Source organism: Treponema ruminis (assembly GCF_014201975.1).
Taxonomy (GTDB): Bacteria; Spirochaetota; Spirochaetia; order Treponematales; family Treponemataceae; genus Treponema_D; species Treponema_D ruminis.
Window position 1 is genome coordinate 57,672 of the sequence record NZ_JACHFQ010000002.1, and the last position, 57,671, is coordinate 115,342.

The following is a 57,671-nucleotide window of genomic DNA, read 5'->3' on the forward strand; positions in this document are numbered from 1 at the left end:
GCTTTCTTTTGCTTCGCTTTCTGTAGGAGAAATAAGGCTATTTCCCAGCAAATCCGTTATCTCTGAGATTTTTTCGATACAAGACTGAGGAATATATGAGAGGCTTCCGTTTGGAATGTCTGACTTTCCTGGAATGAAATTTAATTTGAATGTAAGGGTGTTGTCGATGCAGCTTTCGAGCGGGAGTGAAATTTTCTTCGGCTCCTTTTCTTTCTGCTCTTTATCCTGAGTTTCCGGCTCAGAGTCATCTTCTTTTACTTCTTCGCCAACTTCTTCATCTGCTTCTTCTGTAACAATGAGGTCAAAAGTCACCTTCTCTTCTACCTGAAGCTTTTTGTTTGATTTTACCTGGGCCGTGAGGCTTGAAGATCCGTCTTCTTCTTTTGTGAGGAAGAATTTTACATCAGTGATATTAGGAAGTTCTGTATCTGCCAGAATTTTGTATTCTGAGTAAGTTGCCTTTCCGTCTATTCTTGTGAGCTTAATAAGGAAGAATTTGTCACAGAATTTTTCATCGTTGAAGTCATTGGCAAGGTCGACTTTGAACTTGAAGTCCTGATAGTAGAAACCGTCGATATTTCTTGGATTTGAGAGCATGACATTCCAAAGCTTTATGTCCTTGTTTGGAATTTTTTCTGTTTCAGGAAGTTCAGAATAGTCTTCGAGCCATTTTTTTGCCTTTTCAGCCTTTTCCTGATCGCTTTCGCTTCCGGCAACCCAGACAAACTGAAGGACTTTGCAGCCGATTTCATCGACTGTATTGCCTTTGATTGTTACGATTGATTTTGTGCTGTCCGAAGACTTTGAGATTTCAGGAATTTCGTTGTTTTTAGGCGATGTAACTACGATTGCAGAAACGCTCTGGTCGATTACATGGATTTCAATTTCTTTTGCAGTCAGCTTGCGTGGCAGGCCCTTATCCCATGCGACGGCAATAAGATGCAGGTCCTGGGGATTTTCGCTAGATGTGAAATCAATTTTTGTTTCCCGCTCTTCATCTTCTGATTTGAAGAATTTTATGCTTTCTTCAAGGCCATTTTTTTTGAGGGCGGCGATAAAAGATTCCGGGTTTTCAGAAAGTGCCTTTATTTCGCCGCTGAACTTTTCAGCTTCTTCTTTGGTAAGGAGAAGGCAATAGGCCTGGTCAAGCATGTCGTCGTCAAAAATGGTGACTGAAAATTCTTCATTTGTGTGCAGGTTGATTGTATCAGGACCGGCGTAAGGGGCTGAAAGTGAGATTTGAGGGAAGTCGCTCTCCGGCCACCAGAGGAAATATCCGGCTTCAATTTCTGTATCTATTGCATTGTAGCAGACCTGAAGGTAGTGCCTGCCGCTTGCAAGACTTTCATCAGCATCAGTCAAAATCTTTTCCTTTACTTCAAAAAGGGGCTCGGATTTGTCCTTGCTTGAATTGTCTATGTCGCAGATTTTATTTCCATTTTCGTCACGGATTTGGATGCTTTTGTATTCGATTGGGTCTTCTTCGTCGGTATTTACGCAGATTGTGAATGAGCCGTTTTGTGCAAAGTCCTTGTTTTCTGAAAGCGTAAAATCAATTGCTTCTAATTCTGATTTTTGCATTAAGTCGCAGTAATCTGCAAGGCCTCCCCGGTCAATATACCAGAGGGAATCGCAGTCAGAATTGCCCCTGATAAACAAAGGTATGATTTTTGCTGACTGGGCCGTTGATTTTAAATCGAGGTCAAGGGCAACGAATCTTATTAAAAGAAATTCTTCGTTTTCAAATGTAAGGTTGCAGGTCCATTTATCGTTTTTGATGGTGGCTTTTTGCAGGTCGGTGAAGTCACTGTCGCCCGGCCTCTTGATTTGGGCGTAAACTCCCTTGATGTTCCTTGCGTTTTTGATGCTTCCTGAAAAAGTTACGTTTTTATTGCAGTAAATTCCGCCCTGAGAAACTGAGCGTGAAAGGCTGTCACATTCAAAAGAATCTGTGGTGATGGAGATTGACTCAAGGTCAGACTTTTCGCTTGTTTCGTTCTCCGGATTGGAACATGCTGCCTGAAAAAAAGAGAATAAAGATAAGACTGAAATATAAATTAAAAAACGAATAAACTTTCTCATATTCTACATATAATACTTAAAAAAAAATAGAAACGCAATAAAAAAGCCCTGAAATTCACTTGAATTCAGGGCTTTTTTTAAGAATTTTTTAATTTCTATATAAAGAAACTTTTATTAAAGGTCTTTGCCTGTAATCTTGCGGACGCACTCGTGATAGAGTTCGCTCGTCTTTTTAACGACGTCAGCAGGAACTTCCTTAATTGTCGGGTCGCCTGCCAGGTTGTTTGCCTTGAGCCAGTCGCGGATGAACTGCTTGTCGTAGCTTGCAGGGCTTGTTCCGACCTTGTACTCAGCTGCATTCCAGAAGCGGCTTGAGTCCGGTGTGAGGACTTCATCTGCAAGGACGAGGTCGCCATTTTCATCAAGACCGAATTCAAATTTTGTGTCGGCGATGATGATTCCGTTCTTTGCGGCGTGCTCGTAGCATTTTTTATAGATTGCAAGGGCTGTCTCTTCGATTTTTGTTCCGAGCTCTGCGCCCAAGTCATTTTTCATGTAGTCGAGGGTAACGTTGATGTCGTGTCCCTCAGCGGCTTTTGTTGAAGGAGTTACGATAGGCTCGTCAAGTTTTTCTGCCTGCTCGTATTTTTTTGTGAATGAGTGACCCAGGAAAGGCTCGCCTTTTTTGTAGGCCTCGTACATTGAACCGAACATGTAGCCGCGGACGATTACTTCGTAAGGAATCATCTTGAGCTTTTTAACGAGGATTGTGCGGCCTTCGTATTCGCTCTTCTGGAATTCAGCAGGCATGTCCTTCAAATTGCTTGAAATCATGTGGTTCTTTGTGATGTCCTTTGTGAGGTCGAACCAGAAATTTGAAAGTGCGTTCAAAACCTTGCCCTTGTCTGTAATCATTGTAGGAAGGATTACGTCGAAAGCAGAGATTCGGTCAGTTGTGACGATGACCATGCGGCCGTCTTCCAGATCATAAACTTCGCGGACTTTTCCGCTGATAATTTTTTTCATAATTTGCTCCTTGCAAAAAGTGAGTCCATTTTATTATTATTTTTTAAGTTGAACAAGAGACGATAAAACATTATTATATCTGCATTGTGTTAATTCGATATTCATCAGACAGCAGGGGTAAGCCAGTTAAAAAGGCTGTTATTTATACAAAGGAAGAACATAAAATACCATTAAAGAAAGTTGACCCCGATGCACTTTACATTATCAGACATTTAAGGGAATGTGGCTATGACGCCTATATCGTTGGCGGTGCCGTGCGTGACCTCATCGTCGGCAAAGCACCAAAAGATTTCGACATCGTTACAGAGGCAACACCTTCCAAAATCAAAAAACTTTTCCGCAATTCCCGCATAATCGGAAAGCGTTTCCGCCTGGTTCATGTTTTTTTCGGCCAGAAGATTTTTGAAGTTTCAACATTCCGTTCAATCTGCGAAGGCTCGGTCGGAAATTCATTCGGCACCATGGACGAAGACGTACAGCGCCGCGATTTTACGCTCAACGCACTCTACTACGACCCAATCAAGGAACAGGTCATCGACTATGTAAACGGAGTTGAGGACATCAAAAAGAAGGTCATTCATCCGGTAATTCCTCTCGACCGCATTTTCGTCGAAGACCCGGTACGCATGCTCCGTGCGGTAAAGTACAGCGCTACAACTGGCTGCAAACTTCCCCACTCGCTCAAGAGCAAAATCCGAAAGAGCGCGCATCTTCTTTCTCCGGTCTCGCCTTCCCGCCTCACCGAAGAACTTTTGAAAATCATCAACTCAGGCCACTCATATGAAATTGTAAGCGCAGCCATGGATGCAGACATCTTCATGTATTTGCAGCCGGCAGCCTGTGCCCTCATGTATGCAGACAGAAACTACGAGAAAAAATACATGCTTCACCTTAAGGAACTGGATTCTCTGGTAAAAACCGAGCCTGAGTCCCGCCTTGGAAAGCGCCTCACCTACATCGTTTACGACTTTATTTCATCACTCACAGACTGGCAGAAAGAAGTTTCCACAAAAAGTGCCGCCGGTGAGCTTTACACAAAAACCTGGAACCAGTGCCGCCACTTCGTCCTTCCCATGAACCCCCAGCGCACTGAACTTGAGTACGCAATCAAAAACACCCTCACTCAGCTTGGAGTCGGCGTTCGAATCGGCAAAAAGAAAGCTAGGAATTAGGAATTAGAATTTAACTACGATTACACAGATTCACACAGATGGGGCGCAGATATTTTATAATCTGTTGTCAAAAATCATCTGTGTCTTATCTGTGTTTATCACTGTTCATCCGTGTCAAATCATTTTATTGCCTTTACGATAATTCCGCCGCCTAGAATTACGTTGTCTTTGTAGAGGACTGCGCTCTGTCCGGGAGCTACGGCACGCTGAGGCTCGCTGAATGTTACAAGCCATGGCTGGCCCTTGTATGCAAAGTCATCACCTGCTTCCGGGACATATCTTGAGATTTTTGCCTTTACAGGACGGCTTGCGAGTCGGATTTTTATCTCAGCTTCAAATTCTTCGGCTGGCTCAACGTCTGCCGGCCAGACAAAATCATCAGCTACAAGGGCGCTTGAATTTAGGGCATCGTTTGGAGCAAGGACTACGACGTTATTTTTGGCGTCGATTGCCTGAACGTAGACAGGATAGCTTACGGCTACTCCCAGTCCCCGCCTCTGGCCGATCGTATAGTGCTCGATTCCCTTGTGCTTTCCGAGGACGTGTCCGTCAAGGTCGATGATGTCGCCCGGAACTGAAGGCTTGTCTGCGAAAAGAAGGTCAAAATATTCCTCACCGATGAAGTCCTGGCTTTCCTCTCGGTTTGCGGCCTCAAGATTTGCCTTTTTGGCAAGCTCGAAAACTTCTGCCTTTTTCATTGTGGCAAGGGGGAATCGTACTTTTTCAAGAACTGAACTTGGAATGCGGTTTAAGAAATATGTCTGGTCCTTTGTGATGTCGGCAGCTGTTGCAATCATGCAGGGCTTTTTGTCGCTTCCAAAGACACCTTCCTGCGGGCGTACGATTTTTGCGTAGTGGCCCGTGCAGAAATAATCATAATTTATGGAAAGATTCTGGATTCCGTCGAGCAAGGCTCCGAATTTGATGTAGCGGTTACACTGGATGCAGGGATTCGGGGTACGGCCTGCCCGGTATTCAGCCTTAAAATATTCGAGGACTTTCTGCCGGTATGTTTCCTGAACTTCGATTACGTGATATTCAATTCCATGCTCGGCACAGAATTTTTTGCATTCTTCGATATTTTCTTCTTCGCCTGGGCCATAGCAGGCTTCCTTCATTGGCTTATCGCTCTTGATTTCAGGGAGTTTTCCGTCCCAAAGTGACATGGTGACACCGATGACATTGCAGCCTTTTTCCTTGAGCATGAGGGCTGTTAAAGTTGAGTCTACTCCACCACTCATTCCGACGACGACTGTATCGCCTTTCTTTGGCATATCTAAAATTTCGTAATTCATATCTGCCTATTATATCACAAGGTAAAAAGAGGGGGAAGTCGTACTGTGTACTATAATATGCTTTTATGCTAGACTACATCCAATGTCTCATATTATACACACTGAAAAAATGGTTGCCGGTGGTGACTGTCTCGCCCACATCAATGGAAAGAATGTTTTCGTTCCTTTCGCCCTTCCTGACGAGGAACTTGAAGTTGAAATCACCAAGTCTTTCCGGGACTATGACACGGCAAAAATTACAAGGATTCTTAAAAGCTCGCCTCACAGGGTTGAGCCATTCTGCCCTCTTTACGGCACCTGCGGCGGCTGTAACCTTCAGCACATAGATTCTGAATACCAGGTTGAGCTCAGAAAATCAATTTTAAGGGAATGTTTTGAGCGTGAGGGAATCCAATGCCCGGAAATAGAAATCATTTCAGGTTCGGACAAAAATTACCGCTCCCGCATCCAGCTTACAAACGGCTCCTTCAATAAAAAGGCCAGCAACGAGCTTGTAAATCTTGAAAACTGCCCGATTGCAACGGAAGAAATCAATACCTACCTCAAAAACACGGCCCAGAACGAACGAGCGAACGGCAGGGTTCACCTTTTCGGTGACCAAAGGATTTCTTCTGATTCAAAAGTAATCATCGCCGAGGAAAGGGAGCGCGTTTCAAGGGAAATCAAAGTCCAGGGAGCAAGCTCAAAGAGAAAGGAAAAACTCAGGTTACAGGCCAACCGACACTTCGCCGGCACTACTTTAAATCAGAACAACCGCTGCGAAATCAATCTGCTTGGCAAAAAAATCGCCTTTGACGTTCAGGGCTTTTTCCAGTCAAATCTTGAGGTTTTGGAAAAGACTATTGAAGCCGTAACCCGCAACATGGGCGGCCGCAACGTCCTCGACATGTATTCAGGCTGCGGAACATTTTCAGTCTTCCTCGCTGATTTGTTTGATAAAGTCTGCATGGTCGAGCACAACCGTGATGCAATCGTTTTTGCCGAAGAAAATTTGCGCGGCAAAAATCACGAGTCCTTCGGCCTTTCAGGCGAAAACTGGATTAAATTCAGCTCAGAAAAATACATCGAAAACAACGGAGAATTTGAATCAGTTGTAATTGACCCGCCTCGGAGCGGCATGGAAAAGGAAGTCTGCAAGTGGCTCTGCCGCTCAAAGATTCCTCAGATCCGCTCGGTAAGCTGCAATCCAAGCACTCACGCCCGCGATGCTTCTTTCCTTGTAAAGGCTGGCTATCATCTTTCAAAGCTGTACCTGCTGGATTTCTATCCCCACACGGCTCACATAGAATCCCTGGCCTGCTTTGAATACACGGACTAAAAATGAAACATTCATTATTTAAAAATCGCAATGGAATTTCAAAAAGTTTTCTCTTAAAGTCACTTTTCCTGCTTTTATCTTTTCAACTTGCAATTTTCAGCCTGCACGCCCAGACTCCCAATCGCACGGTCGATTTAAACAGCCAGGAGCCTGACTGGCAGGCCGTAATCGGTGGTGAGGCCGTATCTCCCTGTGTCGCAACATCTTACGGAGTCGCCCTTTTAAGTGACGGCCGCCTGCTTTCAGCTTGTACAGGCTCAGGAACGGTAATCTGGCAGATGAGCATCAAGGGCCGACCTTCTCCATATCTTTCATCTTTCGGGGATTTTCTTTACGTTGTGACAGACGGATCAAAGCTCAACCTCATGAATCCTTCCGGAAAAACCCTCTGGACTTCAAACGCCCAGTTTCAGATTACAAATTCTCCGGTCGTGGGGCTTGACGGCCGGGTCTTCGTTCAGGGAAAAAAGCAGATTGCCTGCTACGGACTCGACGGAAAACGCAAATGGAAGGCAGACAGTTCTGAAATCAGTAATTTCCCAATCTGTCAGCTAGAAGACGGTTCAATTCTGGTCTTTTTAAAAGCCCTCAAAAACAATCAGAGCGTGGCGGCCCATTATTCGGCTTTCGGCAAGTGGCTGGAAGACATCACTTTTTCAGGAATCGTTTCAGCAGTCGAATCCTGTGAAAAGGGAGTCCTTCTTTCCCTCAAAAACGGCTCAATCGGTCTCGTAACTGCACTTTCAGACGGCAGCGCCCAGTCAAAATGGGTCAACGGCTCTGGAAATTCCGGCGGAGCATTCAAAATCTGCCATTCAAAAACAAGCGGCAACACTGCATTTTTCTTTCAAAACGCATCTAAAACCGAAGCCGTCATCGTAAAAACGGAATCAGGCGAGCTATTAAACAGGTTTCAGGTCGGTCAGATTGCCCCGGCTGACTTCAAGCTGGCCCGCCCGACAAAATCAGGCTTCTTCATCAGCGGTTCTTACTCTGCCTGTGAATTTCTTGAAAGCGGCACGATTCTTTACGCAGCCCTTCTTCCACCTTCAAATAAATGGAATGCAATTTTTTACACTGACAAGAATTACATCATCCTTGCCATGAAAGACTGGACAATGAAGGGCTTTTTGATGGGCCAGCCTCCCAAAATTGCAAAAAAATCTCCCTCAAAGCCCCAGAAAATTTCCTACATCAATTCAATTGACTATGATTCAACCGCCATGGAACTTGGAATCCGCCCTCTGACCAATCAGAAAATGGCTGAAATCTCCCAGGCATTTAAAAACGGAGACTATGGCGAAAAGGAAAAGGAATATCTGGAGCTTTTAAAAACCGAGGCAGAAAATTATATCAAGTCATACTCAACTGAAAGTCACTTTGCAAGCGATCAGGTCAATTTTTTTGCCGAGAATGCAGTTTTCACCCAGAACCTTCTTTATTTGATGTCAAAAACCGGCACCAGGGAATTTTCCCTCTTCTTTGCCCGCCTCCTTTCAACTGAACTGGACAAAAGTCAGCTCTTATCTGTAGTTTCTTTTGCAGGCCAGCTTGGTTATGACGAAGACGGCTATGTGCTTGCCGCTTTGGAAAATCTTGTGATGAATAAAATCCGGCCCAACGAAACCACTCTGCTCAAGGCCGTCTGTGACTCAACCTATCAGATCTGCCTCTTTATGGGGCGTCCGGCCCTCAACAGGCGGGGAAAAAATATCCTTACCCACATGTTTTTTCCGTCTTATGACCAGAACGTGCAGGTTTACGCAAGAAAATCTCTTGAAAAAATGATAAATCTAGAGAAAAAGTGACAATTTAAAAATATTATGATATAATAAGAATGTTCTATTCAAGGAGGATTTTGATGAACATTAAAAAAGTGCTGAAAAGTACATTCGTTTCAATAATTGCAGTTCTTGCTGCTGCAAACCTTACGGCCCTCGAAGTCAACAGAAATGAGCTTGAGAGCGCACCAAACGGAGACGAAGTAGTTTTCCGCAATTATTCAGGCCCCCACACTGTAATCAATACAATCGAACAGATCCGTGCAATCGGTTCTGCCCTCGGAAATCAGGTAAAGGCTAATCCAGAGAACACAGGCCTTATCGGTTCCCCAAACAAATATTCAGTAATTCATGCAATTGATCCGTCAACCAAAGAAAAGATGGACGCCGATATTTTCATCATCGGAAAAGGCGCAACGGTTGACCATATCACAAACCTTCGCCGCATCATTTCGGCTTATCTTGAATCAGCTTACGGCTATTCCACAAAAGATGCCGGCACAATCGCCACATTCATCACGGTTTACAATGCCGTTTATCGTGGAAAAATCGAATATTTCCAGTCAAAATATAAAGATATCGTAATCAAAAATCTTTCGGCTTCAATCGTCGGCCTTTCAACTAATTATGAGGAATGGCCTGGCAAAACCCAGATTGTAATTCCTCTTTCTGACTTGAGCGGCGGCTTGAGTACAATTGACACTTCCCTCATCTCAGACAAGCAGGTCGTAAAATCAATGCAGGGTGAAGACGACAAGGGAATCGATGCCCGAAAGGACATGGTTGACATAAAAGAGCGCGAGGCTGACAATCTCCAGGAAAAGGCTGATTCAAAGCAGTCAAAGGCTGATGAGGAAAAGGCTAAGCTTGCAGAAGAGCAGAAAAAGAAGGCTGAAGCTGATGCCGCTGCTGCCAAAAAGAAGGCAGACGCTGACAAGGCAAAGGCCGAAGCCGACAAAAAGAAGGCAGATGCTGACAAGGCTAAAAAGGACGCAAGAGCAAATCCAAACGACAAACAGGCTCAGAAGGATGCGGCTGACGCCCAGAAAGAAGCTGATCAGGCTCAGAAAGATGCCGACCAGGCTCAGAAAGATGCTGATGCAGCCCAGAAAGACGCCGACGAGCAGGCTCAAAAGACAGACGAGCAGGCTCAGAAAACTGACGAAGCCCAGAAAGATGCCGACCAAGCCCAGGCTCAGGCAGACAAAAAGCGTGATGAAGCTCAGGAAGAAAGAACTTCAATCGCTAAAGACCAGCAGTCACTTATCCGCGAAGCTTCTTATACAAAGAGCGGCGAGCACATCATGTACGGTCTTAAGAATGTCGATGATGAGGGCGTAATGAGCGCAATCGTCAAGATGAACTCAGTCAACGGTGCAGTCATCAAGGAATCACCTGTTGATGTAATCCGCTGCCGAACTGTCTTCGATGACGGCTCATGGTTCATTGCCGTAGCAGGTTCAAACGCTGCCAACGGTGTAGTCCGCCTCGTTCAGATTGACAAGCAGAACCTCGAAATCAGTGCAGAGAGCAACGAAAAACTTTCAGACCTCTCTACCCTCGTAGAAAAAGACGGCAGCTATTACTGTACTGTCCAGGACGGAGCCGACTACTACATCGGAAAGTTCAACAACACAGTTCAGAGTCAGCTTATTTCAAAAGTTAAGGTAAAGGGAGCAACACCGATTACAATCACATCTCAGGGAATCATGGTAACATCCGCAAACGGAAAGCCAATCATCCTGAGTCTTGAGGATTTAACAAGCATATCACCGGAGTGATAAATAAAGCATCAAGTTTTTACATTTGATAGATATAATAAAAAACGGTTTCCAAGCGGAAATCGTTTTTTTGCATTTATTGCAATATCAAAAACTAATTCGATTTATTACTCGTCTTCATTAGCTTTATTTTCAAATCGTGTGATTGAGCTAAGGAACAATAATGGTACATCGCCAATCGGGCCGTTTCGCTGCTTGGCCACGATGATTTTTGCATCCTGAACAGGCTCTGCCTCACCGTCTTCCTGCTTTTTTCGCTCACGATGAATGAACATTACTACGTCCGCGTCCTGCTCGATTGAGCCAGATCCTCGCAGCTGGTTCAAGCTAGGCTCGTTTCCTTCGGCATCGCGGCTTACCTGACAGAGGGCTACAATCGGAATATTAAGCTCTCGGGCCAGGGATTTAAGCGATTTTGAAATCTCACTAACCTGCTCGTATACCGGGGCCGCAGAATTTTCCGTTGCAATCAAACCGATATAGTCAATGAAAATTACCTCAACTTTCTGATTTGTCCTCATTCGTCTTGCCATAGCACGAAGGTCAATCAGCTGCATGTTAGGCGTATCGACAATGTAAAGGGGCGCGTCATAGCAGCGTCCGGCCGCATCGTTGAGCTTCTGGAAGTCATCAAGCTTGAGCATACCGGTCCTGAGCTTGGTACCGGCGATTCTTGCGTTCTGTGAAAGAAGTCGCTGGCCAATCTGGACATGGGACATTTCCAAAGAGAAAAAGCCGCATGGAATCTTTTTTGTGACGGCGATATGCTCCATCATGTTCAGAGCGAGGGCCGTCTTACCCATGGAAGGACGGGCACCAATAATGATAAGCTCAGCTTTCTGGAAACCGCTGGTCATTGTGTCCAGTTTTGAGAAGCCTGAAGGAACACCTGTAAAGGTATTCTTGCTCTTGTAGTTCTTTTCAATCATATCGACCGTGAGGGGGACGATGTCACCCATCGAGTGAACTACGGTTGTCTGCTCATTGTCGGCAAGGTCAAAAATCTTTTTTTCTGCTTCTTCAAGGATAAGTTTTGAATCGCGGGTTTCGTCAAATGCAGAGGCCTTAATCTGCTGTGAGACATCGATTAAACTTCGGCGTGTGGCGCGCTCAAAGACGATTTTTGCGTAATATTCGATGTTTGCGGCTGTCGGAACGACATCTGTAAGGGAAGCGATATAAGCTGCCCCGCCCGACTGCTCAAGCTGGCCGGTTTTTGAAAGCTCTTCAACAAGGGAAAGAGTATCGCAGGTCTCGCCCTTTGAGAAAAGACGCATCATGGCCCGGAAAATAACCTGATTCTGCTGTGAATAAAAATGTTCTGCGCGCAAAAGAGTTGCAATTGAACTCACAGAACCCCAGTTAAGCAGCATTGCACCAAGAGTTGCACGCTCAGCCTCATCGTTATGTGGAGGCACAGTATCTTTCAAAACAGAATCCATGATTTTCTCCTATTTTTAATTATAGACAAAAAAAGGCTGCCTGAAAAGACAGCCTTTTAATTAAGCCGGAATATTATTACTCAGCTTTTGCTTCCTCTGCTGATTCTTCAGCAGGAGCAGCTTCTTCTTTTTTAGCCTTTTTTGGCTCTGCTTTTTTAGCGCTCTCGTCTTCCTGTGCTGTAACAGCAATTTTAACTTCAGCGTTAGCAGACTCATAAAGGTGGATTGTACAGTGGTAGTTACCAACAGACTTGATTGTAACGCCAGGAATGTCGATTCGTTTGCGCTCAATGTCAAATCCGTTTTTAGCCAGGTACTCAGCAACTGTGAGTGCAGAAACTGAACCGAAGAGTTTTCCGTTTGCTGCAGCTGGCATTTTGAGCTCGATTGTGAGTGCTTCAAGTTTGTCTTTGAGGCTTGCAGCATCCTTTCGTTTCTGCTCTTTGCGTGCTTCGATTTCCTCTTTGCGAGACTCGAAGTATGCTACAGTCTGGTCATTGTACGGAACTGCGTACATGTGTGGAAAAAGGAAGTTGCGTGCATAGCCGTTAGCAACATTTTTAACATCACCCATTTCACCGAGGTGTTTAACATCTGTATAAAGAATAACTTTCATTTTACAAGCTCCTATTGTATTTTGTTTTGCCCCGCGTTACCAGGAGTTGGATCGTAGGACTATTCTGCTTGCATGGATGCAAGCGATAAGCGATTTACTCTGTTACGAATGGCAACAAGCAGATATTGCGAGCGCGTTTGATAGCTACAGTGAGCTCGCGCTGGTGTTTTGCACATGTACCTGTGATGCGGCGTGGAAGAATCTTACCGCGCTCTGTTGTGAAGCGTTTGAGACCGTCAGCATCTTTGTAATCAATCTTTGCTTTGTTAGCACAGAAACGGCAAACCTTCTTGCGGAAGAATGTTTTGCCTTTGCCGCGAGCGCCTTTGTCCTCGCCGTCTCGGCCTTCAGATGCGCCCTGTGTATCTACTTTGAGTTCGACTTCGTTTGTAACTTCGTCTGACATAGTGTTCTCCTATAAATTAAAATGGAATGTCTTCTGGGAAGCCACTGTCTTGTGGTCCGCCAAAGCTCTGATCGCCATAATCAGGAATATCATTGCTAGGAGCAAAGCTGTTCTGCTGCTGTGGCTGGAATTTTGGTGTATAACCCCCAGACGGTTGTGCACCGCCGTTACCAGAATTTCCGCCTAAAAGCTGAACGTTGTTTGCAACGATTGAAACATTGCTTCTCTGCTGCCCGGTTGTCTTATCCTGCCAGCGGTCCTGCTTGAGATAGCCTTCTACACAAATCTGCTTACCTTTTTTGAGGTAAGGAAGAAGGTTCTCGGCTGTTTTGCCCCAGATTGTGACATTAAAGAAATTTGCTTCGTCTACCCACTGGTCACCCTGCTTTCGGCTTCGGTTAACTGCAATGCTGATATTTGCACGAGCCTGCCCGTTTGGTGTGAAAGCGTATTCGCGCTGATCACTGCCGTTTAAATCGCGGGTAAGACGTCCTACAATTGTGACGCTGTTAATATCAGTCATTTAATGCCTCCAAAGGTGTAAAAGTGGTGAGCAAACTTATTTTGCTTCTTTGTCGTCGAGTTTAACGAAAAGAGATTTGAGCAAATTGTTGTTCAATCGGAACTGTGTGTTGATTTCAACGATTTTAGCAGGATTTGCTTTGACTGTGAAAAGAACGAATCGGCCTCTCTTCTGCTTAGCGATTTCGTAAGCGAGGTCACGGTCTCCGTAAGACTCTTCTTTTTCGACTGTTGCACCAAACTGTGCGAGAACGGCTTTTACTTTTTCTGTGCCGTCTTTGAACTTCTCATCCTCGATAGGATAGATAGTCATGAGTTCATACTTTTTCATGTGTGTATGTTCTCCTTATGGACATTTGGAGTCCGCATACGCAGACTCAAGGGGTTGAAATTGATTTTATCAAATTCCGCAGCCTCGTGCAAGAGCTTCTTTGTAAACTTCGACATATTTTTCGCAACTTGCCTTCCATGTGAAGTCCTGCTCCATGCCCCGCTTCTGCATCTTTTTGATGTGATCCTTGCGGTTGTAGTAAGCCCAGACAGCCCAGCCTACTGTGTCATAGATTGCGCCAGGAGTGAGGGCATCGAACATGAAGCCGGTTCCCTCGCCTGTTTTCTGATTGTAGTTCTGGACTGTGTCTGCCAGGCCACCTGTTCGGCGGACGATTGGCAGGGTGCCGTAAAGTTCTGAATACATCTGGTTGAGGCCGCAAGGCTCGTACTGGCTCGGCATCAAGAAGAAGTCGCTTCCGGCTTCGACAAGGTGGCTGAGCTGCTCTGAGTAGCCGATCTTTGCGCGGAGATTTGGAAGCTTTGCCTGAAGGTTATTGATTTCGTCCTCGCACCACTTTTCGCCGGTACCGATGATTGCAAACTGAACCTTCATGTCGCGGCAGATATTGTAGATTGAGCCGTAAGAAGGAGCAAAGACTTCTGCTATGCCCTTCTGGCTTACGAGGCGGCCGACCATGCCGATCAAAGGAATGTCTGGATCAACTTCAAGTCCGAATGCTTCCTGCAGGGCTTTTTTACAGGCTGCCTTGCCCTTTATGTTTGACGTGCTGTAATTTACAGGAAGTTCCTTGTCTGTTTTTGGATTCCATGTCGAAATGTCAACGCCGTTGATGATTCCGCGGACGACATCGCTTCGGACCCGCAGGAGACCGTCCATTCCGAATCCGCCCTCAGCAGTCTGAATTTCATATGCGTATGTCGGAGAAACTGTCGTAACCATGTCAGCGCTTGAGATTCCTGCCTGAAGATGGTTGATTGCACCGTTGCGCTCAAAGCCTGCCCCATAGAAGAGGCCCCAGTCGATTCCCAAATCAGGGAACTTGTCTTTTCCGTAAACGCCCTGATAGCCGATGTTGTGGATTGTGTAGACGCTTGCCGTATGGGCAAACTGAGGCTGAGAGCGGCAGACATGCTTTAAGAGAACCGGAGCCAAGCCTGCGCTCCAGTCGTGGGCATGAACGATGTCCGGGTACCACTGGATTTTATTGCAGATCTGGAAAGCACCGTGGCAAAGGAGAGAAAAACGATATGTATTGTCGGCGAAGTCCGGGTCAAATTTTGTGCCGTAAACGCCGTCGCGACCGAAGCAGGCCTCGTGATCGATGAAGTAAACTTCTACCTTTGGAAAGCCAGGGAGAGGAGTTTTATAGACTTCAGTCCATTCCTGACCTGTACCGACAGGAACGCCCATCGGACCTTCGAGGGCTGTGAGTTTTTTCCGGTCAATTTTATAGTAGCGAGGAATTACGATTTTGACATCGTGACCCAAAAGGCTCAAATTTCCGGCTAAGGCCGAAACAGCGTCAGCAAGACCGCCGGTTTTAGCAAAAGGAACTGCCTCTGAACTTACCATCATTATTTTCATATTTTCCTCCATATTCTTAAGAGTCTATTTTACAGGTTTTTCATCGCCTGACAGAAAGCTTTTTCGGAGCCGGTGATTGTTTTTTCTGAAACACAATAGGCCAGACGGAACCAGCCTTTGCCGCCGAATCCGCTTCCTGGAGCTGCAAGAATCAGGTATTTTTTGAGGTAATCAGTGAAGTCACCGTCGTCACCCTTGAAATTGGCAGGAACCTTGCAGAAAAGATAGAAGGCTCCCTGTGGTCGGAAATATTCGATTCCGGCCTTGTCCAGGATTGCCATGAGCTTGTCGCGGCGGACCTTATAGCTTGAATAATCGACCTGGGCATCCCAGGATTTTGCGATTACCTTCTGGAAGAAAGCCGGCGCGTTTACACAGCCGAGGACTCGGAGTGAGAAAGTGACTGCCTTGATGAATTCTTCCGGTTCATGAGACTTTGGATTTACGGCGATGTAGCCGATTCGCTCGCCAGGAAGACTCAAATCTTTGGCGAAAGAAGAGACGATAACTGTGTTGTCGTAGAACTGGAATGCAGGAGCTACTTTTGCATCGTCGTAGACAATGGCCCGGTAAGGCTCGTCGCAGACAAGATATGTGACCCTGCCAGTCTTGTTGTTGTTTTCGTTTAAAATCGCTGCAAGTTCTTTAATTTCATCCTCTGAATAAATCTTTCCGCTTGGATTGTTGGGGTTATTGATGAGGATTGCGGCTGTTTTTTCGGATAATTTAGACTTGATTGCCTCCAGATCCAGGGAAAAATCAGATTTTGAAGGAACTTCGACCAGAATTCCGCCGTGGTTTTTGGCATAGTGGCGGTACTCGGCAAAAAAAGGAGCCGGAACAATGACTTCATCGCCCGGATTGAGGATTGACTTGAAGACACAGTTGAGGGCACTTGCTGCTCCAACCGTCATAATGACATTGCTTCCGGAAAGAGGAAGCCCCTGCTCTTTTGAAACTTTTTGGGCAATTGCCTCGCGTACAAAAGGATAGCCTGCATTGGGCATGTAGCCGTGACAGCCGTGGCTTACATCTTTTGCTTCTTCCTGAATGGCTTTGATGACTTTTTCAGGCGGGTCTAAATCTGGATTACCTAAAGTGAAATCAAAAACATTGTCCTCACCATGCTCTTTTTTGAGCACGATGCCTTCTTCAAACATTTTTCGGATGACTGATGCACCCTTTGAATTTATACTTTCTTGAATATGACGTGCAATCATGATTTAAACATTATATCACATTCTTGCGTGATGTGCGAGAAAAGTTTAAAATAAAGATGAAAAGTTAAAAAACGAATTTAACTGCCCATTTAAAAAACGGAGAGCCCGAAGATTTGTTAAAAAGAAATTCCTTGATAATTCTAATTTTTCTTGTCATTATCCCGCTATTTTCTCAGACTCCGGTCAGAATAATGGGCGGGGAAATCGACTATCTTTTTAACGAAAGGCTTACATCAGCGGAAATTCTTGCCCTCAGGCGTGGCGAAGTGGTCTGCAACAGCATTGGAAAGCTCAAATACTCTCGGATAAACGACATTCCGGAAGCAAGGCAGCTGATTTCAGCGGTCAAAAGGGTTAATCCAAATCATCTTGCCGAAATAATAAAAATCCTGCCCTACCAAAAATACGAAAAACTTACAGATATTGTCTCTGCCATGCTCAAGGACGAGGAAAGCTACACGAAAGTGCCTTTTTATATTGATGATGACGAAGAGATTGTCTACCTCTACGCGGATGCGAAAATTCAGAATATCGAAAAAATTGGCGGCAAGGAAATAATCACGGAAAGATTTTTGATGAAGCCGCTGGATTATTTCACCGGAAGAATAGAGTCAGTAAAATTCGGCACATATTATTTTTATCAGATGCAGAATCTCAACCGGGTCCGCTACAAAACTTTCCTTAGCGCCGTCGGAAAAGGCAAAATGATTGCCGTGATTTCGATTTTCCGCTACGGAGACAACTGGATTATTTATGCCCTGGGCGGAGTCGACATCATAAAGCTGCCCTTCATCGACAAGAGAATTGACCGGGCCTTTTACAACCGCATCAAGGCCTTCTGCCTCTTTACATTTGAAAAACTAGAGGAATCTGTGTCAGAGGATGAGGAAAGCTGATTTTGAAGGCCGTGAACTTCATTTCATGGGAATTTGAAGCTGATTTTTCGTCCTGCAGATTTTGGCGGCTCTTGGGATTGTAAACTAAATCGCCTTTTACAGGAAAACCGCACCAGGCTAAATGACAGCGCACCTGATGCCTGTAGCCCGCACTGATATGGCAGACGGCGACATTTTCTGATTCAAAAGAAATCTCCGTTCTATAAAGGACGCTTCCAGCTTTTTTAAGGGCTGCCCTGCCCGCATTTTGATTAACCGGACGGACTTCCCGCCCTTTCTGCCCAAAGGGACGAAATGAGCTTTCAATGACGAGGGAATTTTCTGAAAGTGAGGGAGTCGGCGGAAATCCACCTAGAAGGTCTGCCGAATCAGGAATCAAATCAACTTCAGCCCGGTACCATTTTTCAAATTTACCCTCTTTCTGAGAGAGAATCAGTGAGTCATAGCTTTGCTGGCTTGTCGCAATCAGGACAAGCCCCGCAGTCTCGGTGTCAATTCTATGGACAAGTCCGTGCTCGACTTCCTTTTTTCCGTGAACAAGTGCAATCTGAGGAAAAAGCTGAATGGCCTGAGTCAGAATGCTTTCATCCCCTTCAAAAAGAGGCGCAGACGGAAGTCCCGCAGGCTTAAAGGCGATGAGAAAAGGAGAATCTTCTGTCGGCGAATGAATAATCTTCATAGAAAATTTCCGTATTTTTCGTGCAAAGTCCGTAAGACCTTTTTGAAGCGCAGGGGAACAGGAGCCTTAAAGACAGCCCTCTCTTTCTGGCCCGGCAGACGGATTTTCAGCAGGTATGCGTGGAGCATGAGGCTTGCGCTCTGGAAGGGAGAGCCCTTTAAGAAATTGCCGTAAATCGGATCTCCCATTACCGGGCAGCCCAGAAATTTCATGTGCACGCGGATCTGGTGAGTGCGGCCTGTTTTGATGCGGATTCTCATGAGGGAGAAAGGACCGTAAGTTGCAAAGCATTTGTAAAGGGTAACTGCCCTTTTGCCCTCCTGTGTACCCACGGCTGCCTTATAGCGCTTTCTGTCCCGCGGGTCCCGGATAATCTGGGTTTCGATTTTGCCCTCAAGGACTTTTGGCCGGCCGCAGCAGATTGCTATGTATTCCTTTGTAATCCTGTTATGGTGCAGGAATTCTTCGTGCAGGAATTCCTCTGTTCCGCGATTTTTTGCAGTAATTATGACTCCGCTCGTGTCCTTGTCCAGCCGGTGGATGATTCCGGGTCTTCTTTTTGCAAGGACTTCCGCAGTCACTTCTTCGCTTGAATCCTGATGAATGGCATTGCGCCCCCAGTGATAAAGAAGGGCGTTGACCAGGGTGCCGTTCCAGTTTCCGGCCGCAGGATGAGTGACCATGCCCTGCCTTTTATTGACCACGCAGACATTTTCATCCTCGTAAATTATTTCAAGGGGAATATTCTCCGGCTCAATGTCCTCGGGGATGTTTTCTTCCCACTGAATGTCAATCTGGTCTCCGGCCTTTACCTTTGCAGAGACTTTGGCGACTTTTCCGTTGAGTAAAATTTCCGTGGCGCCGCTCTTGAGTTTTGAGCGGTTCATGCTCGTTCCGTCAAAAGCCGAAGCCGGTAGAGAAGCAATGTATTTATCAAGTCTTGTATTGCCTGAAAAATCAGCAGGAATTCTGGCGCTAAAAAATGGCACTTTCAACTCCCTCGATGAAACTTTCTGCAAGAGGACTCTCTTCCATTTCCTTTTCGTGCTTGAGCCTTTCTTCCGCCTCCTGGTCGCTTTCATCCTCGTGCATTTTTGGAGGCTTGCGGTCTTTTGCGGGCGTGACCGTATAGGGCTGCATTTCACGAAGCTTACGCAGCCTGCTTTCTTTTTTGGTGCGGGCAATCAGGTTTATTGCCAGATCTGTGAGCCCCAGTCCAACACAGGTTGCCGCAGAAATTTTAATGATTTTCCACTGGTCATCTTCCGTAAAGGAATCCGTGCTTTTATCGAGAGGATTTCTAAATTCTCCGTATTGATAAAGTGAATAGCCTACAGTCGTCCAGAGAGTGACAAAAGGAAGGGAGCCGAATGTGATGATTTCCGTTCGCCTGAGGTCTTTTGTCCACTGGGGGAAATTAATATCGTCATATTTAGTCGATTCTGCCGCAAAAAGACTTTGTGGTAAAAAAGAGAAAAATAGAAATATCGAAATCAGGCAAAGTAAAAATTTCTTCATCGATTTTTAAATACAGGCTGTTTTTTTATATCAGCTCATTCAAGGCATCTGAAAGTTTAAGGAGAGAGTCAAGGCTCAAATCCTCAGCCCTTACGCTGCCTTTAATTCCGGCCTTTTCAAGCGCCTGGTCAGTTTTTTCGCCACCAGCAAGGGGCAGCATGTTGTTGCGCACGGTCTTTCGTCTTGAAGAAAAAAGCTGGCGCAGCATTTTCATGAAGAGCTTGGGGTTCTGGCAGCGGGGAAAATCCTCTCGCTTTGTCATGAGGACGGCCCGGCTTGCAACATTCGGAACCGGCCAGAAATTGCCTCCAGCCAGGTCAACTATGTTCTTGATATTGTAGGCCCACTGGCACAAAACGGAAAATGACGAGTAATTTTCACTTCCTTCCTTTGCGGTCATTCTCTGAGCCACTTCCTTTTGAATGGTGACGACGGCCTTTTCAAAGCGGACTCCCTCATTGATTGTGTCCGCGATAATCGTAGCGGCGACATTGTAAGGAAGGTTGCCGAAAAAGCGGTCGGCAGCTCCGTGCTCGTCAGAATATTTTTTCCATGTTTTGAGGACGTCGCCCTCTACAAGCTCAAATTTGCCCTTTTCTGAATAGATTTCAAAAAACTGCCTTACAAGCCTTGCAAATCCGTGGTCAATCTCAAAGGCTGTGAGTTTTGCTCCCCGGCCAAGAATTTCATCAGTCATGCTGCCAAGGCCAGGACCGACTTCCCAAACAGAAGAGTTTTCGTCGATATCAAGACAATCTATGATTTTTTTGCGGGCGTCGGCATTAACCAAGAAATTCTGTCCGAATTTCTTCTGCATTGCCATGCCGTTCTCGTCCAAAAATGCCTTCAAGGCCAAAGGGCTGTTATAGTCAGGATGTTCCAATCTCTTTTCCTTATTATTTAAAGCTGAAAAATAAAACCAGTTTACTGATTAAAGAATACAATCCATTCATAATAACACTTATTGGCCCAGAAAGAAAAGGCACAAAAAGGCAAATTATCAGACCAAAAAGCCCGAAATATAAAAAAAGGAATACAAGTGGAGCCACAAAAAGACTAGCCACTATTCCCTGGGGCATGATTTTTCCGAAAAGCCTGATGGCGACCGGAGCCGTTGAAAGCTGGGCAGCCGAAGAATCAGAAAGGGAAAGGCGGATTTTATGAGGAATGAAAACCGGGTATACTTTTGTGAACACCCTGCTAAAGATTATAATTCCTGCCAGTGAAGCATAGGAGAGCATGAAGGCCGCTTCCATGATGTGAGAGGGAAAAATCAGGCAGTGAAGGATAAAGCAGAAGGAAAGCAGGGAAAGACCTTCCGGCCTATTCATCCTGAAAAGCGAATTGAGGTAGAGAATCAAGGCTGCAAGAAAAGCCCTGAAAAGCGATGGTGAAATTCCAGCGAACCAGACGAAAAACGCAACCGCCCCGAGCTGAACCGCATCAGCAAAATTCCGCCCCCTCGCTTTCTTTCCGAAAAATCTTGCGATTCCGCCGAAAAGTCCAAGGTGCATTCCGGAAAGAGCCAGAATATGAGAAAGACCTGAATCACGGAAACTGTCAGCGACAGTCTTTTCAGTATATTCCCGGCTGCCCGAAAGAAGGGCCAGAAGAAGTCCGCCCGCCTTTCCCCAGGCGTACATAAGTCTTTTAAACTGAAGGCGACACAAGGCACGGATTTTAGCCACCTTCTTTTGAAAAAGGCCTCCCTGCCAGCCAAGGAATTTTCCGTCCTCAACAAGAAAGCTTCTTTCACTTCCCTTTTGCAGGCACTTTACATCAAGCAGAAAACTGCCACCATTTTCAACGATAAAGCCTTTTTCCCTTGAAGAAAGCCTGCTGTACACTTTCCCCGGATAATAGGCTTCAACGAGGGCAGCCGGAAAATAAAGGTTTACTTCTCCCCTTGCCTCGAAAACTCCAGATGAAGTGAAAGCCCTTTTTACACGGAAAGAAGTTTTATAAGTCGAGCCGAAAAAGGAGCTTTTTACAGGATTTGACGACACAAAACCTTCAAGCCTGATAATTTCACTTTTTTTTGCAAGACAGGCAAAGGGATTTCTGTCCCTGATTTTTGCGACGCCTGAATAAAAAAGAATTGCAAGAAGCAGGCTTGAGACGAATACAGGATTTTTAAGATTTTTTACCAATTTAAAGCTTGGAGAGACTTTTTGGCCTCGTCAACGACTTCAAGCGGATATGAGAGATAAGTCACTGAAAGAAGCGTATCAAAGGCAGTTTTGTCTCCCAATTCTCCTAATGCAGTAATCAGAGCAAGAACAACGCTCTTGGCAGGCATTTCGATCTTTGCATCAGAAGATGCCTTTTCTACTTTGCCGTTGCACTCTGAGAGCATATCAGTAAGAGTCTGTGCAAGGTCGTGCGAAGGGATTTGAACAGAAGATTTAATCAGTTTGACAAAATCTTTTTCGTCCATTGTCCCTTTATCGTAAGCTTTTTTTGCCAGCAGAATATTACTGTTGATTGCAGAAGAAGCATGAGACCACTTGTGTGCGGTAAGAACTTCCTGGGCATCAAGCTGAAAACCTACAAACGCCTTTTCAGAATCTTTGCTTTTTGCGCTCAAATTCTCTACATTATTAATTGCAATTAAAAGTGCGTTTTCGGCAATCTGGCACAAAGAATTTTCAGAAATTTTATCAGATTTTTTCAAAATTTTGAAATAATGGGCAATATCTTCGATTTTTGACGAGGAAATTATCCTGATCGCATCGCCAAAGGAATCCTGAGACAATGAAACAAGGGCTTCGTCAATGCTGTCATGATACTTATCCCAAATCTTTGAAACCCAGACATTGTAAATTATTGAAAGCGATTCGTTGTCACCGATTTTACCGATTGTAATGATTGCTTCTTCAAGGATGTTTTTTTCGCTTTCGTTTGCCTTGTAGGCGGAAGAAAGATAATCGTTAAGGAAGGAAACCGTGAGGGACTGGTCGCTGCCTGAATAAAACTCCAGATTCTTCATGATTGCCCGGCGGAGTTCCGGATTCTTGAACAATTTGAAAATCGTCATGAATTTTTCGGAAAAGAGCTGCAAATCAGAAGAAGTAAGGTTTTTAGCCGACTCCTGATCAGACGGAAGAACCAGGACGCAGGCAAGTGCAAGACTTGTCAAATCCTTGTCCTCCTTTAAGATGGCCGCATTTTCGATTGAAAAATCAAGGGCTTTTTGAGTGACCGGAACAAGATCCTTTTCCTTAAGGTTTTCGATTATTTTTATTTTTTCAGACAGGCTGGCTTTTATAAAGTTTTTTTCGGTTTGTGAGCTTGAAGCAAAAATTTGAAGAGAGAAAAAAAACATCAAAAGGGAAAGAATGAATTTATTTTTCACTCAAGGCTCCTGCTCTCGAAAGGAATCTCTAAACTGGCCATTTCTTCGGCTGCCTTTTCATCAACATTTTCTTCGGAGAACAAAATTGAAGAATCAACAGGCTCTTCGCTGTCAGCTGCTTCATCAAGAATTTCCTCCGGATTAAGAGGTTCTGCACTAGCCGGGAGTTCTGCGTCTCCTTCCTTAATGTCGCCGCTTTCAAGACCTTCCTGTTCAACTTCGGCAAGGGCCGTGAGCTCGTCCTTCTTTTCTTCTGAAAGATCACGATAGATAAATTCGAGAATCTTGTTCTTCATTTCTTTTTCAATGTGCAGGCATTCAAAATGGAGTCGTGACTGATTTAATTCCTGATTGTATTCTACAGCCCGGACAATACCGAACATAATGATAAGCCTTTCGTCGATGTCGAACTGCAGCTTGATTTTAATATTCTGCTTGCCCTTGCCTCCGATGCGGATCATGGCACCGTCTTCTGAAATATCCTCCAAAAGACACTTATAGCCGTCCTCGATTTCAACGGCATCATAATCTGGAATTTCATCGGCAAGGAAGTAAAGCTGGGCGTAAATCTGGCACTCAGCCCGGACAGACTTGCGTTTCTGTGCCCTTTCCAGCTGGTTTGTATGGGCAAGATAGATTACGCTCTGCCCCTGGAATACTCCGGAATTTGTAACGCGGGTGTCAAAGACATAGCCTGCATCCCCCTTGCGCCAGAGGTAAACGCTGACGTCATGAGTTACCCAGTCGCTGCCCTCGATTACCTTGACATTTTTCTGAAGCGGAACCCTGATTATAAGTTCATAGCCTACGCTCAAAATCTCCGAGGCAAAAACGCCCTTTCCCTTGAGGATGATTCTGAGGCGCTGACCTTTTTCCAGGTATTTTGTGGATTCGAGGCCCTTTTTATTTTCGTGCTCCAAATCAATCTTGGTGCGGTACTCGTAGAGCTTTGAAATGAAATTCTGAGTTGAATCAAGGCTTTCCGAGCCATTTGCCTTTGCATCCATGACGATTTTTGAGATTGCCATGTTGAGCGTTGGAACCGAAACATAAAGGCTTAGAGGCTCTTCAAGCTCTGCTTCCTTTGCCAGCTTCCAGAGGAGGATAATTTCGCTGAATTTAAAGCCCTTGTCCTGACCTGTGCTGAAAAACTGAATCGGAGTCTGAAAAAGAATCAGAATACGAATAAAGAGAAAAATACAAACAACTGTTATAAATAAAACAAGAAACACAATTTATTCTACTATTCAATGCGAGTCTTGTCAAAGAGTGCTGAATTTATGAAGGACTTTAAGCTTTCCTTCCAGTCCGGGAGGCTAATTCCCAGAGTTTTCTGAATCTTTGACTTGTCGAGCACTGAATAAGCAGGCCTTTTTGCCGGTGTCGGATATTCACTTGTATCACAAGGATTTACAACACAATCTTTATTCAAAAGAAAACCTGCATCAGCCGCCTCTTTTTTGATTTCATTAGTAAAGTCAAACCATGTGATTTCACCCAAGTCAGTGACATGATAAATTCCGTTAGGAACATTTTTTCCCGCCAGGCGATTTTCAATGATTTTTAAAATCACAGAAGCAAGAGTTACACAGTTTGTAGGCGTTCCCCTCTGATCATTTACGACCTTTACACTGTCACGCATGTTCATGGCGCGGATCATCGTGTATACGAAATTCTTTCCGCTCCATCCATAAAGCCATGCAGTTCGAAGAATGTAGAAATCGCCGGTCTCTTCCTGAACAGATTTCTCTCCCTCAGCCTTTGTTTCGCCGTAAACCCCAATTGGTTTAATTGGAGCATCTTCTGAAATCGGAGAAGAAGCACTTCCATCGAAAACATAGTCTGTAGAAATATGAAGGAAAGGAACCCCGATTTTTTTTGCAAGTCTGGCAATGTTACGAGGTCCATCTGCATTTAAGGCTCGGGCAAAATCTACGTCGCTTTCCGCCTTGTCAACAGCAGTGTAAGCAGCGCAGTTTACGATGAAGGAGATATCTTTACCCGAGGCAAATCCTTCCAGAGCTGAAAAATCAAGGATACTGACGTCGCAGTCAGTTCCTGTACATTCAATTTTATTTTCTTTAAGGGTTCGGCAAATCTGAGTGCCGAGCATCCCCTTATTTCCAATAACCCAAACCATTATTTTCTATCACCGTAATTTGCGTTGATCCAGTTTTTGTATTCGCCGGAAAGGATGTGGTCTACCCATTCCTTGTGGTCGAGGTACCAGTTTACTGTGAGCTGGAGGCCCTGCTCGAAGGTCATCTTGCGCTCCCAGCCGAGTTCTTTCTTGATTTTAGTGCAGTCGATTGCGTAGCGGGCATCGTGACCTGGGCGGTCCTTTACATGAACGATTGTTTTTTCAACATCATCCGCTGTTTTTTCAACTTTTGGAGCGGTAAGCTCAATGACTTTGTGAAGCAGCTTGATGTTCTGCCATTCGTTTTCGCCGCCGATGTTGTATTTTTCACCTGTAATTCCTGAGTTGACAATCTGCCAGACGGCACGGTTGTGGTCCTCGACATAAATCCAGTCGCGGATGTTTTTGCCTTCGCCGTAAACAGGAAGGTTCTTTCCGTCACGGATGTTTGAAATCATGAGAGGCAAAAGTTTTTCCGGGAACTGATAAGGTCCGTAGTTGTTTGTACAGTTTGAAAGAGTAATTGGAAGACCGTAAGTGTGATAGTAAGCCATTACGATGTGGTCTGAGCTTGCCTTTGAAGAAGAATAAGGTGAGCGAGGATCGTAAGGAGTTGTCTCAGTGAAATATCCAGTTTCGCCAAGTGAACCGTAAACCTCGTCGGTTGAAATGTGATGGAAAAGAACGTCATCACGCTGCTTGTCAAGGGAAATTCCCCAGTAATTTCTTGCAACGTCAAGAAGCGTGAATGTTCCCATTACGTTTGTCTTGATAAAAGCCTCTGGTCCCAAAATAGAACGGTCAACATGGCTTTCTGCCGCAAAGTGAATTACAGTATCGATATCGTACTGCTTGAAGATTCGCTCAATCTCACTGCGGTCACAGATGTCAACCTTCTCAAAGAAATAGCGTCTTTCACTTTCAGAAACGCCTTTGCCGAATTTTTCCTCAACCATTGAAAGGTTTTCGAGGTTTCCGGCATAAGTAAGGCAGTCAACGTTTACGATTTTGCCCTTAAATCCTGAATCCATGAATTCTTTAGAGCCAGTAGCACTGAGTCCGAAGAGATAGTTGATGAAGTTAGATCCGATAAAGCCGGCACCACCGGTAATAAGTATATTGTTTAATTTTCTTGCCATTTATTTTCCCATCCATTTTCCATTAAGGTCAAAATATTCCGCATTTTTATCGAACTGCGGGTGTTTTCCGTCTTTTTCTGAAAGGAGCGGCTCGATTTCAGGAGCCACGCTCTTCCAGTCAATTCCGATGCTCGGATCATTCCACATTAAGCCGCCCTCGCCTTTCGGGTCGTAAAAATCTGTGCATTTATAGGCAAATACGGCTGATTCTGAAAGAACATAGAAACCGTGTGCAAAGCCCTGCGGAATGTAGAACTGATTCTGTTTTTCTGAATCAAGGACAACTCCGTAGTATTTTCCGAATGTGGCAGAACCTTTACGAAGGTCGACTGCTACATCGTAAACTTTTCCTGAAACGGCACGAACAAGTTTTCCCTGCGGGTGCTGTGTCTGGAAATGAAGTCCGCGGAGTACGCCCCTGCTTGAAGAAGACTGATTGTCCTGCACGAACTTCATTTTGAGTCCTGCCTCAAAAAAATCTCTCTCAGAATAAACTTCAAAAAAATATCCGCGTGCATCACCGAAAACTTTAGGCTGAATCTCATACAAACCTTCAAATACAGCTCCGTCCGATGTCACGCATTTATTAAATTCAAACATACAAAATCCTAAAATCTGTGTCTATCTGTGTTTTTTATTTTTCTGCTATGTACTTCAGATAAGTGCCGTAGTCAGTTTTGTAGCCGGCTGCAAGTTCAAGAAGCTCTTCCTTAGAAAGCCAGCCGTTTGCATATGCAATTTCTTCGATACAGCTGACGTACATTCCCTGACGCTTTTCGATTGTGGCGATGAAATTGCTTGCTTCCAGAAGACCGTCATAAGTGCCTGTATCAAGCCATGCCATGCCTCGGCCAAGAAGTTCGACTGAAAGTGAACCGCGCTCAAGATATGCGTTGTTTACGGCCGTGATTTCGATTTCACCACGGGCAGAAGGTTTTACTTCACTTGCGATTTTTACGACTTCATTGTTATAGAAATAAAGGCCTGGAACCGCATAGTTCGACTTTGGCTCCTTTGGCTTTTCTTCGATTCCGAGAACCTTTCCCGTATCATCAAACTCTACGACACCATAGGCTGTCGGATCTTTTACCATGTAACCGAAAATTACGGCTTCACTGGCTTTTGACTCAATCTTTTTTCGGGCATTTTTGAGGGTCTGGGTAAAGCTCTGTCCATAGAAAATATTGTCACCCAAAACAAGTGCAACGTCATCGTTCCCGATAAAATCCTTACCGACGATGAATGCATCGGCTAAACCTCGAGGCTTGTCCTGAACGGCATATTCAAAGCTCATTCCAAGCCATTTTCCATCACCAAAAAGTTCTTTGAAAAGAGAAATATCCCGTGGAGTTGAAATAATAAGGACTTCACGGATACCTGCAAGCATGAGACAACTCAATGGGTAGTAAATCATAGGCTTGTCATAAAGCGGAAGAATCTGCTTTGATACAGCCTTTGTAATCGGATAAAGACGAGTGCCGCTACCACCGGCAAGAATAATTCCTTTCATATCCGCTTATTCTAAGCCATAATAAATTCTTTTTCAATTGTGCAATGGGGAAAAATTTTGTATAATTCATACTATGGCAGTAATTGAACTCAAGAACGTAAGCAAAATTTATCAGATGGAAAAAGTACAGGTTAAGGCTGTTGACAACGCATCTTTTAAAATCGAAAAAGGTGAATTCGCAGCCCTTTCAGGTCCTTCAGGCTCGGGCAAGTCAACCCTACTCAATATGATCGGCCTCATCGATTTGCCAAATTCAGGTTCAATTATTCTTGAAGGCACTGACGTCTACAAGGGAATCGATTTGGAAAAATCAAAGAAAGTGCCCTTTAAAATCGACTCAAAGCTCACGGAACTCCGCAGAAGCCATCTCGGATTCATTTTCCAGACCTTCAACCTCATTCCCGTCCTCAACGTATGGGAGAACATTGAATTTCCGCTCACTCTTGGCCCTTCTCCAGCAAGCACAAGCCTTTCGGCCTCAGAAAAACGTGAATGGATAGAATTCCTTTTGGAAACAGTAGGCCTTTCTGACTGGCGCAACCACAAGCCTTCTGAGCTTTCAGGCGGTCAGCGCCAGCGTGTTGCAATTGCCCGCGCCCTCGTCACAAAGGCACCGGTAATTCTTGCCGACGAGCCTACAGCCAACCTGGACTCAAAAAACGGAGACCAGATTCTTGAATTAATGAAAAAACTCAATCAGGAACTCAAAACGACTTTCGTATTCTCAACCCACGACGCAAAAATCGTAGCCCTGAGCGACCATGTAATCAAAATCCGAGACGGAAAGATTCAGGAATAAAAAATCCCGCTAAAAAATAGTCTCTAGTAATCAAGATTGATTGTTATGTAAGTTCCGGCAGTGAGCTTAGTGTATTTATGCTGCTCACCTGTCTCTGGATCAATGCTGACCTTACCGTATTCATATTTCGCACCGATTTTCCAGTCACAGTGAGGAAGGACTCTCGAAAAGATAATACCGGGCTTAATAAAACCGGAATGATCAGTAAAGTTGTGGTTCCACTGAATTGCAGGCTTTATGTTCCTGTCCGGGCCAAGCTTTGCCATTCCAACTTGCAGGGCCATGCGGTTTGTGAAATAATTTTCTGTTGCGGATGGATTTGGCTTGTAAATATTCTGGAATTCAATGTTAAATCCAAAATACGGCATATGCTCAGTCCACATGCGGTAAGTTCCGACAGTCGATACAATTCGGTTGAATGTAGAAAGATCCTGAAAATTTGAATTAAAGATTTCTTTTGCCCTGGTTCCGTCCTGAACCCTGGCAATCGACTGACCGTAAACATCAAAATTGAAAAGAGTACGCTTTAGTTCCATTCCGACAATCGGAAGCTGAGTCGTAGAAGAAGTCCTGCTCTCTTCAGTCTCCTTAAGCTTAAAGCGGCGGCCAAAGAAATTTATCGAGGTATTGAAAAAAATCAACTCAAGGCTTGCCGCAAGGGACATGTTCTCGGTCTTTGTTGAGCTGACGTTAGTTTCATCATTATACATGGCCAAAGCCGTGAAAGTATGATTCCAGAAAGGAATTTTTATGATGCCGGAAATATACTCGCGCGAGTCATAAAGGACATTGGTGTACTGGGCATCGTAGACATTGTTGTCAATCACGTCACTGGTCTGGTTATTGTCAGTAGTAGTGATGTTTTCCTTTTCGTCATAGTAATCAGAAAAGAGCCTGATGTTGCCCCAGACAGATTTTTTTTTGCCGGCGGTAATATATAAGTGATCAAGCACCAGATAGTCAAAATACATCTCATAAATGTAGAGGAGATGATTGCTCTGCTCCTGGGCCGTATCCGAGCTGTCTTTGGGCATGGTCGTTTTAAGGGTTCCCCTCAATGTGAGGTACTTATCCGGCCGGGTTATGAAATAAATGTAGTTTTTGAAGTCAAAATAAAAAGTAGCGTCGTTGACCTGATCTTCCCTGATAAAAGCACCGCCAAGCTCCGTGTTCATATTGCCGGAAATTTCAATCGGGAATTCCAGGGAACCAAGCTGAATGTTGTAATTCGTTCCGTCAGCAGAATCTGAGGTTACAATTGCACTTTCAGAATCCTCTGAAGTTTCAAAAAGCGAATCAACATCATCAAAGTCAGAGTCACTTTGTGCAAAAAGAGGCGAAATCTGCAAAGAAAAAACAAGAGAAAATGCAGAAAAACTTAGAAACTTTTTTAACTTCATCACGTTTTTTATTTGCCACTCATCAATTCGAGATACGGCTTAGTGTATACGGCATCGTCCTGTTTGGCAAGTACCGCATTGGAGATTGAAATTACTGTCTTTTCATAAGCCATTTTTCCGTCGATTTTCTTGCCCTTGAGATTGTCCTGAATCACCATGCTGACAGGAATCTGGTATGTTTTTCCGTTGCCGTTTACTTTCTGATACGAAGGGATTGCAGTTGTACGGAGTTTTTGGCCGGAAAGGGAATAATCTTCCTTTTTGCGGGTAAGACCGTCATTTTTGGAAATCCAGAGTTTTATCTGAGGGTAATCGACATTCTTGGTTTTGGCTTTGAGTGTATAAAGGAGACAGTCGAGTTTGCCGAGTTTTACTTCCTCAATCGTTTCTGCAGTGTAATCAGAAGAATATCTTTGAGGCGCGAAATCTGATGTGTTTGCGTTGGTGCCCTGGAATTTATCCTTTGAGCTTGAGAAGGTGAAGCGGTGGTCGGCCGGGTCATAGAACCAGATGGAAGAGTCAGTCTGAAGATAGCCCTTGCCCTTGTCCTTGAGGGGAGCCGTAATGAGGATAGTCCATTTGGCTTCGGTGTCACGGCGGTAGATTGTTGCGTTTGTTTTGCTTCTACCCTCGCCCGGTTTTTCCTGAACGACCTCATAGGAAGCCGTGAAATCCGTATCATAGAATGATGTTGCACTCTCAGCCTTCATCAAAAGATCAGCGACAGCCTTTGGTTCAAGAGCATTTGCTGAAAAAGAAAGAGAAGCAAGTGCAAAAACAGAAAGCCAAGTTTTTTTCAAATTGCAAGTAAGTTTCATATTTTACTCCAGTAAAAATTATTCTGTGACTGCAAGTGCCTGTACCGGCATGATTTTAATTGATTTGACAGTTGAGTACAAGACAGCCAGCAAAGTGGCCAGAATGACCGATACAATCACCGTCACACTTTTTATAACATCAAGACGGGGGCAAAGGTTACTTCTCTCGAGGAACATGTCAAAAGAAGGAATGAAAGAAAAATCAAAGAGAGAGATAATGGAACAGAAAATTCCTGTAAGCAAGATTCCAGCAAGGCAGCCGGTGACAAGCAGAAGCAGGGACTCAATCAGCAGTGTGAAAATAATCGAGCGCTTCTTCATGCCGACAGCCATGTAAATGCCGATTTCAGTAATTCTCTTCATTATAAGAACCCGGTAAGTGCTTCCGATTCCTGCAATGATGATTATCGTGAGGATTACGACGATGAATGTTATGATTGCATCCATGGCAAGTTCCATAATCTCAACGTCATTGAGATTGGCACTGAGGGGAATAAAGCCCCAGGTTTCAGTCTCAAATGAATCGGCATCGATATAATCATCTTTGTCATCGACCCACTGATACATGTTCAGGACTTTTGAAAGGGAATCATAATATGCGTGAAGCTTTTGTGGAGTAATTTTCTTGCCGTTAAAGCTTACGCAAATTCTGTTGGCATAGTCAGCAGGACGATTGTAGGCCGTTTTCAGGAAATTAAAGTCAAAATATGAAGTGTACATGCCGAAAACGCTTGAATCCTGGAAAATTCCCTTGATTTCAATTTGAACTGTATTGAGGATATTATCATGAGTCTCAAGCTGAAGGGTAATTTCGTCACCTGCATGAGCACCCAGCATTTTTGCAATCGGTAGGGAAATAAAAACCCAGTTATCCTGCTCTGGTGAAGAAAGAACATTTTCTACTCCACCCTCTGCAAAAGTCAGGCTTGAAAGAAGTGCCTTTTCATTGTTGATTTCGATTCCCTTGAAAGTTTGCTGCAAAGCCTGAACGCCTTCAAAATAGAAGGAACCGCGGCGGCCGTCAAGCTCAAATCGCGGAGAGACGATTGCATTTTTTGGAAGAGCTGATTTTACCAGCTGGAGATTTTCTTCATAATTGTAAATATCAAGCCAGGCGTCGTCTTTGGCGCACATCAGGGCAAAATCTCCGCCATAATAAATGCGGGCCTTCTGATTGAGGGAGCGGATCATTCCCGTGCTTACTGCAATGGCCGCAAGAGAAATTGCCACACCGAACATACAGACGAGGAAAAGTGAGACATACTGACTTTTACGGTAAATAAGGGAGCGTAGAGCTATTTTTGCCTGGTACATTATTTTACCCCCTGCATGGCTTCAACTGGATTAACCCGGATAGCGTTTATCAGAGGATAAATCCATGCGATGAGGCCGATGAAAATTGAAAGGCCGAAAGCACTGCACAGATTTGACAATCTTACCGAAGTGTGCAGGACCGAACCACCAAAAAGCTGAATCAGAAAAGTGTTTGAGAAAGTAAGATGTGAAGCGGAAACAACCATAGATGCAAAAGAACCGAGAATGCAGCCGAGGATTCCAGCAACAAAGGCCATAATCATTGTTTCTGCGGCGCATTCCTTTGTGATGTAGCGCTTATTGGCACCGATTGCCCTCATTGTACCGATTTCACGGATGCGGTCGAGGACATTGATAACCAGAGTGTTGTTTACGACAATAAAGCCAGCACCAAGAATGATTATAATACCGATATTGAGGATAAGGCGGAGAATGAAAAGATAAAAGGCCGTGCTGCCGGCAGAAGAACGCCAATTTACAGCCTCACATGGCCAGTCCTTTTCTTTGAAAGTTTTGTTGAGGGCCTTGATGATTTTGTTAGTCTTTTTGGGATCATGGACCCGGCAGATAAGAAAATTCCATGAGGAAGAATTAGTGTAGCTGTTTTCAAGGGCGTCAATTTCTTCCTGGGAAATTTTTATTTCATCAGTATGCACGACTTCGCTTTTGTCTTCTGCATCGGAAAAAAGATCATCCAAATCAGAATCGGCCAGCATATCCTCAGCACTATCAGAAATTTCGATTTTATCGGCAGCGGACAAGTCAGACATGTCCATGATTGAGCGGACAGTCTCCGGATTGGTTAGGACGATTTTATCGAGGATTGAGTTTTCGACCGAATAATCATAAATCGCAGTAAGGGGGACGGCCCGGATTCGTGAAGAAAAGCCCTCGCTGATTGCAAACTGCAGGGTGTCACCGACACGAACATTCATATTCTGGGCATATTTTGAAGAAAGCATGATGCCCTTTTCACCGTCAGACCAGGCCTTTCCTTCTATAATATTGACGGATTTCATTACCTGAAGATATTTTTCGGCAGGAACACCGAACATATAGCATTTTGTGTCCTCGCTGTCGCTGGAAAGCTGGGAAATGCCGGAAACCTGCGGAACCAAATCTGAAATAAGGGGATTTGAAGCAAGATAATCGTGAATTTCATTGTAAGGAATAAGGTTTGGAAGTTCGGTAAGTGTGCCTGTAACAGGAGTTTCGTCTCCAAAAAGGGAAAGCGGAGATTTATACTGAGGCCGGATGACAATATCACCGGTAAAGCTTGAGACAAAAGTTTCCTGAACGCCCTGCTCAGTGCTGTCAAAAACTGCGTTTGTTACAACCAGCATCATGACCGCAAAGGCGATAAAAAGGATGATGACAAAAGAGCTTTTTTTGGAAATGATATTCTTGAAGGCAAGATATAGAAGCATGATTATATTATATCACAGTGACAATTTTTCCTCAATTTGATAGAATGAAAATATGCAAAATTCAGGCTTTAAGACTTTTTTAGTCTTATTAATTTTAGCCTCACGACTTTCTGCGCAGGAAGCACTAAAATCAACAGAAGAAGAATACTACGATTTTCTCTCGCTTACAGGAGTGGTCGAACGCCCTACCCTCGGATACCGTACGCTCAGTGACTCAGAATGGCATTTTAACGAAGACGAAGAAGGCAATTCTCTTGCAGATTCAGAAGAAAATATCTGGAGAAGCAACAATCTCGGCACAAAATACATTCTCTGGGAATCAGAATCAGCAGAAGAAAACTGGTTCACCCGAGGAATTGAAAAATCAGTAAAATTCAAGGCATTTGGTCCGGAATGGTATAATTCATACAACACGGCAGCTCCATACGGTCAGAACGACGGAGCACTCTGGCAGGGAAAAGGTTACAACACAAGTTTCACCGCGGGTGCAAGGCTTGAGGGATACGGATTTGAAGTGACACTTAAGCCGGAGATAAGTTTTTCTCAGAATAAAGAATTTGACTTGATGCCGTCAGCTGTTTCAAGTCCTTATGGCTATTATCAAAGCGGAATTGATGCTCCGCAGCGGTTTGGAGATTCAAGCATAAAAACATTTGACTGGGGAGACTCGGAAGTCCGCTGGAGCTGGCATACACTCACCTTTGGTGCAGGTTTCCAGTCGCCATGGCTTGGTTCGGCTTGGCTGAACCCAATGCTTGGTAGCAACAATGCAGCAACATATCCCAAAATTGATGCAGGATTACGAAAAACTTCCATCTTTATGCCCCACTTTGGCTGGTATATAGGCGATATTGAAGGCCGCTTGTGGCTGGGACGCCTTACAGAATCAGATTATTTTGATAACAATCCTGATAATGATTACCGCCTGCTTACAGCAATGAGTGCATCTTTTGCTCCTTCTTTTGTTCCAGGGCTAACAGTTGGCTTAAACCGCATTTTTATAACTGATTTTGCAAGTCATAACCTCAAGTATATCGGTCGTCTGTTTACGTTGTCACACTCAAATGGAAGTCAAGTTGGAAATCATGAGGATGAAGATCAGAAAGTTGCAATATTTGCTAACTGGAAGTTTCCAAAAGTAGGTTTTGAAGTTTGGGGAGAACTTGGTATTGATGATTTTACATCAGATAAACTTGCAAATCCATTCCACACGGCAATTTACTCAGTTGGCTTAAAGCAGGCAACACCACTCCCTCTTGACTGGCTCAAAGGAGAAATTATTGCAGAATGGAATAATTTTGAAATGTCACAGGATTTTCAGTTGCAATGGTGCTATACAGGTTATTATAGTCACGGACGCATATCTCAAGGATACACAAACAAGGGGCAGATTCTAGGAGCCGGTAGCGGAAGCATGGGAAACTGTCAGTTCTTAGGATATAAACTTTATCACCCGCATGGTAATGTAATGCTGTTCTATCATAGATATTGTCCAGACAACAATTACATTTATAATAAGGCTGTAGATACGGATGCATCGTCAGATTCAAAGACATCCACTGTAAATAAGGATTATTATGGACGGTTTAAAGTTTTTCGTTCCTATGGTATTAATCTGACACAATATGTAACAAAAAGTCTTTTTATCAATACAAGCCTTACAAGAGTTTTTATGGCACGACAGCTATATAATACAAGCAATGTCGCAGGATTTTCTGTATGCATATCTACAAAATATAATTTTTAAGCTATGAGTAATCAAAAGTCATTAAAGAAGAACGCCTTTTTCGCATTTATAAAAGCATTTATGAACCTCGCTTTTCCATTGATTACTTTTCCATATGCATCAAGAATATTAAATCCTGATGGCATTGGGAAAATCAATTTTGCAAATTCCGTTGTTGCATTTTTCGTAACAATTGGTCTATTGGGAACTAATAGCTATGCCGCACGAGAAGCAGCAAAAATCAGGGAAGACCAAGCAAAATTGTCACAATTTTCAAGAGAAATTCTTTGTATCAATCTATTTTCAACCTGTATTTCGTATATTTTTTTCTTTTTTCTTATTTTCACTGTTCCAAAATTTTCAGACTATATTGTACTGCTCCTTATTTGCAGCACAAAAATACTTTTTACAATATTTGGAATGGACTGGCTATATACAGCAACGGAGGAATTTAAATATATAACCATACGCTCAATTATTTTTCAATTATTAAGTCTTATATTTCTTTTTGTTTTTGTCCATACACCAGAAGATTTATATTGGTATGCAGCTTTTGGAATTTTTTCTGCAGTAGGTTCTAATATTTGTAATTTTATTAATAGTAGAAATTATATTACTATTTTTCAGAAATGCAGATTGGAAATAAAAAAGCATCTAAAACCTATTTTTATTTTTTTTGGTATGACGCTTGTTACAAATATTTATACAGTTTTAGATACAACAATGCTTGGTTTCCTTACGACCGATACCGAAGTCGGTTATTACTCGGCAGCAACAAAAATTGTAAAAATGGTTATTGGAATGCTGACAGCTGTTTCCGCAATTCTTCTACCACGTCTTTCCTATCATGCAGAAAAAGAACAGTTTTCAGCTTTTTCCTCCCTTATTGAAAAATCAATTTCAATATTTTGGATGATAAGCATTCCAATATGCGTCGGATTATTTCTTCTTGCAGAACCAGTCTTACTTTTGTTTTCTGGCGGAAATTTTATAAATGCGCTTGAACCTATGAGGATAATAACGCCAATAATTTTCATTATCTCAACGGCAAGTCTTTTAGGAAGTCCCCTTTCTGCCATGCGAAAAGAGAAAATTTCCCTTATTGCAGTTTGTATTGGTGCAGGCATAAATCTTATTTGTAATGTTTTGCTTATTCCCAAATATGGAGCATCAGGGGCTGCTGTAGGAACAGTAATAGCTGAAAGTTCTGTAACGCTATTTCAGGCTTTTTTTCTTGCCACTTATTTTAGGAATAAGAGAATATGGTCAAATTTTATTCAAATTATTTTTGCAACCTTTATAATGGGAATCTGCGTATACTTTTCTACAAGAATAAGTGTCTCTATAATTATAAGAATTATAACAGGTTTTGTTACTGGCATTTTTTCCTATGCGACGATACTTTTACTGCTTAAAAATTATTATTTCTGTGACACCCTAAAAAAACTACTGGAAAAAATCTACGGAGGAAAGCGCAATGCCTAAAATTGTAGAATTACTTCCATGGAAATCGTTTCTGGATGTTCACTTAAAGAAAGATCCTGGACTTTTTCCCAAATATCTTTCACAAGAATATCAACTTCCGTATGAAATTGTCTTTATGGATGCAGATACAGAATCAAGTACAAAGATTCGAGATATAGATAATTATGGCTTAATTAGTAGAATTAATTCTCCCACAAGATGCAAAGAGCAACCGGATTATATTCCTTATCCTTTTGAAGATTTTAAGAACTGGCGTATTTTTATAAAGCCTTTCATAAATTATATTTGGAAAAACAGAAAATCTAATTCACATTATATTCTTTTCCATAATAATGATAATACAGTTGTACTTGCGTTCTTTATAAAACTTTTCAATAAAAAGGCAAAAATATGGCTTAAAATGGACGCAAATAAAACTAATCTTGAGCGAAAAATCTCGGATATGCATCGTTGTGGCGGTCTAAAAGCAAGATTAAAATCTTTTGCATACAAAAAAATCTACAGAAAAATTGATTTTCTTTCCACAGAAACGGAAGAAACATATTCTTTACTGAAATCAGATCCATTTTTTTCACACCTTAATGTCCATAAGGTTCCAAATGGTCTGGAAACTCTTCCAGTTTATGAAAACAAAAAAGAAAACCTAATAATCTCTGTTGCCCGTTTTGGCTCTCATCAAAAAAATACAGAGCTTCTTTTGTCTTCAATGGAAAATGTTGACTTAAAAGATTGGAAAGTATATCTGATTGGACCTATTGAAAAACAAGAACAAGATTTTGAAACTTATATAAACAATTTTTTTGCAAAGCGACCAGATCTAAATGATAAAATTATTTTCACAGGCAATATAAAAGATAAAAAAGTTCTTGATAATTATTATGACAGAGCAAAAGTTTTTGTTTTGCCGTCTCGTTGGGAAAGTTTTGGAATAGCATCACTCGAAGCAGCTGCTTTCATGGACTATCTCATTCTTACAGATGTTGGAGCAGCAAGAGATTTAATACCATCTGAAACTTTTGGGTATATTCTTCCAGAAAGTAAACAGAATGAACAGAACGAAGAATTAATCAAAAAAAAGCTGACGGAAAAACTGAACCGTATTATTTCGGGAACAGACAAAACAGATTCAGCTATTGAAGAACGCGATGAATTTTATCAATCTTTTTTAATGAAAAAAATTGTTTGCAAGGAATGTTTTAAAAACTGGATTTAGTGGTCCAATTTTAATTATTGAAAACCATGATAAGAGACGTTATAGTATAGGAATGTCACAAATTGACGTTTCTATCATAATCGTAAATTACAATACCAAAAAACTTCTTTCCGATTGTCTCAAATCAATTTACGAGCAAACCAAAAACATTGATTTCGAAATAATCGTAAGTGACAACGGATCTATTGACGGATCTATCGAAATGTTGAAAGCAGACTTTCCTCACGTTATCCTTATTGAAAACAACGCAAATCTAGGTTTTGGTACAGCGAATAACCGAGGTCTTGAAGTTGCGAAAGGTAAATACATTTTCTATCTGAATAGTGACACACTACTTCTTAATAATTCCGTAAAAATTTTCTTTGACTATTTTGAAGATAATGGAGAAAGAGAAAATATCGGAGCTTTAGGAACAAACTTGACTGATATAAATGGAAATATAGTTTCATCCTATGGTTCGGCTTGTGGAGAATTTGCTTCTGCAAAAGAATTTATTTTCGACAGACAAAAACTTCTTATTGGTACATATAAAGCTGCGTTCAGACATTATGTATTAAGAAGAAAGTTGAAAGAAGTTATTTCACACAAAAAATTTACAAAGCATTTTGGACCTGTTGGTTATATAACAGGTGCTGACCTTTTCTTACGAAATAATAACCATGCACGTTTTGATGAAAATATTTTCCTTTACTATGAAGAAACAGATTTGGAATATCAACTTACAAAAGCTGGATATAAATGTATTCTTATAGACAATGCAAAAATAGTACATCTTGAAGGCGGAAGTGAAAAAAAAACATCTTTAGAAGTTCTTGACCTTGCAAGTTTCTCTAAAATAAATCTTTTCAAATCTAGCATATACTTTCTCAAAAAGAACAAGCTTGCCTCTACAATTCAAATACTCCGGCTTAAGTTTATTACTATGTTAATCTGGCTTAATCCGCTGATTTTCGCAAAAACAAGAAAATATATATTTCCAATGCTAAAAATATAAGGAAAACTTATGAAAAACTATAAACCCAAATTTGATGCATATATCATTAGCGCAGTCTCTGATTTTGATGTACTAAAAAGAAACATTCCCTACATAAAAAAGAATATCCCTGCAGAACGAATCTTTATCGTAGCAAAAGAACAGCCTGCGGAAGATATTCTTAACGAATGTATATTTTTAGACGAAAACAATATTACCGAAGGACTTACTTTTAAGGCTGTTGCAGAAAAAATACAGAAACTAGGCGGAAATACAAAGCATACAGGATGGTATTTTCAGCAGTTTATAAAACTTGCATTAAGTAAAATCTCAAAAAATCAGTATTATTTGGTCTGGGATTGTGACACCATCCCTCTGCATAACTTAGACTTTTTTGATAAAAATGGTCGTCCATACTTTAATTTAAAGAGAGAATATAAATCACGCTATTTTACAACAATAAAGCAATTACTTGGCTTAAAAAAGAAAATCAAACCATCTTTTATTTCTGAACACATGATGTTTGATTCAGAACTTACAAACGAGCTCATCAAACTTATTGAACAGAAGAAAATTAGCGGAAACTTTTTTTGGGAAAAGATTCTTGCAGCAAGTTTTAGTAAAATCAGCGAAAGTGAACGCAATTTTAGCGAATTTGAAACATACGGAACATTTATTGAATCATTTTATAAAGACCGATATGCCTTACGAAAACTGAATACATTACGATATGGTGCAGATTTTTTTGGAGAAACTCCATCTGACAATATTCTTGAATGGTGTGCAAAAACACTTGATACCATGAGTTTTGAAAAATATGAGCATGATGATTTTTCTATTAAAAATATACTATCTGATGAATATATAAAAGAGAATTCTGCCGTATTTTTCTTAAAGAAAACTAGCTGCAAGGATAAAAGAGAATTGAGAAAAGCTCTTGTTTTCTACAAAAAATCAAAACTCGACAAACTTCGCAAGCAAAACATAATTTATGAGATGGATTTTATTTTTTCCAATAGATGTAAATACAGTTTTTTTACTCCGATTGAAAATAAAATCAAGATCTTAAAAAAGCTGCATATTTTTTTTGATTTATTTATTTAATAATTCATAGCTATTTTAATTATATTAAGAATTTTATATACTATTTCTTGTTATGTCTTATTATTTCTATCAGTTTTTCATTTATCCTCTAGAATTTATATTTGACATTTCTTATGAATTCTTCTTTCGCCTTTTTCATTCTCCATTTTTTGCACTTGCTGGAGTTTCAACATTAATTACACTTCTTACACTGCCTTTATATAACCTTGCAGAAAAGCAAAGTCAGGAAGAAAGAAGTATACAAAACAAAATGAAAGCCCAAATTGCCCGCATAAAAAAGACATTCACCGGTGATGAACAATATATGATGCTTATGGCATATTACAGTGAAAATCATTATCACCCAATAATGGCACTGCGTTCATCCATCGGAATCATAATTCAAATTCCATTTTTTATTGCGGCATATCATTTTCTTTCTAATCTCGAATCTTTGAATGGGCAAGGATTTTTTTGGATAAAAGATTTTTCAAAACCTGATAGTTTATATAAAATCGGAACATTACAGCTGAATGTCCTGCCAGTATTGATGACTGTAATTAATATTTTTGCAAGTTCTATATATACAAAAGGATTTTCACTTAAAGAAAAAATGCCGATTTACATAACAGCAATTATATTTCTTGTTCTTTTGTACACATCACCTAGCGGACTCGTTATCTACTGGACTATGAACAATGTGTATTCACTTGTAAAAAACATCATAAATAAAACAAAAAATCCCTTACGCTCATTTTATTTTTTATGTACAACGATACTTTTTATAACACTAATGTATGTGCTTTTTATCCGTTCAACAATAACTGACATTTCAGATTTACCTGAAAAACTTATATGTTTATTTACATTCTTACTAGTAACAGGTATTCCCTTTTTTGTGATAAAAAACAAAACATTTTTTAGAAAAACTTTAGAAAATATATCTATTGGACAAAAACATAGTTTTATTCTTTTTCTAACAAGTATATTTGGGCTTTCACTTCTTTTGGGACTGGTTTTACCGGCAAATGTAATTAGTTCAAGTCCGCAGGAATTTTCAAATATATTGAAAGGTTTTGAAAATCCTGTAAAATTTGTTTTTACTTCTCTATTATTTTTTTCTGGACTCTTTGGTGTATGGTGTGGACTTTTCTATTTTCTTTTGGAAAAAAGTAAAAGATGGATCCTTTCAATTTTTTCAGCTCTCATTTTTGCGATGGGACTTTTAGATGCATTCGTATTCTTCACTTATATTGGTACTCTTACGCCAATGCTTGAATATGTAGATTTTAATATAGTTGAGGACTCATACAACGCATTTGTAAGAAAAATGCAGTTTCCTTATTTTATTACCGTTGTTGTATTATTTGTTGTATTTTTAACATTGCTCAAAAAAAGTCGGCTAAAACTTCTCTCAGTTTTTTATTCGATAATTTGCTTGTCACTTGTAGGAATGGGAGTTGTAAAAATCAAATCGATTAATACAGCATATTCTGCATTGGAGAAAGTTCAAAATTCCCAGACTGATACTGCAGAACAATTCAAACTATGTCTTTCAAAAACAGGTCAGAATGTAATTTTAATTTTGTGCGACAGGGCTATAAACTGGTATTTTCCGTACGTAGTAGAGCAATTTCCAAAACTTGAGGAACAATATAAAGGGTTCACATACTTTCCGAATACAATAAGTTTCTCAGGCTCCACAAACGGAGGTATTTTGCCGATTTACGGTGGCTATGAATATACACCAAAAGCAATTTTTGAGAGAAAAAGATCTCCTAATTTTAAAGAATATTGGAATGAAGGAACAAAAGTTATCCCTAAGATTTTCAGCGATGTAGGCTTAAAATCATATTTATTGGACACTCCAACCTTTTCTGATGTTTCAAGTGATCCGAAAGTATTTGCTGATATTCCAAATACAATGGCCTTCAACGGAGAAAAATTGAAACAGCAACTTAAACAGAAATTTTTTGATGATAGACATCTATCAACTGCCGTTTATGCATCAATGCCCGCACGTTTTATATCATATTCACTTTTTTTAATTGCTCCTTTACACATAAGAATGCCATTTTATGATTCTGGCGAATATTTTTGTGCAACACGAACCCCAATAAGTTCTATGGACGATTTTCTGACTGAATATGCAGAACTAGAGTATCTACCGAATTTATTCAGTATTGAAAATAATAATGCTGGAACTTATTGCATGGTATATAACAGCACCCCTCATCATGAAGCTTTTCTTTCTTCACCAAACTATGATATTCCAAGCAGTACAAAAACTGGTGATACAGGTTCTTTTTCTGTTTCAAGTACGGAAGAGATACAAACTTATCAAGTGAATGCTGCAACTATTCTAAAATTAGGAAGTTTTTTTGACTATCTTAGAAAAGAAGGGGTTTATGATAACACAAAAATTATTATAGTTGCAGACCACGGTTATACAAGAAAAGGGCCATTTTCAGCTTTTTCTTTTAAAGAGAACAATATCGCAGGAGCGTTTAATCCACTTCTTTTAGTTAAAGACTTTAATGCTTTTTATGATATACAAACTGACAATACTTTTATGACAAATGCAGATATTCCATACATTGCAACACAACATCTTTTTTCAGATGGAAAGCAAGCTAAAAATCCATATAGCAATGAAACTCTACATCCAAGCAGAGTATTTCCTTATTATGTTTATGATTATTCTGGCCGCTGGGGAGGAAAGCGCTTTGTAAGTTTTGATAAAGTAACAACAAAAGCCGATGGATTTGAAATATACGATATATCAAATAATATTTCGTTTGAAATAGGCGGTAATATTTTTAATCAGGATAACTGGAAAAAAATTCGATAAATATATGGTAAAATAAAACAATGACTTTACTTTACGACCTCACAGCAACACAACCTTCTCCAGAAAGCCGTTTTCACGGTGGCGGAGCTTACGGCGAAGTCCTTTTTTTCAAGCTTTTAGAATATCTCAAAGATTTTAGACTTGTTTGTTATTACGACAGCAAAAATTACATAAATCCGGATATCCTTGAGCGAATAAAGACGCATGGAATTAAACTTTACGACATCACAGAAAAATCCATTACTCAAATTATCGAAGAAGAAAAAATCGACAGGCTCTACTCTGCCATGCTCAACTTGAACCAGAACATTCCGCTGGGAACTATCGAAGTTTACACGACAGTACATGGACTGCGCACTCTGGAAATGCCATTTGATCCGATAATGCTGGAATATGCTTCTTCTTTCAAAGAAAAGCTCAAATATCGCCTTTTTATGGGGGTAGCAAAAAATTACTACCTTAAAAAGCTGCATACTATAAATGGACGTCTTGTAACAGACGAAAGAATCAATGTAATTACGATTTCCAACCATTCGGCAGCTTCAATCAAGAGTTTTTATCCAGAGACAGCAAGACGAAATATTCCGGTCTTTGCATCCCCTACTTTTGATCAATTGGATAATTATAATCCAGTTGCAGAGAGCAAAAAACTTTCTATCGACGAGCTTCACAAAGAAAAACTCTGCGAAAAAAAATATTTTCTGATTACGAGTGCTGCCCGCTGGGCAAAAAATGCACTCCGTGCGGTGCGTGCTTTGGACGAACTCTTTGAAAACGGATTTGCACAAGACTTTAAGGCAGTCATCACTGGCGTTACAAACAAAAGTATTTTTACAAAAGAATTGAAGCATGCAGACCGTTTTGTTTTCTTAGGATATGTTGAGCGTGATTTTCTTGACTTGCTCACAGAACAGGCATACGCTTTCATCTACCCATCCTTAAACGAAGGTTTTGGGTACCCGCCGATTGATTCCATGAAATACGGAGTTCCGGTTGCCGCAAGTGGCTCAACATCAATTCCAGAAGTATGTGGTGATGCAGCACTATATTTCGATCCCTATTCTGTTTCAGAAATCAAAAATCGTCTCGTTCAGCTTTTGGAACAACAAATTTATGATGAACTCGTATATAAAGCAAAGCTTCGTTATGAAATTGTAGCTAAAAAGCAGAAAGAAGATTTGAAGAAACTTGCAGAATATGTAATTAGATAAAATAACACATAATAAAGACATTTTCTCCGTTTTTCAGTAAAATCATAATATGACTTTCTTTGGTTTTATTTACAACATAATAATTGCTCCTATTGAACTGATTATCGAATGGGTATTTTGTTTCTATAAATCAAAAATTGCTGTTGGTGGTATCGCCGGCGCTATTCTTGCAGTAAGTCTTGCTGTAAATTTTCTGGCATTACCACTTTACAATATTGCCGACAGATTACAGGAAAAAGAACGAAATCTTCAGCTTAAATTGCAAAAACAATTAGCAAGAATAAAGCATACCTTCAAGGGGGATGAAAAATTCATGATGATTCAGGCTCTTTATGCTGAAAATCATTATCATCCAATTTATTCATTACGAAGTTCACTTTCAATCCTTATCGAAATTCCATTTTTTATTGCTGCATACCAGTTTCTTTCACATTCAAGTTCCCTGCAAGGGGCAAGTTTTGCTTTTCTTGGCGATTTAGGAACTCCTGATGGACTGTTAAAAATTTCATTTAATGGAATAGCATATAGTTTTAATATTCTCCCAGTCGTAATGACTTTCATAAATTTTATTTCTGGTGCAATCTATCTTAAAAAGGCGCCTTTAAAAGAAAAAATCCAATTATATGGACTCGCACTGCTCTTTCTTTATATTCTTTATAATTCACCTTCAGGTTTAGTTTGTTATTGGATTTTAAATAATTTGTTCTCTCTTTTTAAAAATCTAGTAAATTCAAAAGTAAAAAATCCCGCAAAACTTGTTCACAAAGTTATTTCTGCAATTCTTCTGATAGCAAGCTGTGTTATTCTGTTAAACCCTAGATACAACATTGTAAAGCGTCTTTCTGTTTTACTTCTTGCATTTGCAGTTCTTTTGAGTCCAATATGTTTTAGTTTCATAAAAAAGAGAAAATTCTGTTTTGTAAAAACTAACTTTCCTGAGAAAGATTCCCTGTTCCATTGTTTTATACTTTCAACAATCGGACTTGTATTGCTCACAGGTCTTTTAATTCCCTCTGGAATTATTAATACAAGTCCGATTGAGTTTAGTTTTATAGGAAATACTCAGTCCCCTCTTGTATATATTTTTTCAAGTTTATCTTTTTTTATTGGCCTATTTTTCTTTTGGCCACTTGTTATTTATAAATTGTTCGATTCAAAAGTCAAGGAAACTGTATCATATATATATATTGCTGTTTTTTTTCTAGCACTACTTAATGTTTTTGTCTTTAAGTATAATTATGGAAATTTCAGTATATTTTTCCAGCTTGAAGATACAAAATGCCTTAAAAAATATACACCGTTTTTTACTGTTCTACCGATATTTGTATTTTCTGTGATTTTTGTTTTAATCGGAATTTCAAAACGTTTTAAAGCTCAAAAATATATTTTCTACTCTCTTTTTATTCTCTGCATTGCTGAATTTGCTATGGGAATAAAAAATACCATGGCGATAAAAAGAGAATATGAAAAATATGCAAAAACTCGCACCGAAAGAGAACAATTGGCAACTAATAAGGATAATACAATTACACCGATTTATCATCTTTCTAAAGATAAAAAGAATGTAGTTGTTATTTTTCTTGATAAGGCAGTATCTTCTTTTTTCCCATATATAGTAAAAGAGTTTCCTGAAATGGAAGACCAATTTTCAGGATTTGTGTATTATCCGAATACAGTATCATTTGCAGGAAATACAGCAAAAGCAGCACCTGCACTTATGGGCGGATATGAATACACCCCAGAAAATGAAAATCTCCGGGCTGACGAATTATTAAAAGATAAACACAATGAAGCATCTTTGTTTCTACCAAAATTGTTTTTAGATGCTGGATTTGATGTTACTGTAACAGATCCGCCAATGCCAAACTATTCATGGCAAGGAGATTTTTCATTTTTCCAAAGATTTCCAGAAATTCATGTAAGCGAAGTTCATAGCAATTACAAAGAAAAATATCTGGCTCAACATCCAGAGTTAAAAAATTTACAACTTGATAAATGCGTAAAATTTAATCTGCAGTCGTTTACTATACTTGAGTTTTTGCCTCCGCTACTAAGATTTACATTTTATTATTTTGGAGAATACTATCGTGATGAAATTCCCAAAATTTTAAGCAGTGTCACAAATGATGGCTTTCTCTCTAATTACGCACATTTATTCTTTTTAGATGAACTTACAGATTCTGAAAATAAAAAGGAATCATATATTTTTATAGAAAGTGATGCAACCCACGAATTTGCACTGCTTGAAAATAAAACATATAAGCCAGCGCTAAATATTAATGAAAATTTAGCAACTGGCGGATATTATGATTTTAAATATCTTCCCTCTTCAGAAGAATCAAGTGATTTAGCTGCCTATCACTCAAATGCGGCAACTATGCTTCAAGTCGCAAAATGGCTTAATAAATTAAAAGAACTTTCCGTATACGACAATACAAGAATTATCATTGTTGCTGATCATGGGGCCCCCTTATCATTGCCACCGTTTCGGAATATGGAATATGGAGAAGATATAGCTCGTTACAACCCTCTTTTTATGTTTAAGGATTTTTATGCGAAAGGCAAAATAAAAACCGATGACTCTTTTATGACGAATGCTGATACAATATTTTTAGCAACAAAAAATCTTCCTGTTTCTGAAAATAATCCTTTTACAAATCAGAAATATTCAGATTACATCAAAAAAGACATTGTCAATATTCATCATATTGTACGTTTGTCGGATTTTGATGAAATAAATCCAAACTATCTTCGTGATAAAAAAACATGGGTTTTACAGGATGAAAAAAATCATACACCGTCATATACAGTGCATGACAATATTTTTGATGAATCAAACTGGACAAGAATTATAAAATAAGTAGATAAAAAAAATTCTATAGCTTTTATCAGGCAAATCTCGATAATTTAAAAAAACAGGGGGAAGCAGTATGAAGATTTTTATGCTGTTTCCCCCTGTTTGCGTTTTTTAGGGTAAGCTTACTCGTCGAGCCATTTACCGAACTCGAGGTTTGTACCGAGGTAGCCGACTACAGGCTTGCCGCTCGAGTCGAAGTCGAGACAGACAGCCCTGAACTTGCTGTCTCCACCTTGCGGAGGTGTGATGGCAGGAACCGTCATGTATTCCCATTTGCCTGTTGTATAACCGTTAGAATCAACACCCTGAATATCTTTCTCATCTGCAGCTGCAACTGTATTTTCAGAATCTGCAAGATATGCAAGTTTGATAGAATCCCTGCTTCCTGTTTCTGTTGCATTATAGTATGCAATATAAGGCACATAACCATCAGTATTATTGCCCTTTACTTTAATTGATGTCCATGTACCGACAGAGAATGCCTGATCTACTTTAATCGTTTTCAAAGTATTGCTACTATAACTTGGCATGTACATATATACCAAGTCAGAGTCGGTTGCATCAGAAGCCGTAATATGGATTCCACCTAAACCATCAATTACCATTGAAACATCGGTTCCAACATAACTTGGGAAAGTTACGTTGGCAGTACGCCAGTTTGGAGTTGGCGTAATTGATGATCCGTTGATTGCATTGCCAGAATAAATCATTCTGAGTCTTCCCTCTTCCATATCGTAATAAACGATTATAACTACACTTGAAGTTCCAGGTGTTACACCAATATCAAGATATTTTGAGCCTTTCCATGATGCATAAGTCGTACCTGATGGTCTAGCAACTATACGACCGTTAGTATTTTTTTCCTTCAGATTTGTTTTGATACCTGTTTCACCCAGAGAATACCAATCAGTATTAGTATTTGTCGATTTTATCTGGAATGTTCTGAAAATAACATCTTTTGTTTCCGTATTATCATCATAATACGCCATATAAACACTTGTATCAGCGGTAGTAGTAGAATTTGCCTTGGCAACCATCTTGATATTCTGATAACGACCAATCAAATTTTTTCCACCATAACTTATAGCCTCAAGTGAAACAGCATTATTACCAGTTTTTTCTGCCCTTTCGATGTAGTAATATGTTTTGTTGTTTTCTTTATAACTCATGTTGGACCATCCAGTACCATTACCCCATGCACCTGTATAAGTATAAAGCTCGTTTCCATTTGGATGCCAAGTATATTTAGAAGCGAATTTATCATAAACAATCGTCATGGTTGCATCAGCATAATTGAATGATGTAGCATGAATATATTTACCAACAGAATCTTTAGCCATAGCCATCTGGTCCCAGCTCATACCGCCAATTAAGTATTCAATACTACTTTGGTTGCCTGTAGTTCCAGAATACTTTGCTCTTTGCGGTTGATATCCAGAAGCAATTTGACTACCACCATAAGTATCAATTGAAGACTCTTCCGTACCGTTCAAATCAACAAATCCGAATACAGGATCGTTTCCTTCCATAATCATATTTGGATAGTACGCATTTTTCTTTTCCGTATCCTTCATGTCAAAGAACCTGAGATATCTGTCGTCCGTGAGTGTAACGTTCTTTGTCGTGTAGAAGTCAGCTTCGTTTACGCGGTTCGGCATTGACTTGTAATCATTGATTGCAGGAGTTTTATTTCCACTAGAATTTTCATTTCCAGTTAATGCGAATTCTCCGTGTGCATCGTTGTTGTTGATGTTGTTGAGCGCACGTACATTGTTTGAGAATACCTCAAGATAACCGGACTTATCAATGTTGGTGTTTGTAATAGTGAAACTTGTCGTACCTGTAACAGTGCCAGATCCGAGTAGTTTAACAGTCGCGGCTGATGTTGATGTCGCTGAGGCACCAGAAGTGAGGGAAGTGTCATATGCCACAGTTCCCTCAGTTGATTTTTTATTTGCAATCATTGCTTTTATCGAGCCATTCTTGAAGTTAAATCCCTTGACCGTAATCGTATTGCTGGAATTGTTTGCGAGAATACTGTACTTTCCACTAGCCGAACGGATATTGCTGTTCTTCAAGCCACTTGCAGTACGAATTTCTGTCTCAATTCCCGTGATATAAGGAACGACATCCATGCGGTAGTACGATGTATAGAGTTCATCACTAGGTTTATCGCCGTCCATTTTGAGGGTAATTCCGTCTGCTTCGTATGCGTATTCTGTGTTAGATGTGCCTACCGAAGAGTTCTGTGTTTCTGAGCTTCCGCTTGCATCCACAGCCTGTACGATAAGTTCACAGTCTGCTGCTGCCACGCTGGCAAATGCTTCAGTATTTTCTGTATCCAAAGTCAAAACCCAGTTTGCCGTGTGACCGCCCTGATCAAGAGAGTCTGAATCAATGTAGAATTCATAGCCGTCTGTTCCAAGAGAGCCATTCTTTTTAGTTTCTTTTGCCGACCAGCCTGTTCCCGCCGTATACGTTGCAAGAGTTTTATAAGCACCAGCAGTTGAGCCGAATTTAAATCCGCTCATTTTTACCTGTACGGATTTGAGCATCTTGTTGTCATACAAAGTACCGGTAAGAACAACTTTTCCGGAGACTTTCGGATCCTTATCAAATTCACCAGTTCCATTGAATATAGAATCCGACAGGTCTTTTTCAAGCTCAATGTGTCCGTTTTCATGTTTGTTTTGGTACAGGCTGTTGTTGCTTTCACTGTTCCAATAGAACGGTCTGATTTTTGCTTCTGGTCTTACATTATCCACAAGGGCAAGGGTAAGGTCAGAGATATGGAGAACACAGTTCTGGCTGTCTATGCCAGCCTCTTTTTCTTCCGTGCTGTCCCAGAATGTGAACGAAGCATTTACGCCTGTTTTATTTCCGTTTGTCGCAGAAAGATTTCCTGTATCCTCAAGACCTGCAACCTGCTTGCTTGTAAGAGTAAATCCCAAAAGACTAGTATCTGTCTCTTTATTGTTGTAAATTACGGTTCCGATTCGATTTGTTGAAGTAATCAATTTCGTAATGAAATCTGCACCTTCCTCAGAACTTACTTTAGCATTTGAGCTTGCTCTGATTCCTGCTCCTGTTCCACTGCTTGGAACGGCGTCAGTCGTGGTTGCCCCATTCTTATAAATAAGAATAATGTCTCCATTTCCACCTACAATTTCTGGGATTACAGCAAGTTTATCCTTAACCTGGAAGGCAGCTTTACTTTCGTATTTTGAAGTTTCGATTGAAACGGTAGCTTTCACTTCAGTGTTATCAATTCCATGAGAAGCGTTTGCATTGTAGAGGTTATAAGCTACAAATTCATCTTTTGCCCAGATATTGTTTGAGTTCAAGTCTGTTCCGAGGAATACTTTTGCAAGTCTAGGAGCTGAGTTCACGACATTGACTTCATATGAAGTTCCGCTAACATTGCCAGCCTTATCGAATGCAAGAACTACAAGTTTTGCAGGACCGTCAGGCATATTTGTTGAGTGAATTGTTGCGTTCCATGTAAAGCCGTTTGTCTTAGAGCCACTTACTTCTTCTGGCATTCCATCCCCATCGTCACTATTAACTGTGAAAGGATTTAAAGAAACAGAAGCATTTTTTTCTTTTCCTGTGTTGTCAACGACCTGTGCATAAGGGAAATAAGCTATTGTACTAGTGTCAGATGTGACACCTGTGCTTGTCTCAAATTTTACGGTCGTTCCATTTACAGAATCAATCTTTCGCAAAATACCGCCGACTTCTATCAATCCGCCTGCACGAATATGTTTGTTTGAGGCAAGAGAAGATGAGGCTTCAAATGTGTAACCGTCAGCTTTCATTGTTCCAGAAACTGCAAGAGCCCAGAGACAGTAAGAATGTGTATCATCCTGAGTGAATGTACGCTTTGTGAGAATCGGCTTAGTAGAATCATCAAGGTCTTTTCCAGATACAGTTTTCGTTTCATACAAATAAGCCTTTGAGCCGGCAGTACCTGTATCACTTGATGATTTTACCCACAAAGGATCGAGAACCGTCTGTCTTCCATAAGAAGCACCTTCCCTGACAAAATAGAATACAGCACTTTCAAATCCAGAGCCGTCTTCATCAACTTTGCCGCCGAGGATAAATGTGTAGTCGGAATCTGCAATATTATAATTTGCAGTAATTTCCGGCGATTTTTCACTGTCAGAGCCGTTGAAGACTTTCTTAATTTCAGGAGCCTTATTGTCAATATTAAGGTTGTAAGTTGCGTTGATTGTGTGTCCGTTTGTTTCGGTATCAGTAACACTTACAGTATACTTAACGTTCGAAGCACTTATGTCGACAGGAATAAAGAGAGTCTTAGAAACATTTACAATCGGATTTGATTCAGAGGCTGCAGTTCCAGTAGTATCGATTGAATCATCTTTATACCTGTAGGTCTTTACGGACTCAGTATATTCCCCTTCTTCAAGAAGCACGCCGCCCTTCTTAACCGTATATCCATGAATTGAACTTTCATCATTAAGCTCAACCGTAAGATACCAGTCGCCTTTGAGATACATTTCACTTTCGTACTTTCTTATTGCACTGGCATTTGTCAAATCTGTCGAAATATCTGATCCACTTGCAAACTGGCGCAATGTTGCAGTCTGTGTTGGTGCAGTCGCATCAACGTCTATATAGTATACCTCTGACCAGGCACCAACTTTTCCGTTTGAGTTGATTGCACAGGCTCTGATGGCAATTCTTCTCGTTTTTCCAGAAGCTGGATCCATTTCGCTGTTTTCGTTAAGAGAAATATTCCATGAAGTTGTTTTGTTTGCTTTTACGCCCCACCAGTCAGATGCTGCAGTTGAATCTACAAACAACAGGTTATGATCTGCGTCGAATCCCAAATCTGTTTTTGCAGAATCTTTATCATAAACTGTGTAGCCATAGCCGCCTACGTTTATTTCACCTTCTTTATTTACAGCATTAGAGACTGTTGTTTTGTCACTACTGTCGAATTTGAAAATTCCATCCGAATCAGCTGTTGCAATCTGAAGATAAACGGCTTTTACAGAAGCTTCTGCAGACGCATCAATTATTGAGCTTCCTGTAACACGAATTGTTCCACCCAAAACAGTTCCTGCAGAGGAAGTTCCTGTTTTATCCGGGTAACTGATTGAAGTTCTAGGTCTGTCTGCATCAGGATTATGCTTGATTGTGTAATCAGTTTTTATTGTGTAATTTCCAAGCTCATCCTCGGAACGAATATAGAATGGCAGAGTGTAAACTCCATCATTAATGCTTTTTGCATAGCTATTGGAATCATATTTTCCGATTATATCAGAAGCAAGTTCGAATGCCCATGAAGATGCCGTTGATTTTGAGGTGTAACCTGTATCAAGCCAGGCTGCCGTAGTACAGAGTGTTGATTCTGATGTACCTTGCTGCTCAATTGTAGGAATGAGCCACATTGTCGAATGTGTTTTAGAGCCACCAACATCAGTAGATGTACTTGAAACAGTTACAGTTCCAGTAACTTCTTCCATAGGATCTGGGCTTGGTATTTTGATTTCAGGTCCAGAATTATCAACCGTAAACGTAATGTTTCCGTTACCAACGAGACTGAGTTTATCATAAGGAATCACCTTGAGAGTTATACTTCCAGTATCAATGCCAGCGAGAGAAATAAGTTCTGTTGTCCATCGCAGTCCCGGAACAGTAACTCCGTTAACCGTGAAGTCCTCGACAACTGAAGTTCCACTTTGTGTGTAATTAACAAGTTCTGTATTTCCCAAAATTGTTGCAAGTGCATCTGTTCCACTTGCAGGTGCAGTCGGACGGTATTTATCCGTTACGGAAGTTCCATCCTTCTTGTAGCTTACTTCAAGCGTGATTCCAGCGATACCGCTAGCGTCATTTGCAGTGATTTCAAATTTAACTTTCTGCTTTTTAGTTCCGCCAACTGTGTAGCTGGCACTGACAGTTTCTAACTGGTCATAAACATCCGTGCCATTTAATTTTATTGGATTACCATTGTCATCTACCTTAAGTCCACCGTTCGCGGTTATTCCATCAGCCTCATATGCCAGAGCCAGAATATCACCTACAGTCGGAGAATTTGAGTCTGAGTTGTAAGAGAATTCTTTTGCACAGGCAGTATTACCGGCATTATTCGGTGCTGTATAGAATAGTGTATCTTCGCCTACACGGATTTTCGGTAAACCGAGATATGTTTTAGTCGAATCAGTTGTATTTGTGTAAGTCGTATAGAATTTATTTCCAGCCGTATCCTTAATATAGACATAGATTTTCTTTTCACCATCTACGTTTTTACCCTTATTATTATCTTCTTCCGGAGTGAATTTTACAGTTGGAAGCTGATTTGCATCCGTAACTCCTTTTGCAGTTTCTCCTGACGCACCTGTATAAGGAGTTTCAGAAATAACAACTTCTGCAATTCCATCATCATCACTTACCGTTGCGTTAAGTTGAGATTTCGTTCCATACTTAAGTGCGAAGCGTGGCTCTGAAGCTTCTCCCAAGTCTGTGATGTTCGTGATTTTGAGGATTGGTCTGTCTGAATCCTGAGAAACTATTACTGTCTGTACAGAAGAATAGCCTGGATTACCGGCCCTGTCCTTGGCCACAGCCTTGAGATAATATGTTGATTCGTCGTCGAGTTTGCTTGTGTCAAATCCGCTTATTGTGAAGGTGTAGTTTCCAGTGAAAGCAAGATTTTCCATTGATCCTTTTGAATCTTTAGTGAGACTTGTCCATGAAAGGGCATTCTTCTCAGCATCAGTCAAATTCTCAAACTCTTTAGCTTTGCCATTAGTGTTAAGCGGAGCCTTAACATACTGAATGCCGGTAACAGCGATTTCTGGGAGTACGTTTTCGTCGGAAATTGTACCGGTCAAAGAAATTGTTCCGTTAATCTGAGTACCGTCGTCATCAGTGCTTGCATCAGTTGGGGCTGTGAGTGTCACTTTAGGAGAAATTCCATCCATAATAACAGTTGCGATTGACTCTGTTGTTTTATTGCCAGCCTTGCTTTCCGAACCTGTTGCATCTGTTACAATTGCAGAGACTGAGAAGTTTCCGGCACTTACACCGTTAAATACGGCAGCGTTATTAACTTCAACTTCCCACTTCCACAATTTTTCGTCATAAGTAATTGTAGACTCTCCGCCATCATTTGTAATCGTTTCTTCTCCTGTCTTGGTAACAGTGAGGCTTCCGTAAGTTGTGTCCCCTTCTTTTATTTCCTTACCATTTACTGAAATTACAATGCTTGACAATCCGGCATGGATATCCTGGGCTGTTCCAGTGAGCTTAGGAAGGGTTCCTTCTCCATTTGAGTAAAGGGTTTCTGTTGTCTGTTTTGTAACAACTGGTGGAGTTGTATCGATATAAATATAGACTGGCGTATAGGCTTTTTGGTTACCAACCCTATCATAAGCCGTGAGTATAACTTCATTATACTCATTATTGACTGTTCCTTCCCGTGAAATAAATTCACTGAGATTTACAAGGAATTTTTCTTTTCCGGCATCAGTTCCTGTAAGAACCGTCGTTGAGAATGAGCCTGTTGACGCATCACTTGCAGCTTTTCCAGCCTGAATGATTTTGTAATCAATTTTTTCGATTCCACATCCATTTTCAGTCAATACGCCAGAGAATGGAAGAAGGGAATCTTTATACCAGGTGTGAGTTGAGGAATCTGTATAAGCATAAGGCTTATCATTGATTTTGAAATCAGCATCACTCCAAGCAGGGAAATTTTTATCGAATATAATTTCAATTTCCTTAGAATTTTTAAGAATGTTGCCGTCAGAATCTTTAACGACGAAAGGATTGCCTGCCGTATCGGTAACTTTCAAAGATACTGTTACGCCAGTTCCAGTGAATTCTGAAAGGTCAAGGCCGTCAAATGAGAAAGTTCCAGTGTTCTCAACAGGCTCGATATCACCACTATAGCCAGGAATTTCAAGTTCTACCTTAGCTATGCCGTAATTGTCCGTTGCGACACCTTCGATTTTAAATGTTCCTTCACTTGGATTTACAAAGTATTTATCTTCGTTTTCATTAGGTTTGTAAATCTTATATGTAGAAGAATTATGTGTAATCTTGACACTTGGGATTTCAGGTGGCGTAGCATCCTTCTGAATAGTGAATATGCTCTGAGGCCACTGATTGCCAGCCCGGTCTGTTACGGTTGCTTTTACAGAATAGACTGCAGTACCAAGCTCAGTCAGGTCACTCGAACTGATTGTTACATCCCATGTTCCCGATGTTGTCAAAAAGCCTGCGTTAGGAGACGGAGAATTTGAATTAAGAGAGAAAGATTTTACTGTTTTTTTCGTATTATTATTTACGAGATCAAGAACAATAGTCTTAACTCCTGAGAAATTATCAGAGAATGTTCCGTTAAGGTTAAGATCATCAGAGCCATTTGTAAGCAGCTGACCAGACTTCGCTGACTGAAGTTCAGGTGTTTCAGTATCAACATTGAGCGTGAAGTTGCTGTATTCTGTTATTGAGCCGCCATAAACGACATTTACAGAATCAATGCTTGCGTTTCCGACATTATCAACAGCAACAAGAATGAGGTAGTTGTGTCCGTCCTTAAAGCCTGTGAACGAATTATCGTAGTTTGTAGTAACTGTGGCATAGCGCTTCAGAGAATCTGTAACACCATCCTGACCATAGCAGGTACCAAAATCTTTTACATAATTTTCAAAGATTGTTCCTGAACCATTTTTCTTGCTTTCGTCATTTCCAAGCAAAGCTACTAAATTACCATCAGTATCATAAACCATGTCTTTATCACCGATGGAAGTATATGCAATGCGCTTTTCTTCTATTTTATTTGCACGGAAGTAACCGTTATTGTCATCCTTGTAATTTTCAAGGAATTCTGTGGCAATACGGTTAAGACCTTTTACAGTAGTTTCTCCTGTTACGGTTGTATCTTCCTGAAGGATTTCTTCCGTACCGGCAGAGATGACCTTATAATAAATCATGTCAACGCCACTTTCTCTGTCGGAAATATGGCCTCGTACGCGGACAGTCTGATTTTTGCCATATGAGGTCGGAGAATACTTACCGCCAATGTCTTCATCAAGGGCAGTATCCCAAAGATTTGCCGGGATTTCGCCTTCAAATACACCGGGTTCAATTTCTGCAACTTTCCAGTTGTTCAAATCACTGATACGGAAGAAAATATCCTTATTGCTCTTGTCAATTGCGTGGATTCCCTTTGGTGGAGTGTTGTCAAATTTAACGACGAGAGGGAATTCTGTTACGTTTTGGGCATTATCCGTAGCCTTAATCTTGAGGTTTGCTAGGCCTGTACGGCCAGTGAAGTCAATGTCTGTAATCGGCAGAGATGTAACTTCCTTAAGCGGTGTTGTAGACGAGCCTTCATACAATCCGATTGTTTTGATACCGGAAGTCTGATCCATAATTGAGCCATAAATAGAGAATTTATTGGCATCGTTGTTATGAACATAATATGTATCAATTTCAGTAGTAGAGTCGGCTTCCTTTTCCTTTGTTTGATAAACACTGTATTTTTCGCTTGTATTCGTAAGGCTGATATTAGTGATTACAGGGTAATCTTTATCAACATTGATTTTGAAAATAGTCAATGTTGTCTTATTTCCAGCGCCATCAATAACTATTGCCTTTACAGAGTGAGGCTTACTTTCGAGACCTGTCAATCTTGCAGCCGGGATTGAGGCTTGCCATTTAGCATAGGCCCCCTGCTCTGCCGTAGCAGTTGAAGTTGCAGGAATTGCCTCGCCCTTTCTATTTGTGTTTCCGTCTTCATACAATTCAAGTTCAACACTTGCGATTCCAGATGAATCATCCGTAGAAGTTCCAGTTACATCAATCGGTGTTTCTGTATTTGAGAACTGTGAGCCAGTAATGTCAGATTCAAGAGCCGGAGCTTCTGTATCAATGTAAATTTCAACAGTTGTTTCTTCGCTCTTGTTACCAGCCTTATCAACTGCAGTGAATTTTACGATATTTGCTACTGTTCCAGATTCGTTTACTTTTCGTTCAAATTCACCGAGGTTTGCAGAGAAGCTTTCCTCACCTGTGAAATTGCCGTCCTCGTCAGTTACCTTTGTTGTTCCGAATGTTTCTGTAGTTCCGTTTGTTTCACCAGCTTTGATAACAGTATAATCGACGTGATCGATTCCACTTCCTTCTTCTTTATACATTCCTGCAAATGGAAGAGAACTTGCCTTGTACCATGTGTGGTTAGTTCCAGATGCATATGGAGCTTTATTTACCTGGAAGGAATCTGCATCCCATACAGGTTTCTTTGTATCCACCACAGTATTGTAGTTCAGTGTGCCTGATTCACGGCCAGCAAGGTCTGTTGCGTGGATTTCGAATGTCCATGCGCCGTTGTTTGTGTCTCCTGATTCAATTTGGATTGTGAATGTGCCGGATTTTTTGTCTTCGGCAATTGTTTTTGTGAATGTGTAGCCCTTGTTTCCACTTGCGATGTCTGCACCGTCAAGTTTTACCTTGGCAATGATTTCATTGAGTCCGTAAGAATCTTCGGCTTTGCCTGTGATTGTGAGTGTCTCCCCATTCTTGACGTACTGAGGTACGCTTGCAGGAGCTGTTTTTTCGATTGCCGGTTTGCCGAGGTCAACCATAATTCCTTTGACCAGTGTACCGGCTTCTTCGCTTGGAGTTGTAGTGTTGCCTGCGGCATCTTTACCCCAGACTTTGTATGCGAAGTTTGCACCTTCCGTGAGAGGAATATAAATGTTGAATGTTGTTTCGGCGGTTGATTTTGCAGTGCCCGCTACAGTCTGAGTTGCGCAC

The 57,671-nt window shown here is 41.2% G+C and carries 40 protein-coding genes (2 of these 40 cut by a window edge); 14 read left to right on the top strand and 26 right to left on the bottom strand.

All coding sequences use genetic code 11. The annotated features are described in order from the left end of the window. Both HNP76_RS02825 and HNP76_RS02830 read right to left on the bottom strand, forming a co-directional pair. A protein-coding gene (locus tag HNP76_RS02825) for a hypothetical protein (protein WP_184657290.1) crosses the window boundary here: on the bottom strand, positions 1–2,082 show its 5' portion. The gene continues 1,821 nt to the left of window position 1, outside the view; 2,082 of the gene's 3,903 nt are visible here — the first part of the coding sequence; the start codon lies at positions 2,080–2,082; its stop codon lies beyond the left edge, outside the window. A gap of 114 nt (positions 2,083–2,196) precedes the next feature. Then, positions 2,197–3,048 carry a phosphoribosylaminoimidazolesuccinocarboxamide synthase gene (locus HNP76_RS02830; protein WP_184657292.1) on the bottom strand — a complete coding sequence of 284 codons (852 nt, stop codon included), beginning with the start codon at positions 3,046–3,048 and terminating at the stop codon, positions 2,197–2,199. An 86-nt stretch (positions 3,049–3,134) separates the two neighbouring features. On the opposite strand from HNP76_RS02830, the gene pcnB reads away from it, so the two are divergent. After that, on the top strand, positions 3,135–4,220 hold the full coding sequence (gene pcnB / locus HNP76_RS02835; protein WP_184657294.1) for a polynucleotide adenylyltransferase PcnB: 1,086 nt from the start codon (positions 3,135–3,137) through the stop codon (positions 4,218–4,220). Between the two features lie 119 nt (positions 4,221–4,339). Here pcnB and mnmA read toward each other — a convergent pair whose 3' ends face one another. Continuing rightward, positions 4,340–5,515, bottom strand: a complete 1,176-nt coding sequence (mnmA, locus tag HNP76_RS02840) for a tRNA 2-thiouridine(34) synthase MnmA (RefSeq protein WP_184657296.1) — start codon at positions 5,513–5,515, stop codon at positions 4,340–4,342. Positions 5,516–5,597: 82 nt separating this feature from the next. On the opposite strand from mnmA, the gene rlmD reads away from it, so the two are divergent. Genes rlmD through HNP76_RS02855 form a run of 3 tightly spaced genes read left to right on the top strand, consistent with a single transcriptional unit; the run spans position 5,598 to position 10,395 of the window. Beyond that, positions 5,598–6,833: a 23S rRNA (uracil(1939)-C(5))-methyltransferase RlmD gene (gene rlmD, locus HNP76_RS02845; protein ID WP_184657298.1), complete on the top strand. Its 1,236-nt coding sequence runs from the start codon at positions 5,598–5,600 to the stop codon at positions 6,831–6,833. Between the two features lie 2 nt (positions 6,834–6,835). Then, positions 6,836–8,641 (top strand): outer membrane protein assembly factor BamB family protein, encoded by a 1,806-nt coding sequence (locus tag HNP76_RS02850; protein WP_184657300.1) that lies wholly within the window; start codon positions 6,836–6,838, stop codon positions 8,639–8,641. A 53-nt stretch (positions 8,642–8,694) separates the two neighbouring features. Beyond that, entirely contained in the window at positions 8,695–10,395 is a 1,701-nt protein-coding gene (locus HNP76_RS02855; protein ID WP_184657302.1) for a P83/100 family protein, read from the top strand. Between the two features lie 107 nt (positions 10,396–10,502). Here the strand turns inward: HNP76_RS02855 and dnaB are convergent, their stop codons facing one another. The 7 genes from dnaB to HNP76_RS02890 all read right to left on the bottom strand — a co-directional run bounded on the left by dnaB (position 10,503) and on the right by HNP76_RS02890 (position 16,480). Beyond that, positions 10,503–11,837 carry a replicative DNA helicase gene (dnaB, locus tag HNP76_RS02860; RefSeq protein WP_184657304.1) on the bottom strand — a complete coding sequence of 445 codons (1,335 nt, stop codon included), beginning with the start codon at positions 11,835–11,837 and terminating at the stop codon, positions 10,503–10,505. A 76-nt stretch (positions 11,838–11,913) separates the two neighbouring features. Then, positions 11,914–12,453, bottom strand: coding sequence for a 50S ribosomal protein L9 (rplI, locus tag HNP76_RS02865; RefSeq protein ID WP_184657306.1), 540 nt, complete (start codon positions 12,451–12,453; stop codon positions 11,914–11,916). 94 nt (positions 12,454–12,547) lie between these two features. Beyond that, positions 12,548–12,859: a 30S ribosomal protein S18 gene (gene rpsR / locus HNP76_RS02870; protein ID WP_184657308.1), complete on the bottom strand. Its 312-nt coding sequence runs from the start codon at positions 12,857–12,859 to the stop codon at positions 12,548–12,550. 16 nt (positions 12,860–12,875) lie between these two features. Further along, positions 12,876–13,382 (bottom strand): single-stranded DNA-binding protein, encoded by a 507-nt coding sequence (locus HNP76_RS02875; protein ID WP_184657310.1) that lies wholly within the window; start codon positions 13,380–13,382, stop codon positions 12,876–12,878. Between the two features lie 36 nt (positions 13,383–13,418). Then, on the bottom strand, positions 13,419–13,712 hold the full coding sequence (rpsF, locus tag HNP76_RS02880) for a 30S ribosomal protein S6 (protein WP_184657312.1): 294 nt from the start codon (positions 13,710–13,712) through the stop codon (positions 13,419–13,421). Positions 13,713–13,781: 69 nt separating this feature from the next. After that, on the bottom strand, positions 13,782–15,260 hold the full coding sequence (locus HNP76_RS02885; protein ID WP_184657314.1) for a glycogen synthase: 1,479 nt from the start codon (positions 15,258–15,260) through the stop codon (positions 13,782–13,784). A 29-nt stretch (positions 15,261–15,289) separates the two neighbouring features. Then, a complete protein-coding gene (locus HNP76_RS02890; protein WP_184657316.1) occupies positions 15,290–16,480 on the bottom strand; it encodes a pyridoxal phosphate-dependent aminotransferase in 1,191 nt (396 codons plus the stop codon). Positions 16,481–16,671: 191 nt separating this feature from the next. Here HNP76_RS02890 and HNP76_RS02895 point away from each other — a divergent pair, with 191 nt between their 5' ends. Continuing rightward, entirely contained in the window at positions 16,672–17,376 is a 705-nt protein-coding gene (locus HNP76_RS02895; protein WP_184657318.1) for a DUF6675 family protein, read from the top strand. On the opposite strand, the gene HNP76_RS02900 is transcribed toward HNP76_RS02895, so the two are convergent. The 11 genes from HNP76_RS02900 to rfbA are packed head-to-tail and all read right to left on the bottom strand — an operon-like array spanning position 17,327 to position 27,717. Further along, positions 17,327–18,055 carry a pseudouridine synthase gene (locus tag HNP76_RS02900; RefSeq protein ID WP_184657320.1) on the bottom strand — a complete coding sequence of 243 codons (729 nt, stop codon included), beginning with the start codon at positions 18,053–18,055 and terminating at the stop codon, positions 17,327–17,329. The genes HNP76_RS02895 and HNP76_RS02900 overlap by 50 nt on opposite strands. After that, positions 18,052–19,044, bottom strand: a complete 993-nt coding sequence (locus HNP76_RS02905; protein ID WP_184657322.1) for an RluA family pseudouridine synthase — start codon at positions 19,042–19,044, stop codon at positions 18,052–18,054. Before HNP76_RS02905 ends, HNP76_RS02900 begins: the two co-directional genes overlap by 4 nt. Beyond that, positions 19,031–19,573 carry a DUF8521 domain-containing protein gene (locus HNP76_RS02910; RefSeq protein ID WP_184657324.1) on the bottom strand — a complete coding sequence of 181 codons (543 nt, stop codon included), beginning with the start codon at positions 19,571–19,573 and terminating at the stop codon, positions 19,031–19,033. Before HNP76_RS02910 ends, HNP76_RS02905 begins: the two co-directional genes overlap by 14 nt. A gap of 25 nt (positions 19,574–19,598) precedes the next feature. Continuing rightward, complete coding sequence (gene rsmA / locus HNP76_RS02915) at positions 19,599–20,456, bottom strand: 16S rRNA (adenine(1518)-N(6)/adenine(1519)-N(6))-dimethyltransferase RsmA (protein WP_184657326.1); 858 nt, start codon at positions 20,454–20,456, stop codon at positions 19,599–19,601. A gap of 13 nt (positions 20,457–20,469) precedes the next feature. After that, entirely contained in the window at positions 20,470–21,723 is a 1,254-nt protein-coding gene (locus tag HNP76_RS02920; protein WP_184657328.1) for a ComEC/Rec2 family competence protein, read from the bottom strand. Further along, the gene (locus HNP76_RS02925; RefSeq protein WP_184657330.1) at positions 21,717–22,928 is read right to left on the bottom strand and encodes a hypothetical protein; all 1,212 of its coding nucleotides are present in this window, start codon (positions 22,926–22,928) and stop codon (positions 21,717–21,719) included. The genes HNP76_RS02920 and HNP76_RS02925 overlap by 7 nt, the downstream gene beginning before the upstream one ends. Beyond that, complete coding sequence (locus tag HNP76_RS02930; protein ID WP_184657332.1) at positions 22,925–24,160, bottom strand: PilZ domain-containing protein; 1,236 nt, start codon at positions 24,158–24,160, stop codon at positions 22,925–22,927. The genes HNP76_RS02925 and HNP76_RS02930 overlap by 4 nt, the downstream gene beginning before the upstream one ends. Before the next feature lie 11 nt (positions 24,161–24,171). Next, the gene (gene rfbD / locus HNP76_RS02935; RefSeq protein WP_184657334.1) at positions 24,172–25,068 is read right to left on the bottom strand and encodes a dTDP-4-dehydrorhamnose reductase; all 897 of its coding nucleotides are present in this window, start codon (positions 25,066–25,068) and stop codon (positions 24,172–24,174) included. Then, positions 25,068–26,207, bottom strand: coding sequence for a dTDP-glucose 4,6-dehydratase (gene rfbB / locus HNP76_RS02940; protein ID WP_184657336.1), 1,140 nt, complete (start codon positions 26,205–26,207; stop codon positions 25,068–25,070). The genes rfbD and rfbB overlap by 1 nt, the downstream gene beginning before the upstream one ends. Beyond that, positions 26,208–26,807 carry a dTDP-4-dehydrorhamnose 3,5-epimerase gene (gene rfbC / locus HNP76_RS02945; protein WP_184657338.1) on the bottom strand — a complete coding sequence of 200 codons (600 nt, stop codon included), beginning with the start codon at positions 26,805–26,807 and terminating at the stop codon, positions 26,208–26,210. Between the two features lie 34 nt (positions 26,808–26,841). Beyond that, positions 26,842–27,717 (bottom strand): glucose-1-phosphate thymidylyltransferase RfbA, encoded by an 876-nt coding sequence (rfbA, locus tag HNP76_RS02950; protein WP_184657339.1) that lies wholly within the window; start codon positions 27,715–27,717, stop codon positions 26,842–26,844. Between the two features lie 73 nt (positions 27,718–27,790). Between rfbA and HNP76_RS02955 the strand changes: the two genes are divergently transcribed. Continuing rightward, positions 27,791–28,516 (top strand): ABC transporter ATP-binding protein, encoded by a 726-nt coding sequence (locus HNP76_RS02955; protein ID WP_184657341.1) that lies wholly within the window; start codon positions 27,791–27,793, stop codon positions 28,514–28,516. A gap of 23 nt (positions 28,517–28,539) precedes the next feature. Here the strand turns inward: HNP76_RS02955 and HNP76_RS02960 are convergent, their stop codons facing one another. Genes HNP76_RS02960 through HNP76_RS02975 form a run of 4 tightly spaced genes read right to left on the bottom strand, consistent with a single transcriptional unit; the run spans position 28,540 to position 33,475 of the window. Then, positions 28,540–29,916 carry a hypothetical protein gene (locus HNP76_RS02960; protein ID WP_184657343.1) on the bottom strand — a complete coding sequence of 459 codons (1,377 nt, stop codon included), beginning with the start codon at positions 29,914–29,916 and terminating at the stop codon, positions 28,540–28,542. An 8-nt stretch (positions 29,917–29,924) separates the two neighbouring features. Beyond that, a complete protein-coding gene (locus HNP76_RS02965; RefSeq protein WP_184657346.1) occupies positions 29,925–30,734 on the bottom strand; it encodes an outer membrane lipoprotein-sorting protein in 810 nt (269 codons plus the stop codon). A gap of 18 nt (positions 30,735–30,752) precedes the next feature. Further along, the gene (locus HNP76_RS02970) at positions 30,753–32,048 is read right to left on the bottom strand and encodes an FtsX-like permease family protein (RefSeq protein WP_184657348.1); all 1,296 of its coding nucleotides are present in this window, start codon (positions 32,046–32,048) and stop codon (positions 30,753–30,755) included. Then, on the bottom strand, positions 32,048–33,475 hold the full coding sequence (locus HNP76_RS02975; RefSeq protein WP_184657350.1) for an ABC transporter permease: 1,428 nt from the start codon (positions 33,473–33,475) through the stop codon (positions 32,048–32,050). The genes HNP76_RS02970 and HNP76_RS02975 overlap by 1 nt, the downstream gene beginning before the upstream one ends. A gap of 52 nt (positions 33,476–33,527) precedes the next feature. Here HNP76_RS02975 and HNP76_RS02980 point away from each other — a divergent pair, with 52 nt between their 5' ends. Genes HNP76_RS02980 through yidC form a run of 8 tightly spaced genes read left to right on the top strand, consistent with a single transcriptional unit; the run spans position 33,528 to position 46,877 of the window. Then, positions 33,528–35,222, top strand: coding sequence for a capsule assembly Wzi family protein (locus HNP76_RS02980; RefSeq protein ID WP_184657352.1), 1,695 nt, complete (start codon positions 33,528–33,530; stop codon positions 35,220–35,222). Between the two features lie 3 nt (positions 35,223–35,225). After that, positions 35,226–36,686 (top strand): flippase, encoded by a 1,461-nt coding sequence (locus tag HNP76_RS02985; protein ID WP_184657354.1) that lies wholly within the window; start codon positions 35,226–35,228, stop codon positions 36,684–36,686. Beyond that, a complete protein-coding gene (locus HNP76_RS02990; protein WP_184657356.1) occupies positions 36,679–37,899 on the top strand; it encodes a glycosyltransferase family 4 protein in 1,221 nt (406 codons plus the stop codon). The genes HNP76_RS02985 and HNP76_RS02990 overlap by 8 nt, the downstream gene beginning before the upstream one ends. A 52-nt stretch (positions 37,900–37,951) precedes the next feature. Continuing rightward, positions 37,952–38,893, top strand: coding sequence for a glycosyltransferase family 2 protein (locus tag HNP76_RS02995; RefSeq protein WP_184657358.1), 942 nt, complete (start codon positions 37,952–37,954; stop codon positions 38,891–38,893). A 9-nt stretch (positions 38,894–38,902) separates the two neighbouring features. Then, entirely contained in the window at positions 38,903–39,976 is a 1,074-nt protein-coding gene (locus tag HNP76_RS03000; RefSeq protein WP_184657360.1) for a DUF6492 family protein, read from the top strand. 52 nt (positions 39,977–40,028) lie between these two features. Then, on the top strand, positions 40,029–42,806 hold the full coding sequence (locus HNP76_RS03005; protein WP_184657362.1) for a membrane protein insertase YidC: 2,778 nt from the start codon (positions 40,029–40,031) through the stop codon (positions 42,804–42,806). A gap of 20 nt (positions 42,807–42,826) precedes the next feature. After that, on the top strand, positions 42,827–44,017 hold the full coding sequence (locus tag HNP76_RS03010; RefSeq protein ID WP_184657364.1) for a glycosyltransferase: 1,191 nt from the start codon (positions 42,827–42,829) through the stop codon (positions 44,015–44,017). Positions 44,018–44,066: 49 nt separating this feature from the next. After that, positions 44,067–46,877 carry a membrane protein insertase YidC gene (yidC, locus tag HNP76_RS03015; protein WP_184657366.1) on the top strand — a complete coding sequence of 937 codons (2,811 nt, stop codon included), beginning with the start codon at positions 44,067–44,069 and terminating at the stop codon, positions 46,875–46,877. Between the two features lie 119 nt (positions 46,878–46,996). Here the strand turns inward: yidC and HNP76_RS03020 are convergent, their stop codons facing one another. After that, positions 46,997–57,671: the 3' portion of an Ig-like domain-containing protein gene (locus HNP76_RS03020; RefSeq protein WP_184657368.1), read on the bottom strand. It continues 3,545 nt past the right edge of the window; 10,675 of the gene's 14,220 nt are visible here — the last part of the coding sequence; its start codon lies beyond the right edge, outside the window — the gene reads right to left on this strand; its stop codon occupies positions 46,997–46,999.

Coding starts and splice junctions, on each gene's coding strand:
- HNP76_RS02830 (WP_184657292.1), bottom strand. CDS start 3,048: ATGAAAAAAATTATCAGCGGAAAAGTCCGCGAAGTTTATGATCTGGAA.
- mnmA (WP_184657296.1), bottom strand. CDS start 5,515: ATGAATTACGAAATTTTAGATATGCCAAAGAAAGGCGATACAGTCGTC.
- rlmD (WP_184657298.1), top strand. CDS start 5,598: ATGTCTCATATTATACACACTGAAAAAATGGTTGCCGGTGGTGACTGT.
- HNP76_RS02850 (WP_184657300.1), top strand. CDS start 6,836: ATGAAACATTCATTATTTAAAAATCGCAATGGAATTTCAAAAAGTTTT.
- HNP76_RS02855 (WP_184657302.1), top strand. CDS start 8,695: ATGAACATTAAAAAAGTGCTGAAAAGTACATTCGTTTCAATAATTGCA.
- dnaB (WP_184657304.1), bottom strand. CDS start 11,837: ATGGATTCTGTTTTGAAAGATACTGTGCCTCCACATAACGATGAGGCT.
- rplI (WP_184657306.1), bottom strand. CDS start 12,453: ATGAAAGTTATTCTTTATACAGATGTTAAACACCTCGGTGAAATGGGT.
- rpsR (WP_184657308.1), bottom strand. CDS start 12,859: ATGTCAGACGAAGTTACAAACGAAGTCGAACTCAAAGTAGATACACAG.
- HNP76_RS02875 (WP_184657310.1), bottom strand. CDS start 13,382: ATGACTGATATTAACAGCGTCACAATTGTAGGACGTCTTACCCGCGAT.
- rpsF (WP_184657312.1), bottom strand. CDS start 13,712: ATGAAAAAGTATGAACTCATGACTATCTATCCTATCGAGGATGAGAAG.
- HNP76_RS02885 (WP_184657314.1), bottom strand. CDS start 15,260: ATGAAAATAATGATGGTAAGTTCAGAGGCAGTTCCTTTTGCTAAAACC.
- HNP76_RS02890 (WP_184657316.1), bottom strand. CDS start 16,480: ATGATTGCACGTCATATTCAAGAAAGTATAAATTCAAAGGGTGCATCA.
- HNP76_RS02895 (WP_184657318.1), top strand. CDS start 16,672: ATGGGCGGGGAAATCGACTATCTTTTTAACGAAAGGCTTACATCAGCG.
- HNP76_RS02900 (WP_184657320.1), bottom strand. CDS start 18,055: ATGAAGATTATTCATTCGCCGACAGAAGATTCTCCTTTTCTCATCGCC.
- HNP76_RS02910 (WP_184657324.1), bottom strand. CDS start 19,573: ATGAAGAAATTTTTACTTTGCCTGATTTCGATATTTCTATTTTTCTCT.
- rfbD (WP_184657334.1), bottom strand. CDS start 25,068: ATGGTTTGGGTTATTGGAAATAAGGGGATGCTCGGCACTCAGATTTGC.
- rfbB (WP_184657336.1), bottom strand. CDS start 26,207: ATGGCAAGAAAATTAAACAATATACTTATTACCGGTGGTGCCGGCTTT.
- rfbC (WP_184657338.1), bottom strand. CDS start 26,807: ATGTTTGAATTTAATAAATGCGTGACATCGGACGGAGCTGTATTTGAA.
- rfbA (WP_184657339.1), bottom strand. CDS start 27,717: ATGAAAGGAATTATTCTTGCCGGTGGTAGCGGCACTCGTCTTTATCCG.
- HNP76_RS02955 (WP_184657341.1), top strand. CDS start 27,791: ATGGCAGTAATTGAACTCAAGAACGTAAGCAAAATTTATCAGATGGAA.
- HNP76_RS02960 (WP_184657343.1), bottom strand. CDS start 29,916: ATGAAGTTAAAAAAGTTTCTAAGTTTTTCTGCATTTTCTCTTGTTTTT.
- HNP76_RS02965 (WP_184657346.1), bottom strand. CDS start 30,734: ATGAAACTTACTTGCAATTTGAAAAAAACTTGGCTTTCTGTTTTTGCA.
- HNP76_RS02970 (WP_184657348.1), bottom strand. CDS start 32,048: ATGTACCAGGCAAAAATAGCTCTACGCTCCCTTATTTACCGTAAAAGT.
- HNP76_RS02975 (WP_184657350.1), bottom strand. CDS start 33,475: ATGCTTCTATATCTTGCCTTCAAGAATATCATTTCCAAAAAAAGCTCT.
- HNP76_RS02980 (WP_184657352.1), top strand. CDS start 33,528: ATGCAAAATTCAGGCTTTAAGACTTTTTTAGTCTTATTAATTTTAGCC.
- HNP76_RS02985 (WP_184657354.1), top strand. CDS start 35,226: ATGAGTAATCAAAAGTCATTAAAGAAGAACGCCTTTTTCGCATTTATA.
- HNP76_RS02990 (WP_184657356.1), top strand. CDS start 36,679: ATGCCTAAAATTGTAGAATTACTTCCATGGAAATCGTTTCTGGATGTT.
- HNP76_RS02995 (WP_184657358.1), top strand. CDS start 37,952: ATGTCACAAATTGACGTTTCTATCATAATCGTAAATTACAATACCAAA.
- HNP76_RS03000 (WP_184657360.1), top strand. CDS start 38,903: ATGAAAAACTATAAACCCAAATTTGATGCATATATCATTAGCGCAGTC.
- HNP76_RS03005 (WP_184657362.1), top strand. CDS start 40,029: ATGTCTTATTATTTCTATCAGTTTTTCATTTATCCTCTAGAATTTATA.
- HNP76_RS03010 (WP_184657364.1), top strand. CDS start 42,827: ATGACTTTACTTTACGACCTCACAGCAACACAACCTTCTCCAGAAAGC.
- yidC (WP_184657366.1), top strand. CDS start 44,067: ATGACTTTCTTTGGTTTTATTTACAACATAATAATTGCTCCTATTGAA.